Here is a 56,221-nt window from a genome sequence, read left to right as displayed (position 1 = left end):
CGCCATCCTGCCGCCTGACCGAGTGCGGTACCCAGGGGCACGCCCAACACATTGGCCAGGGTCAAACCGGTGAACATCAGCGCCACTGCCGAAGCGCGCTTGTTGGCCGGTACCAGGCCTGCAGCCACTACCGAGCCGATACCGAAGAACGCGCCGTGACACAGGGCGGTTACCACACGGGCAAACATCAGCACGTTGTAATCACTGGCCAGTGCGCAGAGCAGGTTGCCGATGATAAATATCACCATCAGCGCCACCAGGGCTGCCTTGCGCGGCAATTTGGCAGTTGCCAGCGCCATGAATGGCGCCCCGATAGCTACACCCAGTGCATAACCGGTGACGAGCCAGCCTGCGCCCGGGATCGACACACCAAGGTCCGCAGCGACATCGGGCAGCAACCCCATGATCACGAACTCGGTGGTCCCGATGGCGAAAGCGCTGAGCGCCAGAATGAGTAGCGAGAGGGGCATTGGAAATCCTTGTTAAAGCTCTTGGTTGATTGCGGCGAGGAAAGCCTTGATGGTTTCCTCATTGCGTTTGAAAAAGTGCCACTGGCCAACCTTCTGGCTGCTGATCAGACCAGCGCGTTGCAAGGTGGCCAGATGGGCGGAGACAGTGGATTGCGACAGGCCGAAACGTTGGTCGAACTGTCCGGCGCAGACGCCGTGTTCAGTGCTGTGATGCTGGTCGGGGAACTCCACTTGCGGATTTTTAAGCAGGCAAATGATTTCTCGGCGTACTGGGTGTGCCAGCGCTTTTATTATTTCGTCGAGGTCGATCGGCATGGTGGTGGTGCTCATTGAAATGCAGCGTTATATCGCGAAGTTGCGAACTTTAAATCGTTATATCGCGATATACAAATACGATTTGCTTCTTGAATCAGCACAAATCGGTATATCGGGTTATAACGATATTGGTGTGGCAGTGTTAAACTGGCCGGCATGAATTATCTCGCACATCTGCACCTTGGCGGCCAGCGCCCTGACGAATTACTCGGAAGCCTGTATGGCGACTTTGTAAAAGGACGCCTGCAAGGCGAATACAGCCCTCAAATCGAATCTGCGATCCAGCTGCATCGAAGCATTGATGTATTTACCGATGCGCACCCCCTGGTCGATCAATCGCTGTCGCGATTCAGCCAGACCCGCCGGCGCTATGCCGGCATTGTGCTTGACGTTTTTTTCGACCATTGCCTGGCCCGGGACTGGGCGCAGTATGCCGAAGGTCCTCTGGACCGCTTTACCTCAGGTTTCTACCAGGTGCTGGTGACGCAGCCGCAATTGCCCAAACGTCTTGCCGCCATCGCGCCGCACATGGCGGCGGATGACTGGCTTGGCTCCTATCGGGATTTCGCGGTACTGGAACAAGTGTTCCGGGGCATTGCCAGACGTCTTTCGCGGCCAGAGGAACTGGCCGGGGCGATGGCGGATCTGCACGCGCTGTATGAGCCCCTCAGTGAGGATTTCCGGGCGTTTTATCCGCAGTTACAGACGTACGCCAGACAACAGCGCTCGCTGTTGCCCTAGTCGCCCGGGTTCAAGTGTCCTGCACGCAGATGCCAGCGCCGGCAGGCTCGCTCCTGTAGTGACGCGGCGCACCACTGAGCACTCGGCTTATCGCCTCCTGGGCTCTATAGGCCAGTACGGCACGTTCCTGCCGGTCACAGGCAATTGGCTCAAGCAGATGAATCTCGACGTCCGCCTGTTCATGGCTGAACAGACGCAATAAATGGGACAGCAAATCATCGTTGCCAATGAAGGGTGCTATCCGGTCGACCTCGCCATTGCGCAAGTAACGAATCGCAACCGGTTGCAGCGCCACCCGACTTTCAATGGCCGCCGACAGCAAACGCCCATGAAACGTGCGTACGGAGCGTCCATCGGTAGTGGTGCCTTCGGGAAACATCAGCAGCGGCAGTTGTTGTTGCAGATGCCGGCTCATTTGCTGGCGAACCAGCTGGCTGTCGCCCGCGCCCCGGCGAATGAACAGGCTGCCTGCCTTGGCGGCCAGCCAGCCAGCCACTGGCCAGCCGCGAACCTCGGCCTTGGACAGGAAAGACAGTGGCGTCAGTTTTCCGAGCAGAGCAATGTCGGTCCATGACACATGGTTACTGACCCACAGCATTGGCGTTGCAGGCACCTCGCCCACCAGGGTGACGCGAAAGGGCAGGGCAGCACACAGGCGGGTCATGAAAAATTGCGACCAGCGCTGTCGACGGGCCATCGTACTGTCCAGGTGCAAGCACTCCATCAGCCCGAACAGACTCGCCATGCCCAGGCCCAGACTGACCACGGCGAGAACCCGTACTACCCGGCCATACTGGCGCAGGCGCTGCATTACACGGCCGCCTTGAAATGACGGGCATATCGCGGGCACAACTCGTCACGCTTGAGCAGGATGAAGACGTCGGCGACCTGAAAATCTTCATCCCAGCACGGCTCGCCACAGATCTTTGCACCCAGGCGCATGTAGGCCTTGAGCAGTGGCGGCATTTCGGTGATGACGTTGGCTGGAATATCCAGGGCCGGCAGCGGTTTTTTAGGTACTGCACGCAAGTGCACGTTACTCAGGTAGCGTTCACGCAGACGCTGCATGATCGCCTGTGCCTGGACGCCGCCGTCTTGCATCGGAATGCTCGCGCACCCCATCAGGTAGTGGTAATCGCCCTGATTGAGGACCTCGGCCAATTCACCCCAGAGCACAGCGATGGTGCCGCCATTGCGGTAGGCCGGGTCGACACAGGTTCTGCCGATCTCCAGCACTGAGCCTTGCAGGTGCGCCAGCCCGTGAAGGCTGAATTCTTCTTCGCTGTAAAAATGGCCGATGTTCAGCGCCGCACAATGATCGAGCAGGCGGGTGGTGGCTACCAGTTGGCCGCTATTGAGGTCACGAACGCCGATATGCTCGCAATGGGCGTCGTAATCATCCTCATCCAGTTCGTGTTCGGCACTCTTGAGTTTTGCCTTCAGCTCGCCGCCAAATACGCGAAAGCGCAGGGCTTGAGCTTCACGCAAGGCGCCGGGGCCGATCAGACGTTCTGCCTTCAGGCGTCGTTCTTGAACCGTGTCGCGGATACGGACGAGCTGGGACATTGCGAATCTCCGTGCAGACATGGTGCCTGCCTTGGTTTTCTGCCAATCGACTGAGGGGTGCAACTTCAGGCTAGGCAGGTGCAATGTCATCACCGTGACGTTTGGGTGATGCTTGTATGACAGGCTCTATGGGAGTGCTTTACTGGAGGAACTGTAGGATCGGATAAGCGTCCTAAGGCTGTATGAAAATTTTCCGCCACAGCACTTGCAAGTACCCGGACTCGGGGTAATGTTCGCCCACGTTTATCTGCCTATGAGTTTTTATGTTCAAAGCGTTTTTATCTTCTGCCTGCGCCCTGTGCCTGACCCTCGGCGTGAGCCTGTCTGCCCAGGCCAACTGGTACCTGGACGGTGAGTCCTCAAGGCTGTCATTTATCACCACGCAAAATGCCAATGTCGCCGACCTGCATCGTTTTTTAGTGCTGCACGGCAAGGTCGATCCTAAAGGCCGCGCGCAATTGCGGATCGAAATGGACTCGGTAAACAGTGCGGTGCCGTTGCGCGATGAGCGCATGCGCGACCTGTTGTTCGATTTCAAAAACTTCCCGGAAGCGCAAATCACCGCGCAGATCGATCTGCAGCCCATCAATGACCTGGCCAATGGTGCGCAACTGGAACTGCACTTGCCGGTCACGGTAAGCCTGCGTGGCAAGCAGCACACCTACGAAGCCGAACTCTTGGCCACCCGTCTTGATGAGCGGCGTTTTCAAGTGGTGACACTTGAACCGCTGATGCTGCAGGCCGAAGACTTTGGCTTGCAACCCCAGCTTGAAACCCTGCGGAAAATGGCCGGCTTGTCGGCCATCAGTTTTTCAGTACCGGTGGGTGCGGTGCTGATTTTCACGGCCCGCTGATATGGCTGGCGCAGTGTTTCCATGGCGCAGCGCCAATCAATTCGAGTTGCTGATCGACGGCCCGCAATTTTTCCCTCGCATGCTGGCGGCTATCGACCAGGCGCAGGTACATGTCGATCTGGAACTGTATCTGGTGGAGGCCGGCGACTGTGCCGAAGCCATAGTCCAGGCCCTGGAACAGGCGGCCCGGCGCGAAGTGCGGGTGCGTTGTCTGTTTGACGGATACGGCAGTCTGGCGTTTACCCCGGGCTTGCGGCGCAGACTGACCGATGCGGGGGTCGAGCTCAGGTTTTACAACCGGTTGAGCTGGCGCCGGGGCCTGAACAACCTGTATCGCGATCATCGCAAGCTATTGCTGGTGGATCATCTATTGGCCGTGGTCGGTGGCACCGGGGTGACCGATGAGTTTTGGCAGCCCGGCCAAAACACCTGCGACTGGCATGAAGTCATGGTCGCCATCCAGGGGCCGTTGGTGCAGGACTGGCAGATGCTGTTTGATCGCCAGTGGCGCGCCAATATCAGCCGTAAGGCCTGGAAACCTGCAACGCACTTCGGTTTGCCGCGTTTGCCGCGGGTCCCCGATGAAGGTGAAGGTATGGGGCGCGTGGCTTATGCCGATGCCCACCAGCATCGCGATATTCTGCAATCGCTGGTGCGTGGGATTAACAGTGCGCAACATCGCATCTGGCTCGCCACCCCCTATTTTTTGCCCACCTGGAGCGTTCGTCGCTCGCTGCGTCGTGCGGCGGGCAGGGGCGTCGATGTGCGCTTGTTGCTGACCGGGCCGCGTACCGATCATCCGTCAGTACGCTATGCCGGGCATCGTTACTACCCGCGGCTACTCAAATCCGGGGTGCAGATATTTGAATACCAGCCGTGCTTTTTACATCTGAAAATGGTCCTGATCGACGATTGGGTGAGTATTGGCTCGTGCAACTTCGACCACTGGAATTTGCGCTTTAACCTTGAAGCCAATCTGGAGGCGCTGGACCCGGTGCTGACTCAGGCAGTGGCCGCCAGTTTTGTCACCGACTTCGCCCAGAGCATGCCCATCAGCCTGCAAGCCTGGCAGTCACGTCCTCTATGGCGACGGGTCAAACAGCGAATCTGGGGCTGGGTTGACCGTCTGGTGGTCAACGTTCTGGGGCGCCGCCACTAGCCGGCAAAACCCGCGTTGAGGGTTTTGTTGAGCCCTATGCAAATTTTTCCCGGGCATTCGGTTACAGAGCGCTGCCGAACGTGCAGAATCTTGCCACCTCGCGGGCCAATGGACAGCCTGAGGCACGATTTTTCTGGAGCGTTTTGCATGACACTTTCGTTGTTACTGGCGGTACTGGCTTCTGGCTTTATCTATGGCATCACCCCGGGACCCGGGGTGCTGGCGGTTTTCGGGATTGGCGCTGCCCGCGGTCGACGTGCCGGGGCCGGATTTCTATGCGGGCATTTGCTGGGTGACGTGATCTGGTGCAGCACTGCCTTGATTGCCATTGTCGGGGCGCGGGAGTTCGGTAGTACCGCATTCAACATTCTGGGCTTGCTCAGCGGTCTTTATCTGTTCTGGCTGGGGCTGCGTGCAGTGCGCGCCCAGCCTGGCAACGAGGCCCGGCAAGGCCCTGCGCGCCAGCCTTTTGCCCACGGCATTCTGTTTGGCCTGACCAACCCCAAGGCCTACCCCGTTGCGGTGGCCACCTTCACTGCGCTGCTGTCCAGTCGTGCCGAACTGCTGACCTGGTCAATGCTGCCGTGGCTGATTGTGTTGAGCTTTTTGGGGGGCGCCGCAGCTTATGTAATTCTGATTGGCATTGTTGGCGCCGGGCACGTGCGGGCGCTGTATCAACGCCATGAACGACTGATTACCCGGCTGTGTGGCGTGATGTTCATCGGTTTTGCCATCAGCGCCCTGATGCATGCCTTGCCAGGGTTGCTGGCAAGTATCCGCTGAGGGGGCCGCTGGCAAGGCCGCCGCTATTGATAGCACCGCAGTGGTCGACAACCGCAGGCGAAGGCAAGTGACTCACCCTTCGCCTTGGTTGAATACTCAGGCCCGGACCAGATCGCTGTCAGGGGTGCCGGCTGTTTCCTTGCGCACTACACGGTACAAGAGGCTGCAAACCATGAAGCCAATGACGGCAAACAGGCTCATCAGGCTGAACACATAGTTGTAGCCTTGCTGGCCCGGGAAGTGGTCCAGGATCGAACCGTAAATCACGTAGGCAAACATGCCGGGCGCATAGCCGATCAGACAGGCAATTCCGAAGGCCGAGCCGGTGATGCGCTGAGGAATCCCCACCTCGCTCATGGGAGCCCAGAACACGCCGCGCATGGTGAAAACAATCAGCGCGAACGAGAGGGTGGCGGCCATGCCGATATAAATGAAGTGTTCGCCTTTGGGCACCAGCAACACCGCGGCCATGGCGGGAATCAGGGCCAGGAACGCCCATTTCAGATAGCGCGACGGGCTCTTGAAATACTTGTCTGCCATGAAGCCGCCGGCCGGCCCGCCCAGAATCTTGAGGAAGTATTGGTTGATGATGCCGTAGGCACCGACCAGTGCCACGGGCAGTTCGTAGATATCCTTTAAGTAGGGAATGAAATAGGTCAGGCCGCAGTAGACGATATAGACCATGAACACGTTGAAGCTGACCAGCCAGATCCCCGGAATCCGAATGGCTTCAAGCAATCCGGACATACCCGACAGGCTGTCCTCTTTCTTGGGGGCGGGGGCTGTCTTGCTGTCTCGCAGCAGGAACCAGGTGATGATCCCGGCAAAGATATCGACCAGAGAATAGAAGGCGATGGCCGATTTCAGGCCTGCTTCGCCCGAGCCCATGGCAACGAACACCCCCAGGGCTGAAAACGCCACGAGTGTATCGACGATGCCCCTGCCACCCTCCAGAAAACCGAACATGCGGCCTTGTTCGCCTTCCTCGCCAAGATTGCGCACAGCCTTGAGCAGGGCAGGCCAATAGATACAGTCAGCGCAGACTGCCAGCAGGCAGAACACGATCAGCATCTTGTCGAAGCCGGGAAAGGTGGCCAGGTAAAGTCCCAGACTGCCTGTCCCGATCAACCCCAGGGGAATCAGTTTACGTGTGGCAAAGCGGTCCGCCAGATAACCGCCGACCACGAATAACGCTGTGGCGATGATAGCGTTGGCACTCAGTAACGTGCCCAGTTGAGTATGGCTCAGCCCCATGTATTGCTGGATGGGAACGTAAAAGGCATCTTTCAGGCTGGCGAGTTTATAGATGGTTCCGCCGCCAAGAATGAGGACGAGGAAACGCAGCCATTTGGCTTTTGTCTGTGCGGTCATTTTTGTTTTCCACAGAAAGTAACGTGACGTTTTGGCGTGTGTGGTGCGGGGTCAGGCACAGACCGGCGTATCCGCCAGTGTCAGTTGTGCCAGAACCTTCAGCTCACCGAGCAGGCCGCGCACATAGCGAATCTGGTTGTTCGCCCACTGGTGCTCTGCAGCCATCATGCGTTCGGCGCAAAACCCCGGCGGCAGTGCCGTTTCACTCATTTGCCGGTACTCGATGAAAGGGTCTTGTGTCTCATCCGACTGGCGGAAGGCGGGGGCGGCGTAGTGATTTTCCTGCTCAAGAATAAAGGCGATAACCTGCGGCTCCTGCTCGCCGAGCATCAGCAGCTCGAACATCATGCGCGCACTTGGCAGGTGATCTTCGGCCCCCCCTTGCAGCACCCCGTAATGGCCGAAACCATTTTTCTCGGGCACCACGCGTACCCCTTTCATGTGCACCTGGCGGATGTGCGCAGACAACTGTTTCAGGGCCGTCAAGGGTTGCTCGCAGGCATTGATCATATTGCCGAAGTCGAACAACGCATGCAGGCGGGGGTGATCCAGGCGGCTGAGCAACTGGGCGATTTCATGGCTTTTCAACTCTTCATGCTGCTCAAAGTCGAAGAACAGATCGTGCAGGTCTGCCTGTTGCGCCAGATAGCGCAGATCCTCCTCGATCAGTGCCATTACCCGTGACAGATGACCTTCATAACGCGCATAGACCCGGATGTTGCGAGTGCCGATAGCCTTGGCGATGGCGATAACCTGATCCACGTCTTCTTTGCGGGTGCTGCTGATCTCCAGATGTATGTCCAGGCCCAGCGTTGCTGCCTTATGGGAAAACTCCTGAAGCTGTTGCGGGTTCATGTTACTCAGGCTGTTGGCCTCGCCATCCAGCAGATGCAGGCTCAGGCCTTGCAACTCATGGCGCCAGGCGAAGTCCAGCAGTTCAGCGGGCTTGACCCGACCGTGGGTCAGGTTGGTCAGCAAGGGATAGGCATGGGCGAACAGACGCATGCGCTCCAGGCGATCGATAAGCTTGCTGGCCAGTTGCGCAGTCAACAGTGGAGGCGGGCAGTCGCTGCGGCTGTTGTGGCTTAGCAGGGAGTTGAAGCGTGCTTGAATACAGTTCATTAGAATTATTCCTGGTACAGGCACCGAATCGGTCGGTAAGGCCTTTATCGCACCAGAGTGGTTCTACCAATAGAGCCATTATTTTTTAATTCTTATGACCACTTTCAGCCTCTGTTTCACCGGGGCCTGCCTGCTCACAGAGCGTGGCCCATCTTCAGCAGCGCCTGAGCCAGCGCCTCGACTTTTTCTGTGGCCTGTTCGATCGGGGTTCCGGCAAAGCCGATAAGCAGTCCGGGCGGCAAGTAACGTTTCACGCAGTAGTCGCTCAAGGCATAGGTATGGATCTGGTGTCGGGCCAGCTCCTTGGCGATGACCGCGTCATCCAGTCCGGGGTCAAGCCAGGCAATGACATGCATGCCGACATTGACCGGCTTAACGTCCATGAAATTGCCCAGCCGCTGTTTCAGTGCCTGTATCAGGCAGTCCTGGCGCGACTGGTAAAGAGCGCGCATACGCCGGATATGGCCAAGGAAATGACCTTCGCGGATGAAGTCGGCCGTAACCGCTTGCAGCTGGGTCGACGGGCTGCGGTCCATGACCGCGCGCATGGCACAGAAGGGCTCCACCAGTGCCTGGGGCAGTATCACGTAGCCCAGGCGCAAGGAAGGGTAGAGCACCTTGCTGAAGGTGCCGACGTAGATGACACGGGACCACTGGTCCATGGCGTAAAGAGCGGGCAGTGGCTTTGCGCAATAGGTGAATTCGCTGTCGCAGTCGTCCTCGATGATCCAGCGATGGCCACGATTTGCCCACTCGATCAATTCCTGGCGCCGGCCGTAGCTCATGGTAATGCCCAGCGGGTGCTGGCGTGACGGCGTGGTGAACGCAAGACGAGCCTCAGGGCATTCTTGAAGGCCTTGCTGCAGATCGATTCCCTGGTCGTCGATACGCAATGGCACCACCCGGCAACCCTGGGCCTGCAGGGCAATGCGCGCCGAGATATGACCGGGGTCTTCCATCCAGATACTGTCCTGCGGATCGAGCAGCAACATGCCCAGCAGGTTGAACGCCTGCTGGGCACCCGAGACGATCACCACCTGGCCGGCATCGCACTCGATACCGCGAGCGTCATAGACATACTCGGCAATCGCTTCGCGCAGTTGCAGCAAACCCTTTACTTCGCCGTAACCCAATATGGCTTTGGTCGGCTGGCACAGGTGCCGGTTCATCAGGCGTTTCCAGACGTGCAGTGGAAAGGCATCGAACGCGACCTGACTGGGCAGGAAAGATGTCGGGCAGTCCGGCTCCCAGGCCTGGTAGGAGACGCCGTTGAAATGGTCGCTGCGCATGGACAGCACAGATTGGCTCAAGTGTGACAGGCGCGGCGGTCTGGGCGGCTCGTCAGGGGCGGCTTCGCGGTTCTCCCATTCCGCGCAGACATAGGTACCGGCACCGGGGCGTGAGACCAGAAAACTTTCAGCGATCAGCAGGTCGAAGGCATTGAGGATGGTAATCCGTGACAGCCCCTGTTCTTTGCACAGGGTCCGGGTGGAGGGCAGGCGGGTGCCTCCTTGCAGCCGGCCGGCGAGGATTTGCTGGCGAATCTGCAAGTACAGCTGACGGTACAGGGGGGTTGAGCTGGTGCGGTCCAGCGTGAGGCCGGTCAGGAGCCGACCGCCGGGGGATTTCATGGTCTGTTTGCCTCTATTGTTCTTATTGCGCCCTCAGGCACTGAGGGGCGCCATTATGTTGCACGGACCGGCGCAGCAAAACCCGTCTGCACAAGAGTGTGCGAGGTGTAGGCGACACTGTGTTCAAGGCTGGACCTCTTGCCGTGCGGTGGCCGCCAGGTCCTCAAGGAATACCCGCAAAATCGGTGACGGGGCAACGCCGCGTCGGGTGATGACATCGAACGGCGACTTCAAGTGCAGGCTCATCGGGGCCAATTGTTGCATCTCACCGGTATTGACCCACTGAGCGGCAAAGTGGATGGGCAGAAACCCCAGATAAGCACCGGAGATGATCAGGATCGCCAGCGCCTCGATGTTGTCTACGGTGGCGGCGGCCTTGCTCACACCCAGTCGGTCCAGGTCGTGCTGCTGCATGAAGCCCCGGGCTACGATTCGACTCTCGCTGATCTCTTCAAGCAGTTCGGCATTCTCTGCGGTACTGCCGTGCAAGGGATGGCGCCGCCCGCAATACAGTCCGAGGGCCTCCTGGTACAGGGGTAAATAGTCCAGCCCCGAGACGTGATTCGGGAAGTGCCCGATGGCCAGATGCAGGCGGTTGTCCAGCACCCGTTCTTCGAGTTCGGCAGGGGTCCCGACATACACATTGAGGTGAACATCGTGGCCTCTGGAAACGAAGCGCTGGGTGGTTTTCGGCAGGGGAGAATCGGGGTCGGTAATGGTTGAGTCAATGATGCCCAGGTTCAGCTTGCCGGTGATCTTCTGCTTGAGCACATCGGCATCCAGGCAGAAGTCATCTACGGCGGCCAGCAGCCGCCGGGTAGATTCGAAAATCGCCACGCCCTGTTCTGTAAGGCGAAAGCCGCTGCGCCCGCGCTGACAGAGCTTGACCCCAAGACGGGTTTCCAGATGGGTCATCTGTTCGCTGATGGTCGACTGGCCGATATTCAGCGCTGCTTGAGCCGCAGAGAAGCCGCCGCATTTGACGATCTCGGCGAATACTCTGAGCAGCTTCAGGTCCACGGTATGTAGCTGATTCAACCGGTCCTCTCCCTATCGATGCATCGGATCTGCCGATATATGTATCGGATGATTAGCATTTTTTCTATGAAAAGCTGCGCTCATAGTCACTCCAGCGCCAGGCACTTACCAGTGCGCCCCCATGGCAATAACAAGAATTGGAGATAGATCGATATGTCTAGCAATGGATATGAGTCCGGCCGTTTGAACCTTCCGTTTGTAGGGCATTGCACGTTCGGTAAATCCCCGGTCTGTACTGATTGGGAAACCCTGGATGCCGATGTCGCCATCCTCGGCGCACCCAATGACATGGGTACACAGTGGCGTTCGGGCGCCCGTTTTGGGCCGCGCGGGATTCGCGAGGCATCGACCCTGTTTTCTTTCGGTCATGCCGGTGCCTACGATCACGAAGATGACGTGATGTACCTTACCTCCCAGGACGTGCGCATGGTCGATGTGGGGGATGCGGATATCGTCCACACCGATATGAAAGCGAGTAATGACAATATCGAATTTGCGGTCCGCAAGATTCTCGAGTCAGGCGCAATGCCTGTGGTCCTGGGCGGCGACCACTCGGTTCACGCCCCGGTCATCAAGGCCTTCGAAGGCAAAGGGCCAATTCATATCGTGCACTTTGATGCGCATCTGGACTTTGTTGATGAGCGTCATGGGGTTCGCTACGGCCACGGCAACCCGCTGCGCCGCGCTTCAGAAATGAACCATATCGTCGGCATGACCCAGATGGGCATCCGCAACGTTTCGTCCTCCAACCGCGATGACTATGAAGCGGCCCACGCTGCCGGCTCAAAAATCCTCTCGGTGCGCGATGTCCGTCGCCTGGGTACCGAGGGCGTTCTGGAGCTGATCCCTCAGGGGGTCAAGTACTACATCACCATCGACATTGACGGTTTCGACCCTTCGATCGCCCCGGGCACAGGCACGCCGAGCCATGGCGGCTTTCTGTACTACGAGGTGCTGGAGATTATTCAGGCGCTGGCCAAGCGCAGCAAAGGCAACATCATCGGCATGGACCTGGTGGAGGTCGCTCCGGTGTATGACCCGGCGGGCGTGACGTCGATTCTTGCCGCGCAACTGCTGCTCAACAGCATCGGTTTTATCTACCACGAACGGGCCAAGGCCCGCGCACTCTGAAACACCAGTGCCGGGGGCTTGCGTGCAGCCCCGGATTGAGTCTTGAACCCAGGAGGCCTGGCGCGATGTCTGACGCCCGGCCCGAGAGAATAATAATGGACACGACGGTCAAGCAGTACTTGCAGAAATTCGGCTTGAGCGAAGCCACCCAGGCTTTTCTCGGCAAACAGCAGAAGATGTTTATTGGTGGTGAATGGGTCGAGGCCAGCGACAAACAAACCTCGGATGTCATCGAGCCCTCTACCGGGGGCTTTCTGACCCGTGTTCCCATGGGCACCGCGGCCGATCTGGACCGCGCCGTGCAAGCCGCCCGGGCCCAGTTTGACGGTGGCCCGTGGCGTCAGGTCAAACCGCTGGAACGTGAGCGGATGCTGCATCGGCTGGCAGAACTGATTGAGCTCCATGGCGATGAGTTGGCTGAAATCGAGTCGATCGACATGGGCAAGTCGGTGGTCGCGGCACGGGCCGTGGATGTGCAAGGCACAGTGGATACCCTGCGTTACTTTGCAGGCTGGGCCACGAAAATCCACGGCCGTACCGTTGAACCGTCACTGCCCGGTAATTATCTGGCCTACACCCGTAAAGAGCCGATCGGGGTGGTGGGCGCTATCGTGCCGTGGAACTTCCCTCTGCAAACCATGGCCTGGAAACTCGGCGCGGCACTGGCAGCCGGCTGCACCATAGTGGTCAAACCGGCTGAATTGACTTCGCTGTCGGCCCTGCGCTTCGCTGAGCTGGTGCAGGAAGCGGGCATCCCGGATGGTGTGATCAATATCGTCACCGGACGGGGAAGTGTGGTGGGTGCCGCGATGGCGACGCATCCGGGTATCGACAAACTGACCTTCACCGGTTCGACGCCGGTCGGCCGCACCGTCGGCCAGGCGGCGCTGGGCGACATGAAGCGCCTGACCCTGGAGCTGGGGGGGAAATCCCCGGTAATCGTTCTCGCGGACGCCGACGTGCCTGCCGCGGCGCAAGCGATTGCCAACGGGGTGTTCTTCAACTCGGGCCAGGTGTGCGACGCCGGCACCCGGGCCTACGTCCATCGCAGCATTTACGACAGCTTTTTGCGTGAACTGATCGCCTGTACCCGCGCACTGAAAATGGCCCCCGGGCTGGACCCGGACTGCTTTATCAGCCCGCTGGTATCGCAACAGCAGAAGCAACGGGTACTGGACTACATCGCCCTCGGCAAGCGTGAGGGGGCCGAGCTGGTATACGGCGGCCAGCCGGTCGACGGGCCGGGCTACTTCGTGGAGCCGACGATCTTTGCCCATTGTCGCAACGACATGCAGATCGTCCAGGAAGAGATTTTCGGCCCCGTGCTGGTCACGGCTGCGTTCGATGATGATGAGCAAGCGCTGGCGCTGGCCAACGACTCTTCCTATGGCCTGGCTGCAGCCCTGTACTCCAACGACCTGGGCCGGGTGCACAGCCTGATCCCGCGTCTGCGGGCCGGGATGGTCTATGTCAACGGCCACGGCACCATCGATCCTTCGATGCCGTTTGGTGGCTACAAGCAGTCCGGTTTTGGCAAGGATCTGGGGGCTGAACAGCTCGATCACCTGCTGGAAACCAAAGCCGTGTGGATAACGCTGCCCTGAGTGTCGATTGACACTCCTGTGCACCGGGCGGCTGTCACAACCCTGATAAAGGGCGACAGCTCGCCCCGGGGCAGGGCAGTTATCGGGTCATGATCTTCACTACTTCTGCGAGTACATCATGCACACACCACCCTCATCGGCTGTTGAAGGGCACTCAATCGATTTCATTCCCGAAAATGAGCGCACCGACAAACTTTCCAGCCAGGGACCTTTCTGGTTTCTCGGCAACTTCACCTTTTTCACCATGACCATCGGCTTTGTAGGGCCCAGTGTTGGCTTGAGCGCCCTATGGACGATTCTGGCCGGAACGCTGGGCATCATGTTTGGCACCTTGTTCATGGCCTTCCACGGTTCCCAGGGGCCGCACCTGGGGTTGCCGCAGATGATCCAGTCGCGGGCCCAGTTCGGCTATCGCGGGGTGATTCTGGCGCTGCTGGCGACGCTGTTTGTGTTCGCCGGTTTCAATATCGTCAACCTGGTGTTGATGATGCAGGGCCTCAAGGAACTGTTCGGTTTTGATCCGCTGACGGTTGCGCTGGTGGTGACGGTGCCGGCGACAGTCCTGGCAATCCTGGGGCATGACTGGATGCATCGCAGTTTTAAATGGGCCCTGTTTCTGTCAATTCCCCTGTACGGGCTGGTGACACTGGCGGTGCTGATGCATTGGGTGCCCGACACGCCGCTGCCATTGCTCGCTATCGGCGAGGTCGAGGCACCGCCCCTGGGTTTTAACTGGACCGGCTTTATCACCCAGTTTGCCGCGGCGGCCAGTTACAACATCGCCTATGCGCCGTATGTGTCCGATTATTCGCGTTACCTGCCGAAGAATACCCATAGCGGCAAGTTGATTGCCGTGGTGTTTCTCGGTGCCTCGCTGTCGGGTGCCTGGATGATTGCGGTGGGCGCCTGGCTGGCCGACCACCTGCATGCCACCAACGTTCTGGTGGCCCTGTCGCAAGTGGGCAATACCGTCTCGTCCGTGATGGGCATCGTGGTGGTCGGCGTTACCATCCTGGTGTTTCTGCCGGTCATGGCCATGAACATCTACAGCGCGAAGCTGACCACCCTGACCTGCGTCGACTCCATCAGGCATATCGAACCGACGCGCAAGGCACGGGTGCTGGCAATCATTTTCGTGATCCTGCTGCAGCTGGGTGTATCGCTGGGTCTGCAGGACTCTGACAAGGGTCTTTCGGTATTGGGCATCTACCTGGTGGTGATGCTGTATTTCCTGGTGCCCTGGACTGCGGTGAACCTGACGGACTACTTCTTTGTGCGCAAGGGGCGCTACGCCATCCCGCATTTCTTCATGGCCCGCGACAGTCTTTACGGCAGCTGGGGCCTGCGCGGCCTTGCGTCGTATGCCATTGGTTTCGTCGCAATGATCCCGTTTTTCTACATCTTCGATGGCGTGGCCCAGAAAGAAGTGTTTGTCGGCCCGCTGGCCAAAGCCCTGGGCAATATCGACGTTGCCTGGCTGGTCGGGCTGATCGTGTCCGGCCTGACGTACTTCTGGCTCAGCCGCTCGATTGATCTCAATCATGAAGAGCGGGTCATTCAGGACATCGAACAGACGCATCCGCATTACAGCACCGGGGACCCAGGGGCGGCGGTCATGCCGATGCCGGTACCACTTGTGCCGCTGGTCAGTGAAACGAGTATTTGGAGATAACCATGAACAATAAAAAATATGACTACATCATCATTGGCGCGGGCTCTGCCGGGTGCGTGCTGGCCAACCGTCTGACCGAAGATGCGGACGTAGAGGTGCTGGTCCTGGAGTTCGGCGGCAGTGATCGCAGCGTGATGATTCAGATGCCGAGCGCTTTTTCGATGCCCATGAACACCACCCGCTACAACTGGCGCTACGAAACCGAGCCGGAGCCTTACCTCGACGGACGTCGCATTCACTGTCCGCGCGGCAAGGTGCTGGGGGGCTCATCCTCCATCAACGGACTGGTCTATATCCGCGGGCATGCCTATGACTTTGATGAATGGGAGTCCCTGGGTGCCGAAGGCTGGGGCTACCGTAATTGCCTGCCGTATTTCAAGCGTGCCGAGAGCTGTGATGCCGGCGGTGATGCTTATCGCGGCGGCAGCGGCCCGTTGCATACCAGCAGTGGCAACAAAATGAAGAACCCGCTGTACGGGGCGTGGGTCGATGCCGGTGAAGAGGCGGGTTACATCAAGACCGACGACTGCAACGGTTATATGCAGGAAGGCTTTGGTGCCATGCATATGACGGTCAAGGACGGGGTTCGATGCTCCACGGCCAACGCTTATTTACGCCCGGCCATGGAGCGTCCCAACCTGACGGTGATCACCCGGGCGATGACGCGCCAGATCGTGCTCGACGGCAAGCGTGCAGTGGGGGTGAGCTACGACCACGGCGGCCAGACCCATACCGTGCGCTGCTCCCGGGAAGTACTGATCTCGGCGGGGCCCATCGGTTCGCCGCACCTGTTGCAACGCTCGGGTATCGGTCCGGCTGCGGTACTGAACAAGGCCGGGGTGGTGGTCAGGCATGATCTGCCCGGGGTCGGCGAAAACTTGCAGGACCACTCGGAAATCTACATTCAGTACGCCTGCAAAGAGCCGGTGACCCTGAACAGTAAAATGGACCCGCTGAGCAAGTTGATGATCGGTTTGCGCTGGCTGGTCTGCAAGGATGGGCTGGGTGCAACCAACCACTTTGAAGCCGGCGGTTTCATTCGCTCGGGGCAAGGGTTGCGCTGGCCGGACATTCAGTTTCATTTTTTGCCGGCGGCCATGCGTTATGACGGTAAAAAGCCGATCAAGGGGCACGGCTTCATGGTGCTCACCGGGCCGAACAAACCCAAGAGCCGTGGCCATGTTCGAATTCGCTCGGCTGACCCTTACGAGCATCCCGAAATTATCTTCAACTATTTGCAGCGTGAAGAGGACCGCGAGGGGTTCCGTCGCTGTGTGCGGCTGACCCGGGAAATCATCGGCCAGCCGGCGATGGACCGCTTCCGTGAGAGCGAAATCGCTCCGGGTCCGAATGTGAACACTGATGCCGAGATTGACCAGTTCGTACGTGAGAACCTTGAAAGCACCTACCATCCGTGCGGCTCGTGTCGTATGGGTGAAGACGACATGGCAGTGGTGGACTCACAACTACGGGTACGCGGGATTGAGGGGCTGCGGGTAATCGATTCATCGGTCTTTCCAACCGAACCCAACGGCAACCTCAACGCCCCGACCATCATGCTTGCCGAGCGGGCCGCAGATCTGGTTCGCGGGTGCGGGATGTTGCCTGAATCCGATGTGGTGGTGGGCCTGGCTGCGCAGTGGGAAACCAGCCAGCGGCCTTCGGCACCAGTGAGAAATGTCAGGGTTTAAATCTTCAATGTGCTGTGCAGCAAGTGCGTCGTGGCTTGCTGCCGGCCATGAACCAGGCTCGCGAAACTGCCGCGTCAGGCTGACGGGGTGAGCTTGCAGGGAAGGTGTTGCTCTGATGAGCACAACAGCGTTTTGGTTTCAGGTGTTCGGGGGGGAGTTTGCTGCGTTTGCATGGAAGCAAAAGTGGAGCGGGTAGAGGGAATCGAACCCTCAACTAAAGCTTGGGAAGCTTTCGTTTTGCCACTAAACTATACCCGCTCAGAGCGGCTGACTTTGTACCAGAAGTCGGCCTTGATGAGAAGTTTTTATTCCTGAAATTGTAAATTTCAAGCGCATTCATTCCCTCTCTTACCCTTGGCACTGCATCAGCGGCTCGCTGCCAGATGCTCAGCGTGTGCCGGCTGCAGAAAACCGAGCATGGCGGCCTTGCTGATATGGCTCGCTGATTTGTGCTCCATATCCAGAAAGTGCCCGGTGTTTTCCAGGCGAACAAACTGACTGTTCTCAATCGATTGGACAAAGTGTTGCGCGTCGCTGGCCGAGGTGTACTCATCCCATGCGCCATTGATGAACAGCACCGGGATCTCGATACCGCTGGCCGTATCAAGCAAGCACGGCTGGTCACAGGTCAGCACCTGTTCGATGTGAAAATGCATTTGTGCGTACTCGTGCTCGGCCAGGCTGCTGACGTGTTTAAAGTTGAAGCGCTTGAACAGCGAGGGTAAATGCTTGCCCAGGGTATCGTTGACCAGGTTGCCCACTTGTGTGCGGTTGCAGTCAGCAAGGCAGCGCCGGCCACGCTCCAGGTAGTCGCGCATGGGCCCGTTGATGAGGGGTGAAAATGAACTGATCACGGCCTTCTCGATGCGCCGTGGTGTGCACGCCAGGGCTGTCAGCGCGGCAGTTCCGCCCCACGAAAACGACATCAGGTAATTCGCCGAAAAATGCTCGATCAACTCCAGAAGCATTTGCGCTTCAAGTTCCTTGGTCAGCATTTTCTGATGCCGGTTGTGCGGTTTTGATTTGCCGGCATAGGGCTGGTCGTAGAGCACGACGTTCAGATGCGGGTGCAGATTCTTCACGGTCTGGGCAAACGAGGCGGTGGTGGCCATGGAACCGTTGACCAGAATAATGGTGTTTTCGGCAGTATCCGAGCGATAGAACTCGGTGTGAATTCGATATTGACCTTGAACATCGAGCACTTTGATTTCGGGCTTGAGCATGGCGTCAGACTCCAGTGAACCGAGTGTCGGCAAGACCGAGGATGCACCGGCTATATGACAGTCATGCGGACACGGGGTCAGAACAGATCGACTTCCTGGGGGCTCAGGGGCCGGTACTGGCCGGGGGCGAGCTGGCTGTCGAGCTGCAATGGCCCGATGCTCTCCCGGTGCAGGTGAACAACCTTGTTGTTGAAGTAGCCAAACATGCGTTTGACCTGATGGTAGCGTCCTTCAACGATACTCAGGCGTGCACTGCAAGGGCCCAGCAGTTCGAGCCCGGCGGGTTGTGTTGTCAGGTCTTCATAGGCGAAATAGACCCCTTCATTGAACCTGGAGACATACTCCTGGCCTATGACTTGTTCTGTCTCAACGTAATACACCTTGGGCAGTTTGGTCTGCGGCTGGGTCAGACGGCGTGACCATTGCCCGTCATTGGTAATCAGCATCAACCCGCTGGTATTGAAGTCCAGCCGGCCAGCAATATGCAGTTCCTGCTTGTCCGGTTCATCCAGCAGATCGAGGACTGTCGGATGTTCCGGGTCCTGGGTGGCGCTGACGCAACCGGGGGGTTTATGCAGCATGAAATACCGCGCAGGTTTGCCAGCCTGCAGCAGCACGTCATCACATTCAATGCGACTGAAAGCCCGTATTTCATGGTGTGGATCGCAGACGATGCGGCCATCGACCCGTATCCGTTTTTCGATCAGGAGCAGGCGGACCTGTTGGCGGCTGAACTGGGGCAAGTTGCTCAGAAAACGGTCTACGCGCATGACGCTCGATCACAAAAAATAGAGACAGGCATCTTACCCGAGGCGTTCCGGTTGCGCGGGCAGCAATTGGTTTTGCACCTGCGCGCAGCGGGGACACAGGCAGGCCAGGTCTTGCTGGGCGAGTGGCAAGGCTTGCAGCACCTGCGGGTCGATACTGACGCTGTAGCACCAGCAGGGTTGTTCCGCGGTATTGGCGCTGGCCATCGAGCAGTCGTTGCGAGCCCCGCAGGCAGGGCAGAGATCAGGCGTGGTCATGGCTGGGGTCCGGTGATTGACCCGGCTATTGTATGCCCTTCGACGGGAAGCAGGCGCAGTGATATGCCGCCCGCCACGCCGGTCAGAATTATTTGATCCGCGGCACCGAAACTGTTTTTCGTGGTCTTAAAAGGTGTGGATGGCATCGCCATTTACTGCCCCCGGCGCCGCCGGGTGTGCCCATCAGCGGTCCAGGAGGCCGCCATGTACCGTCGTCTGCTCAGCCTTGTTGTGCTTGCTCTGGCCTTGTCTGCCTGTGTGCCCTATTACCCGGGCTACAGCGGCTATCGCTCTGAGGTTTATGTAGCGCCAGCGCCTTATGGCTATGGTTATTACGGCCCTTACTACGGTCATTCCCGTGGCTACTATGCTGCGCCGCCACGCTATTACCAGGGTGCGCCGCACTATAACCATGGACCTGCTTATCCGTCGGGTCATGGATATGGCTACGGTAATGGCCACGGTTATGGTGGCGGTGGCCAGGGCCGGGGGTGGGACAGGTAGAGAATGCCCGGCAGATGCATTGATGAATTGACAATGGAGACGGGCTTTTCTAGTGTCCGCTCCATTGTTTTTCAGGATGTAGTCATGACGTCGGATGATCGTATAAAACTTGAACCGGTCTGGAAGCAGGCTTTGCGCGAGGAGTTCGAAAAACCTTATATGGCCCAGCTGCGCGAGTTCCTGCGCCAGGAGCATGCCGCCGGGAAGGAAATCTATCCGCCGGGCCCGCTTATTTTCAATGCCCTCAACCTGACCCCGCTGGACAAGATCAAAGTAGTGATTCTTGGACAGGATCCCTATCACGGTCCCGGTCAGGCCCATGGCCTGTGTTTTTCGGTCCAGCCCGGCATTCCCGTGCCGCCTTCGCTGGTCAATATTTATAAAGAGCTCAAGCGCGATCTGAATATCGATATCGCCACCCATGGCTGCTTGCAGCATTGGGCAGAGCAGGGGGTGTTGCTGCTCAACACCACCATGACAGTGGAGCGCGCCAATGCCGCGTCCCACGCCAAAAAAGGCTGGGAGCACTTCACCGACCGGATTATCCAGGTGGTGAGTGAGCAACAGCCCAAACTGGTGTTTTTGTTGTGGGGCGCCCATGCGCAAAGCAAACAGAAACTGATCGATGCCACCAAGCATCTGGTGCTGACCTCGGTACATCCTTCGCCGCTTTCCGCCTATCGGGGGTTTATCGGCAACGGTCACTTCAGTCGAACCAACAAGTTTCTTGAGCAAAACGGGTTGTCCCCGATCGACTGGAAACTGCCGCCGGCCTGAGGGCGTTAGTCCGGGCGAGGCCGTACCCAGTAGCGAAACAGGGGTTCGGCCAAAAACAGCACGAAGAGCAAACGCATCACCTGCAGGGCGGTGACCAGAGGTACCGACAACTGCAGGGTTTCTGCGGTAAGGCTCATTTCTGCGATACCGCCAGGCATCATTCCCAGGGTCATGGAGCGCAGATCCAGTTGTGTCAGGCTGCTCAGGCCGAGTGCGCACAGGCTGGCGATCAGCATCGTCAGCGCCGTACCTGTTAATGTGCGGCCGATGAAGGACGGGGCACGGCGAAAAAACGCCCGGTTGAAATGACACCCCAGTCCACTGCCGATCAACCATTGGCCCGCCTGGCTGCTGCCATCGGGCAGGCCTATGTGCAAGTTCCAATAAATACTGACGCTGGCGCTGACCAGCAGCGGTCCGAATAACCAGGGGTTGGGCTGGCGCAAGCGTTGCCAGAGCCAGGCCATCAGCGCACCGGCCGGAAACAGCAGGGCTAACCAGTAGAGGTTGACTGATGCGGGATGCAGCGCCGGAGCGCCTTCGCCGAGCAAGTACTTGAAGGCGGCCGGTACGCACAGCACCACCATCAGCACCCTCAGGCTCTGTCCGGCAGCGACCCGGCTCAAAACGGCACCATTGCGTGCGCCGAGATTGACCATCTCCCCCGAACCGCCCGGCATGCTGGAGAAAAACGCCGTAGCGCGGTCCTCTCCACTGCGGCGCATGATCCACACCCCGAGCACGCTCGACACGCTGGTGAGCAGCGCGCCGACAAAGATCAGGCCGAAATGCGCCAGCACCTGCTCCATGACCAGGGGGGTGAAGTGCAGGCCGATGCCGATGCCCACAATCCACTGCCCACATTTACGTCCGCCCGGAATCTCGGCCAGCTGCCACGGAGTCAGGCAGCGGACCAAAATGATCGCCAGCAACGAGCCGACCATCCAGGGAAGTGGCCAGCCGATCAGGCTGGCGAGAAATCCGCCGGCCAGACCGACCAGCGGCGTTCCCCACCAGTGCTTGAACCCTTGCTCAGGCATTGGCCAGGGCGCGGCGTTTGGCACTGCGCTTGCGCCAGATACGCAGAACAGGCATCAGCAGCATGATCGCGGTCAGTACCCAAACACCCAGGGTGATCGGGCTTGCCCACAGAATTTCCAGCGCGCCGTTGGAGATCGACAGGGCGCGGCGCAAGTTCTGTTCCATCAGTCCGCCGAGGATGAAACCCAGCAGTACCGGCGACAGCGGGAAATCGAGCTTGCGCAGGATATAGCCGAAGATGCCGATACCGATCATCAGGAACAGATCGAAGGTGGTGGCGTGGACGGCATAGACGCCGATGGCGGTAATAATCGCGATCACCGGCACCAGCGCCCAGTTAGGCACCGAAAGAATCCGGGTGAAGATGCGAATCATCGGAATGTTGAGGATCACCAGCATGATGTTGGCGATAAACAACGAAGCGATCAGGCCCCAGACGATATCCGGCTGTTGTTGAAACAGCAGCGGGCCGGGCGTGATGTTGTACAGCGACAATGCGCCAATCATCACAGCCGTGGTACCCGAACCCGGTACGCCCAGGGTCAGCATCGGTACCAGGGCACCGCAGGCCGAAGCACCGATGGCAGTCTCGGGAGCGGCCAGACCGCGCATGTCACCTTCGCCGAATTTGCCCGAAGTACCCGCCAGACGTTTTTCCGTCATGTAGGCCACGGCACTGGCCAGGGTTGCGCCTGCACCCGGCAGGACGCCCATGATGAATCCGAGCAGGCCGCAACGGATATTCACCACGAATACCGCAGAGGCTTCCTTGAAGTTGAACATCATGCGGCCGGTGGCTTTCACGGCTTCTTGCCCGCGATGGGTTTTTTCCAGCAGCAACAGGATTTCGCTGATGGAAAACAGGCCCAGTACCAGCACCACAAACTGGATGCCGTCAGTCAGGTGGATGTTGTCCCCTGTAAAACGGTAAACCCCGCTGTTGGCATCAATCCCCACCGTCGACAGAAACAGACCGATCAAAGCGGCGATAAATGTCTTGAGTGGACGATCGCCGGCCATGCCCCCCAGGCAGACGATGGCGAATACCATGAGTACGAAATATTCCGCCGGACCGAAGGCTATCGCCCATTTGGCCAGCAGCGGGGCGAACAGCACCATGCCGCAGGTGGCAATAAAGGCACCAATGAAAGAGCTCCAGGCGGACAGTGAAAGCGCCACGCCTGCCAGGCCTTTGCGGGCCATCGGGTAGCCGTCGAGGGTGGTCATTACGGTGGACGCTTCACCGGGGATATTCAGCAGGATCGAGCTGATACGCCCGCCGTACTCACAGCCCAGGTACACGGCAGCCAGCAGGATCAGCGCGGATTCGGGAGGCAGTCCCAGGGCGAAGGCAATGGGAATCAGCAGTGCCACCCCGTTGATGGGGCCAAGGCCGGGGAGCAATCCGACCACGGTGCCGATCAGGGTGCCGCACAGTGCGGTGATCAGGTTGTAGGGCGTGAGCGCGACGCCAAAGCCCTGGCCCAAATAGCCAAAAGTATCCATATCAGTTCTCCAGAACGTCGAGCAGGCCAAGCGGCAGCGGTACGTCCATGGCTTTATCGAACAGCAGATAAAGGCCGACGCTCATCAAGCTGATGATCAGGATGCCGGGCAACCAGCGGCCGCCATACAAACGTGCCATCGGGATGCCGACCAGCGCGCTGCTGAGGATAAAACCCAGGGGTTCGAAGGTGCCGGCGAAGACAAGTAACAGCAGGACACACAGGCCGATCTTGGTCAGCGTCTGGCGATCCAGCTGCGGGTCTTCTTCGCTATGCACCACAGGCGAGGGGCGAAAAATCATGTAGATCAGACCCAGTGCCATCAAGGCGAGCATGAGCAAGGGGAAGGCGCGAGGACCTACGGGCTCGTAGGAAAAAGCAGCCTGGTACGGCCAGGCCATGATCGCCAGACCGGCGCAGACGACGAGCAGGGCCGAGGCAAAAATTCGTTGTATGAGCATGGTTCACTCCTGGGATGTGCCCCGGTATTCAGGGGCACAGCCAGCGGTCAGCGGCGGTTACTGGATGAGGCCGAATTCCTGGGCCAGGGTTTTGTAGTCAGCCACCTGTTTTTTCACATAGGTGTCCAGCTCCGGCCCGGTCATGGCGAAGGGGAAGAGCTCGCGCTGATCACGCAGCTTGGCGAATTCTTCGGAAGCCAGCAGCTTGTCGAATGCGTCTTTCCACCACGCGTAGTCTTCATCGCTGACTTTTGGACCCAGGTAAAAACCGCGAACCACAGGCCAGACGATGTCGTAGCCCTGTTCTTTGGCGGTCGGGATGTTTTTCATTTCGGGCTCATCCAGGCGTTCATTGGCGAATACGGCGAGCAGGCGCATATCACCGCTCTGGATGTGCGGCATGGAGTCGGAAATATCGGTACTGCCTACCTGAATGTGACCACCCAGCAGCGCGGTTGCGATTTCACCGCCACCCTCAAGGGCAACGTAGCGCAAGTCCCGCGGATTGATTCCTGCCGCCTTGGCGATCAAGGCTGTTTGCATCCAGTCCTGGCTGCCCACGGTTCCGCCGGAGCCGATGACCACTTTGCCTGGATCTTTCTTCAGTGCCTGAACCAGATCATCGAGGTTCTTGTAGGGCGAATCATTTTTCACCGCAATCGCCCCATAGCTGGTACCCACGGCTGCGAGCCAGCGCACGGCATTTTCATCGAAGCGACCGAACTTGCCTTGCGCCAGGTTCAGCAATGAACCGCTGGACCAGGCCACCAGGGTGCCGGCATCGGCGGGACGCTGGGCGACCACGGCGTTGTAGGCAACGGCGCCCACTCCGCCGGGCATGTAGGTCACGCGCATCGGCTTGCTGAGCAGTTTTTCGTTAACCAGTGCACTTTGGGCCAGCTTGCACGTGAGGTCGAAACCACCGCCAGGCGAGGCCGGGGCGATGCATTCCGGGCGTTTCGGTTCTGCCAGCAGTTGGCCGGCGAAGAGCATGCAGCCGGCGGCAAGAGCTACGGTGCGCAGTGATAGATTCATGGTGTCTCCAAAGGAGTTTTTGTTTTTAGGGGGCAGCAATTGTTCGCTGAAAGCCGGTGGCGGCGGGAAACGCCCGTGCCGGGCTGGCGCCGTGCATCAGCTTTATTGCGCAAAACAGGGAGGCGACAAAAAGTCTTTCGCAAGGGAGCGGGAGTGTCGAGCCAACAGGGGAGAAACAGAAAGGCGGCGGGCCTTGGGCTGAAGAGTCAGCATGCAGGGTGCTCCATTATTGTTCTTATTGGCGAAAACGCTTCGAGGCGTTTTTCAGGGCGTAACGCGATGACAGTTGTAACTGTCCGTTTCCGGATCCTAATCAGCCAACCTTTCGCGAACCTTTCAGTTGCCTTTCATTGCTCTTTCCCGGTTTTCGCACTTCACAGTATTTCTGCCGTCTGTACACTCCGCGCAAAGAAAGGCCCCGGCCTGCACAAAAATAATGAGGTAAACCCGATGCGTGTACTTTTGGTCGAAGATCAGCTGCAGCTGGCCGAGAGTGTTGCCCAGGCCTTGAAAAGCACTGGTCTGACCGTGGATGTGCTGCACGACGGTGTGGCTGCCGACCTGGCCTTGAGCAGCGAGGAATATGCAGTGGCGATCCTGGATGTGGGATTGCCGCGCATGGACGGTTTTGAGGTGCTGGCGCGTTTGCGCAGCCGGGGCAAGACCTTGCCGGTATTGATGCTGACTGCCCGCAGCGATGTCAGGGACCGGGTTCACGGGCTCAATCTGGGGGCTGACGATTATCTGGCAAAACCCTTCGAACTGACTGAGCTGGAGGCCAGGGTCAAAGCCCTGCTGCGGCGCACTGTACTGGGCGGGGAGCGCCAGCAGCGGTGCGGATCTCTGGTGTACGACCTGGGCACCCGGCGCTTCACCCTTGGCGATGAACTGCTGATTCTCACCTCCCGCGAGCAAGCGGTGCTTGAGGCGCTGATCGCAAGGCCCGGCAGAGTCATGAGCAAGGAGCAACTGGCAGCCCAGGTATTTGGCCTGGATGAGGAAGCCAGTTCTGACGCTATCGAAATCTATATTCACCGCCTGCGTAAAAAACTCGACGGCCAGGCAGTAGCCATTGTGACCTTCAGGGGTCTGGGGTACTTGCTGGAAGGCCGCGATGTTTAAATTCGACAGCCTGCGCGGGCGCCTGCTGTGGAACCTCTCGCTGCTGTTGGTGGTATTGATGCTGGCCAGTGGCTTTAGCGCTTACTTCAACGGCCGTGAAGCTGCCGACACCGCCTATGACCGGACCTTGCTGGCGTCGGCGCGCACTATTGCTGCCGGGCTGTCACAGCGCGATGGCAGTTTGAGTGCCGATGTACCCTATGTAGCGCTCGACACCTTTGCCTACGATAGCGCCGGACGTATCTACTACCAGGTCAACGATATTCATCAGCGGCTGATTTCCGGTTATGAACAGTTACCGGCTCCGCCACCCGGTACCCCCCGTACCGATGATTACCCGGCCCTGGCGCGGTTTTATAACGGCCAGTATCTGGGACAGAACGTGCGGGTGGTGAGTCTGCTCAAGGCGGTTAGCGAGCCCAACATGAATGGCATGGCGGAAATCCGCGTTGCTGAAACCGACGAGGCGCGGGTGTCCATGGCGCGCAGCCTGATGGCCGATACGCTATTGCGCCTGGGCATGCTGGGGCTGGGAGCCTTGATCGTCGTGTGGTTTGCGGTAAGCGCCGCACTGCGACCGCTCGAGCGCTTGCGCACCGCCGTCGAGGAGCGCCAGCCCGATGACTTGCGGCCATTGCCGCTGGTGTCGGTCCAGCGCGAGTTGCGGCCACTGGTGCAGGCGCTCAATCACTTCACCGAGCGTTTGCGCGGGCAGTTTGAGCGCCAGGCGCAATTTATCGCCGACGCCGCCCATGAGTTGCGTACCCCACTGGCGGTGCTCAAGGCCCGGCTTGAGTTGGGTCTGCGGGCGAATGAGCCGCCCACCTGGCGCAACACCCTTGAACAGGCTGCCGATGACACCGACCGTTTGACCCTGTTGGCGAATCAGTTGTTGTCGCTGGCGCGGATTGAAAACGGGGCACGGGCCATTGCCGAAGGCGGTGCGCAGTTGCTCGATCTCAGCCAGTTGGCCCGGGAGCTGGGAATGGCCATGGCGCCGCTCGCACATGCCCGGGGCGTGGCCCTGGCGCTTGAGGCCGACCAGCCAGTGTGGATGCGCGGGGAGCCCACCTTGTTGAGTGAGTTGTTAAGCAATCTGGTGGATAACGCATTGGCCCACACTCCACAGGGCGGCAATGTGATTCTGCGGGTGACGCCCCATGCCGTGCTTGAGGTTGAGGACGACGGGCCGGGCATCCCCTTTGAGGACCGCGAGCGGGTTTTTGAACGCTTTTATCGGCGTAACCACCAGGTGGCAGGTTCGGGGCTCGGGCTGGCGATTGTCGGTGAGATTTGTCGGGCGCACCTGGCACCGATCAGCCTGCACGACGGTGAGCAGGGCGGGTTGAAAGTGCGGGTGAGTTTTGTGCTGGCCGACAGGCGGACGCAAACCTCGTAGTCGCTGCCGCAGCCTGCGGCAGCGACTACAGGTGCGATCCGGCTTCAGATAAACATCCCGCGGGCAGCGTTCAGATCGTCCTGGAACCTTTGATCGTCGGCATCCAGCCCCAGTTTTTTGAAGGCCGGCAGGGTGCTCAGCTCAAGCCCCGGAACTGCGTTGCTACCTTGCGAGCAGAACAGGGTCGCGATTTGTACCAGGTCGATGTAGTCGATGGTTTTGGAATCGCGGGTGAAGTCCTGGTACTGACCGGGCAGTTTCAGCAACATTTCCGGGAATTCCCAGACCGTCAGCAGCTTGTCGCCAATGCGCGGATGAATGCTTTCGATCACGTGATTCAGCGATACCGGATCGAACAGCAGTTCATTGTGGTCTTCGGCGTAGGTCAGGATCGGCAGCACGCCAATTTGATGGACCAGCCCCCCGAGTGCTGCCTGATCAGGCTTGAGCGAGGTATATCGACGACACAAGGTGTAGCAAATTCCGGCGACCTCCAGGCTTTGGCGCCAGACGTCGCGCATTTTGTTTTCGACCACTTGCGAACGGGCATGAAAGATCTGCTCCATCACCAGTCCGATAGCCAGGTTACTGCTGTAGTTGACGCCCAGACGGGTGATGGCGGTGTGCAGGTCGGTGACTTCGTAGAGGGCTCGTAGCAGCGGGCTGTTGACCACCTTGATCAGTCGCGCCGACAGGGCGGTGTCGCGACCTATGACTTTACTCAGATGACTGACGCTGATTTCAGGGTTTTCTGCTGCCTTGCGGATGTTCAGCGCCACTTCCGGTAGCGTGGGCAAAACCAGGTCATCTTTATCTATGGCCTTAATCAAGTCCATCTGGACTTTGTGTGCCAGCGTGCTCATTTCTGTTCTCTAGTGGCAATTAGCGCTGGATCTCACGATCGCGGTCTAGCTGGTACGGCAAATCAAGCAGCGAAAGGGTGGGGCCCTGTGCATCACCTACATGGATTTCGCCTGCTTCAACGGCATCGGCAGTCAGAACACACAGCAGCTCAATGCCGTTTTCTGCATGGGCTGCAATCACCACTTCACCCACGCTACCGGTATTCGCAGGAGTAAACAGAGGCGTTCCAGGCTCGGGTAATTCGCCGGCTTCAAGATGCAGGCGGTAGAGGCGGCGTTTGAGCTTGCCCAGATACTGCATGCGCGCGACGATTTCCTGGCCGGTGTAGCAGCCTTTTTTGAAGCTGACTGCTCCCACCGCCTGCAGGTTGAGCATCTGCGGAATGAACAGTTCGCGGGTCTGGGGCATGACCTGGCCGATACCGGCGCGGATCTGACCCAGGATCCATTGATCGAGGTCGGCTTCTACCAGTTGCGCTTTCAATTGCTGTAAAAGGCTGTCGGCCTGGTCGGCCGCGGTCCATAGTTCAGCCCGGCCCGGGGACACGCGAATGGCGATCAGGCCATTGGCTCTGGCTACGCTGTCGGTCTCGGCTGGCAGGTCGAGGCCCAGGTTTTGCAACACTGCATCGGCCTGGTTCAGGCCAAAGCGTACCCAGCTGGCGCTGTCGTCGGTCAGTTTCGACTTGGAGAACACGGCGTATTTTTTCAGGTCTGCCAACTGTGGCTCGACCAGTTCGCGGGCCATCGCCAGCAGGCAGCCTTCAGGTTCAAGGAGGATGCGGAAGCTGGACTGCATCCGGCCTTTTTGTGTGCAGCGCGCACCCAGGCTCGAGCGCGTCTCGCTCAAATAGTTGAGGTTGCAGGTCAGCTGTCCCTGCAGGAACTTGCTGGCGTCATTGCCGATGACGGCGAGAACGCCTTCGTGGGACAGGGTGCAGAAAAAAGCAGAGTCGGCCATGGGTCTTCGCAGGTAATAAAGTCTGGGACACATCATAGAGGTGCGCCCTGTAAATGGGTAGTTCAATGCCGGGCGACCAAAGCCGACTGTTCTATGGCGGATCGGCCTGTATACTTGCGCTCTATTTGAGGAGCGCTCCATGGTCGAAGATGTTGAACTCAATCGTCTCTACTGGCACAGCCGTCGCGGCATGCTTGAACTTGACGTGTTGCTGGTGCCTTTCGTCAAGGAAGTGTACGCCACCCTGAATGATGTCGATCGCGAATGCTATCGCAAGCTGCTCGAGTGTGAAGACCAGGACATGTTCGGCTGGTTCATGGAGCGCGCAGAGTCCGAAGACCCGGAACTGCAGCGCATGGTTCGCATGATCCTGGATCGTGTCCAGCCCAAGTAATTATTTCGAGTGCCGCTGGCAGGCCTCAGGGCAATTGCTGGCGGCCTGTCTCGCAGCCCAGATGCTGGCGCTGATCTCAATTTTCCTTCTCTCGATACCTGTCTGGGCACGTGTGTCCGGTGCTTTTCTGTGCCTGGCCCATGGCATCTGGCTGTGGGGGCGGCACATTCGGCTGACCCACGCCACGGCCTTTCGCGGATTGCGCCGCACTGCCGATGGCTGGCAGCTATGGAACCGGGCCAGGGGCTGGCAGGCCGTGCAGTTGCGCCGTGACAGTCTGGCGCTGCCAAGTGTGGTGATTGTGCGTTTCAGCCTGCGCGGCGAGCGTCGGGTGCGCACGTTGTGCATACCCCGCGACGCGCTGGCGCCGGATCAGCACCGGCGTTTGCGCGTGCGCCTGAAGTTCAGTCGACGTAGGTGGTTGGCACCAGAATAGTGTCCAGGGCTTCGGGCAGCATGTGCGGATAGTCGAGGGTGTAATGCAGGCCCCGTGACTCCTTTCTCGCCATGGCGCTGCGGATCATCAGCTCGGCCACTTGCGCCAGATTTCTCAGCTCGATCAGGTCGCGGCTGACTTTGTAATTACTGTAGAACTCGTCAATTTCGTCCAGCAGCAGGCGCACGCGGTGTTGTGCCCGTTGCAGGCGCTTGTTGGTGCGCACTATGCCTACGTAGTCCCACATAAAGCGCCGCAACTCATCCCAGTTGTGGGCAATGATCACATCTTCATCCGAGTCCGTGACCTGGCTGGCATCCCAGTCCGGCAGGGCGACAGGCGTCGCTACCTGTGGCAGTTGGGAGAGGATGTCGGCCGCTGCCGACTTGGCATACACAAAACATTCCAGCAACGAGTTGCTGGCCATGCGGTTGGCACCATGCAGGCCGGTGAAGCTGGTTTCACCAATGGCATACAGGCCCGGCACATCGGTATGCCCATGCTCGTCCACCATTACCCCGCCGCAGGTGTAATGCGCCGCCGGGACCACCGGGATCGCCTGCTTGGTGATATCGATGGAGAACTCCAGACAGCGCTCATAGACGGTCGGGAAGTGGCTTTTGATAAAGGTATCGGACTGGTGGCTGATATCGAGATAGACGCAATCGATGCCCAGGCGCTTCATCTCGTGGTCGATAGCACGGGCGACGATATCTCGTGGTGCCAGTTCCCCGCGCGGATCGAAGCGATGCATGAAGCGCTCGCCGTCAGGCAGCTTGAGGTGTGCGCCTTCGCCGCGCAAAGCTTCGGTAATCAGAAAGCTTTTGGCCTGGGGGTGATACAGGCATGTGGGGTGGAACTGGTTGAACTCCAGATTCGCCACGCGACACCCGGAGCGCCAGGCCATGGCAATGCCATCACCGCAGGCGCCGTCGGGGTTGCTGGTATAGAGGTAGACCTTGGCGGCGCCGCCCGTGGCCAGAATGGTGAAGCGTGAGCCGAAGGTCTCGACCTCTCCGGTGGCGCGGTTGAGCACATAGGCACCCAGGCAGCGATCGCCATCCAGGCCAAGCCGGCGCTCGGTAATCAGATCGACGGCAACCCGCTGTTCCAGCAATTCAATATTGGGCCGTTGGCGGGCCTGCTCGAGCAGGGTTTTGAAAATGGCAGCGCCGGTAGCGTCGGCGGCATGGATAATTCGCCGGTGGCTGTGCCCGCCTTCGCGGGTGAGGTGGAACTCAAAGCCCGGCTGTTCGGGGTTTGCGTCTTCATCACGGGTGAAGGGTACGCCCTGGTCGATCAGCCACTGGATGGCTTCGCGGCTGTGCTCTACGGTAAACCGCACCGCGTCTTCATGGCACAAGCCACCCCCGGCATTGAGGGTGTCTTCGACGTGGGACTGTACGGTGTCGGTGTCATCAAGAACTGCGGCCACGCCACCCTGTGCCCAGAACGTCGAGCCATTGGCCAGATCGCCTTTGCTGAGAACTGCAATGCGCATATGGCCCGGCAGAGTAAGGGCCAGGCTCAAACCGGCAGCGCCGCTGCCAATCACCAGCACATCATGTTGAAAATGTTGGCTCATTCTTCTGAATCCGCAATAAAAGCGCCCTCTAGTATATAGAGGGGGGGATCGGCACAATAGCCGGGCTTTTGTGGCTTTGGGAAAGTACCGCGGGCAGGGAGTGTGCCTCAGACTTGCGGGGGCTGCATGTCGATTTGCACAATTAATCGGCAAGCGCTCGGGGCTGCCCGGCATTGGCCTGTTGCCCGGTCCCGTATGGCTTGATTTCGTATGGGATTTTGAACTTTTCCTGCGGGCCAGGGTTCCATAGAGGGTTGCCCTTCATGTGGGAGAACAGCGTCAAATGTGCAGCTGGGGTTATGGTCTGACTTCAGTTGCTGAATTTGGCGACAAGATTATCGACGCAGCCGGGCTGACCCGAGCTGCGTTTTCGTGCGTGCCAAATCAGAGTGCGCAGGAAACTTGCCAGGGGGGAGAGAACTTTTGCGTAAAAGCCGAGTCTATGTTTGCAAGCCTGATCAATTAGCAAAGCAATCTTCCTCCCGGTCTTATGAGGAGTGTTCATGCTAACCCAGGAAGAGGATCAGCAGCTGGTCGAGCGCGTACAGCGTGGCGACAAGCGAGCTTTCGATCTGCTCGTGTTGAAGTATCAACACAAAATTCTCGGGTTGATCGTGCGTTTTGTGCACGACACCCATGAAGCCCAGGACGTCGCTCAAGAAGCTTTTATCAAGGCTTATCGGGCACTCGGTAATTTTCGCGGTGACAGTGCCTTTTATACGTGGCTGTATCGTATTGCCATCAATACGGCGAAAAACTATCTGGTGTCTCGCGGTCGACGTCCCCCTGATAGTGATGTGAGTTCTGAAGACGCTGAATTTTATGATGGTGATCACGGTCTCAAGGATCTTGAGTCGCCGGAGCGCGCTTTGCTCCGTGACGAGATTGAGGGCACGGTTCACCGCACCATTCAGCAATTACCAGAAGATTTGCGTACGGCGTTAACTTTACGTGAGTTTGATGGTCTGAGTTACGAAGACATTGCGAGCGTCATGCAATGTCCGGTGGGTACCGTGCGCTCCCGGATTTTCCGCGCTCGGGAAGCCATCGATAAAGCCCTGCAGCCGTTGTTGCAGGAAAACTGAGACAGCGGCGATAGCCAAGAGAGGAACCGCCATGAGTCGTGAAGCCCTGCAGGAATCGCTGTCCGCGGTGATGGATAACGAAGCGGACGAACTGGAATTGCGTCGGGTGTTGAATGCCTTTGACGATACACAAACACGTGAGACCTGGTCCCGTTATCAGGTGGCGCGTGCTGTGATGCACAAAGACCTGTTGATTCCGCGTCTGGATATCGCATCTGCCGTTTCGGCCGCGTTGGCTGAAGAGCAGGCCCCTGCCAAAGTCGTACGTGGTCCGTGGCGCAGCATTGGCCGTCTGGCCGTCGCTGCTTCGGTCACCGTTGCCGTATTGGCGGGCGTAAGACTGTACAACCAGGATGACATCGTAGGTGCCCAGCTGGCCCAGCAAAACAGCCAGCAGAGCCTGAGCGCTCCGATGGTTAAAGGCCCGGCGGTACTGGCAAACTACAGCGAGAGCTCCGATCAGGCCACCGGTCCCATGGCTAACGGCGTTCTGCAAGGTCAGCCAGGATGGCAAGATCAGCGTTTGCCAGGTTATCTGCGCCAGCATGCCCAGCAAGCGGCGATGAAGGGGACTGAAAGCCCTCTGCCTTATGCTCGTGCTGCCAGCCTGGAAAATCGCTAAGGACCATCATGCGCGTCCTACCTCTGTTACCTCTTCTGCTGACGGGCCTGTTTGTTCTTCCGGCCCAGGCAGATGAAGCCCGGGACTGGCTCAAACGTCTTGGGCAAGCCGAGCAACAACAAAGCTACAAGGGCACTTTCGTCTACGAACGTAATGGTAGTTTTTCTACCCATGGCATCTGGCACCGAGTGCAGGACGGCTCCGTTCGTGAACGACTGATGCAGTTGGACGGTGCTGCGCAAGAGGTTGTTCGTGCAGATGGACATACCGAGTGCGTCACTGGCAAGTTTATCTCCGGTCTCGGGGATATTCCTGCAGCTACGGCGCGTCAGCTCGATACCAAGAGAATTGATGACTGGTATTCGGTTGCAAAAGTTGGCGACTCTCGGGTCGCTGGAAGACCGGTATCAGTAATTGCTTTCACCCCTCGCGATCAACATCGTTACGGGGTTGAACTGTATCTGGATAACGAAACCGGTTTGGCGCTGAAATCATTGTTACTCAATGATAAAGGGCAGTTACTTGAGCGTTTCCAGTTCACCAGTATCGATACTACGCCCCCGGATGACAGTGAACTCAAGCCCACTGGTAAATGCCGTCCCGTTGTTGCGGCTGATGCTGAGCCACCTTTAGTCAAAACTTCGCATGTATGGCATTCCGACTGGTTGCCGCCGGGTTTTGAACAGATCAGCAGTACAGTGCGCCTGGATCCCAAGACCAAGTCTGAAGTTACCAGCCTCTTGTATGACGATGGTTTGACGCGCTTCTCCGTGTTTCTTGAGCCACTGAAGGGTAACGCTGTACCCGATACGCGGTTGCAGCTGGGCCCGACCGTTGCGGTGTCAAGGCATCTCACCACCCCGCAGGGGAACATGATGGCCACTGTTGTGGGTGAAATTCCGATGGGCACCGCAGAGCGCATCGCACTCTCGATGCGTGCCGGTCAGAGCGATCCTGCGCCCCAGGGCAAGCCATAGCGGTGCTCGAACATGATGGGTAAGCATTCAGTTTTACCGTACCTTTTATCTTTTCGTACAGGTCAGGGCCCGCAAGGCTCTGGCCTTGTTTGTTTTCCGGGGCCAAAAAAAAGGGTCTATGCTGGCTTTAGTTTTTTGGTGCCTGTCGCTTAACTCTGCTTGCTATTAACGGGAGCTGTAAATCAATGCCTCGATTGAAATCTTACTTACCCATTTTTGCAGCCGTGCTGATGCTCGGGCAGGCAGTGCCGGCTCTTGCTGAAGCGCAGTTACCTGATTTCACGCAGCTGGTCGAGCAAGCCTCTCCGGCTGTGGTGAATATCAGCACCACACAAAAGCTGCCGGAGCGCAAAGTATCGAGCATGGGCCAAATGCCTGACCTCGAAGGTTTGCCGCCCGGCCTGCGCGACTTCTTCGAACGCAGCCTGCCCCCAGGCAGTGGTGGCCAGGGTGGCCGTCAGCGTGAGGCCCAGTCCCTGGGCTCGGGTTTCATCATTTCGCCGGATGGCTACATTCTGACCAACAACCATGTGGTGGCGGATGCTGATGAAATCGTTGTGCGCCTGTCTGACCGCAGCGAAATGAAAGCCAAGCTGGTCGGAACTGATCCCCGTTCCGACGTCGCATTGCTGAAAATCGAGGGCAAAAACCTGCCTGTTTTGAAACTGGGTAAATCCCAGGACCTCAAGGCCGGTCAGTGGGTGGTTGCCATCGGTTCGCCGTTCGGGTTTGACCACACTGTGACCCAGGGCATCATCAGCGCTATCGGTCGCAGCCTGCCCAATGAAAGCTACGTGCCGTTCATCCAGACTGACGTGCCGATCAACCCGGGTAACTCGGGTGGCCCGTTGTTCAACCTGACGGGCGAAGTGGTGGGCATCAACTCGCAGATCTATACCCGTTCCGGCGGCTTCATGGGCGTGTCCTTCGCCATTCCTATCGATGTGGCGATGGATGTTGCCAATCAGCTCAAGGCAGGCGGCAAGGTAAGCCGTGGCTGGTTGGGTGTGGTGATTCAAGAGGTCAACAAAGATCTGGCCGAGTCGTTTGGCCTGGATAAACCGGCCGGTGCGCTGGTGGCTCAGGTGCTCGATGATGGTCCTGCTGCCAAAGGCGGCCTGCAAGTGGGTGACGTGATCCTGAGCATGAATGGTCAGCCGATCGTGATGTCCGCAGACCTGCCGCACCTGGTTGGCGCGCTCAAGGCCGGCAGCAAGGCGACCCTTGAAGTGGTTCGTGACGGCAAGCGCAAAACCCTGGATCTGACGGTGGGTGCTATTCCCGATGAAGGGAAAGAAATGGCTCCTGCAGCAGGTGCAGAACTCAGCAGCAATCGTCTGGGCGTGTCCGTGGCGGATCTGACCGAAGAGCAGCAGAAAGCCAATGACATCAAAGGTGGCGTGATCATCAAAGACGTACAGGACGGCCCGGCTGCCCTGATCGGCCTGCAACCTGGCGACGTGATTACTCATCTGAACAATCAGGCAATTACCAATGCCAAGCAGTTCACTGATATTGCCAAGGCATTGCCGAAGAACCGTTCGGTATCGATGCGGGTTCTGCGTCAGGGTCGTGCCAGCTTCATTACCTTCAAGCTGGCTGAATAACCTGATGTGAATTGCAGGAGCGAGCATGTTGCTCCTGCAGTTCTGAAGTCACTGCTAATAAAAAACCCGTATCGCGAGATACGGGTTTTTTTTTATTTCTTTGGCTTGGGAATGCGTACCAGCTGACTGCTGGAGTACATGTCGTGCCAGGTACGTTTGTGCTTGTCGAATAGCGACCAGATAAACCCCAGCCCCAGGCACAACCAGGAGCCGATAGAGACGATAAATCGCAGCAGGGCCTGCCACAGGCTGATCGCGCTGCCATCGGCATTCTGTACGCGTATGCCCCAGACCTGCATGCCCAGGGTCTGCCCTGAGTGGGTCCAGAACTTGGCAAAGAAACCGAACAGGACAAAAAACAAAATGGTGGAAAGCAGCGGGTCGCCATCCAGAGCGCCCGACTCGGACAACGCCCGCATTTTGGCTTCGCCGATAAAGCTCATCATGATCAGTTTGTAGATGAACGTAGTGACGATCAGCAGGGCCGTGCACAGCAAAAAGTCATAGAACATAGCTGCCAGGCGGCGCCCCAGGCCAACGGCGGGAAAGTCGCCTTGCGGGCTAAGCGGTTGTTTCGACATGGCAGGGTCTCGTGAAGGAAAAGCGCCATCTTACGGAATTACGCCAACAAAAAAGCCTCTGATGTCACCATCAGAGGCTTTTCAACGCGAGAAAGCTTAGCCTTCTGCTTGCACTTCATCAGCCTGCAGGCCTTTTTGGCCCTGAACTGCGATGAAGGTCACTTTCTGGCCTTCTTTCAGGCTTTTGAAGCCATTACCCTGAATGGCACGGAAGTGCACAAACAGGTCCGGACCGCTTTCCGGGGTAATGAAACCAAAACCTTTCTCGTCGTTAAACCACTTAACGGTACCGCTCTGACGTTGGGACATTTCTTAATTCCTTGACGCTAACAATTAATGACAGCCTCTTAGTTGTGTAAGAGGACTGGTGCTGGGTTGCAGGAAAGTAAGAGACGCAGAACGGGTTGTAGCAAACATAGAGCTACTGCCCAGGTCACGATTCCAGCGACCCATGCAAACACAGTGAGCAAACTTTACGAAACCGGAAATGAAAAAACAAGCCCCTTTGGCAGGCCGCGCCAAGCCCGTTTTTTAGGTTGTTAATGCAGTTTTACAAGGCTGTTGATCATGCGGATGTTCGATTGCGCTCATGTTGAAACATGTGTTTTCGCTATCGAAAGTTTGCACCATTTGGTGGCGGTTGCATGACACCCATGGAGCGTGAACATGCAACTGCATTAATTAAGCTTTAGCTCACCCGCGATAATAACGTTGTGGAACAAATGGCAACTTCGAAACTTTCAGCGGTACAGGTTTGCCGCGCACGATTGCCCACACCTCTGAGTCCAGCGCGGTAAAGGCTGTATCCAGATAACCCATGGCCAGAGGGGCACCCAAAGTCGGCCCAAAACCACCGCTGCATACATTGCCGATGACAGTGCCTTCAGCGTCAACGATTTCAGCGCCTTCACGTACGGGTGTGCGCTCCTGGGGCAGCAGGCCCACACGCTTGCGCGCTACGCCGTTTTGCTGCTGGGCAAAAATGATGTCTGCACCCGGAAAACCGCCGGCCCGGGAACCCTCGGCGCGCCGATTTTTCGAGATCGCCCAGAGCAGGCTGGCTTCAACCGGCGTGGTGCTGTCGTTCATGTCATGCCCGTACAGGCACAGACCGGCCTCCAGTCGCAGCGAATCACGGGCGCCAAGGCCGATGGCTTGCACTTGCGGATCGGCCAGCAGGTGGCGCGCCAGAGCCTCTGCGTGTTGAGCGGGGACCGAAATTTCAAAACCGTCTTCCCCGGTGTAGCCCGAACGACTGACGTAGCATTCAGTTCCCAGCAGGGTGACCGGGGCAAATTGCATAAAGGTCATGCTTGCCACTTCGGGAGCCAGACCTTGCAGCACGGTAACCGCTGCCGGACCTTGCAGGGCGAGCAGGGCGCGTTCTTCAAACAGCGGCTGGATGTCGCAGTGCTTGCCCAGGTGTTTGCGCAGATGCGCCAGGTCCTGGTCCTTGCAGGCGGCGTTGACCACTAGAAACAGCTGGTCATTGCCCAGATTGGCGACCATCAGGTCATCTAGGATGCCACCTTGTTCATTGGTGAACATGGCATAGCGCTGCATGCCAACCGGCAGGTCAATGATGTCTACCGGGACCAGGGTTTCCAGGGCCCTGGCCGCATCAGCGCCGCTCAGCAGAATTTGCCCCATGTGCGACACATCGAACAACCCGGCATGTTCACGGGTATGTTGATGTTCTTTCATTACACCCAACGGGTATTGCACCGGCATGTCATAACCGGCGAACGGCACCATACGGGCCCCGAGTTCAAGGTGCAGTGCGTGCAGCGGGGTTTTAAGCAGTTGTTCGGTGGACATTGGTCACTCCTTGAAAATCAGCACTCAATAATGTTGACGGCCAGACCGCCGCGGGCAGTCTCTTTGTATTTGCTTTTCATGTCGGCGCCGGTCTGGCGCATGGTGCGGATTACCTTGTCCAGTGAGACAAAATGCTGGCCGTCGCCGCGCAGGGCCATCCGCACGGCATTGATGGCCTTGACCGAACCCATGGCATTGCGCTCGATGCAGGGCACCTGTACCAGTCCGCCAATGGGGTCGCAGGTCAGGCCAAGGTTGTGCTCCATGCCGATTTCGGCGGCGTTTTCGACTTGCTGAACGCTGCCGCCCAGCACTTCACACAACGCGCCGGCGGCCATGGAGCAGGCCACGCCGACTTCGCCCTGGCAGCCCACTTCGGCGCCCGAGATCGAGGCATTTTCCTTGTACAAAATGCCGATGGCGGCGGCAGTCAGCATGAAGCGCACCACGCCGTCCTCATTGGCCCCGCCAATAAAACGCATGTAGTAATGCAGAACCGCCGGAATAATCCCCGCAGCACCATTGGTGGGCGCTGTGACCACCCGGCCGCCGTTGGCGTTTTCTTCATTGACGGCCAGGGCGTACAGATTCACCCAGTCCAGCACTGACAGCGCATCGCGCAGCGCGGCCTCGGGGTTGGCGCACAACTGACGGTGCAGCGCTGCCGCCCGTCGCTTGACCTTCAGGCCGCCCGGCAAAATACCTTCGTTACGACAGCCCGCACTCACGCAGTCCTGCATCACTTGCCAGATATTCAGCAAGCCGCTGCGGGTTTGTGCTTCAGGGCGCCAGGCGCTTTCATTGGCCATCATCACCTGGCTGATCGACAGATCGTGGGTGACGCAATGGCGCAGCAAGTCTTTGGCAGTCTTGAACGGGTATTTCAAGGGGGTGCTGTCTTCGACGATGCGATCAGCGCCTGCCGCGCCTTCATCCACCACAAAGCCGCCGCCTACCGAGTAATACTCGCGGCTGCGGATCTGAATCCCGGCGCCATCCAGCGCCCGGAAAATCATGCCATTGGGGTGATAGGGCAGGGGTTTTCGAATCATCGCCAGATGCGACTTTTCGTTGAAATCGATGGGGTGTTCGCCCAGCAGGTTCAAACGCCCGCTACTGCGAATGGTGGCCAGACGTTCGGCTACGGTTTCGGTGTTTACGGTATCCGGATGCTCGCCTTCAAGCCCCAGCAGCACGGCCTTGTCGCTGCCGTGGCCTTTACCGGTGGCGCCGAGGGAGCCATAGAGTTCAACTTTCACGCAGGCTGTGTCTTGCAGCAGTTCATCACGGCGCAGACCTTCGGCAAAACGCGCGGCTGCGCGCATGGGGCCGACGGTATGGGAGCTGGAGGGGCCGATGCCAATCTTGAACAGGTCGAACACGCTTAACGACATGGGGTTCTCCGGTTTCTTATAGGTTTATTGGCAAAAAACATCATCCACTGCAGGCGCGAGCTTCTCGTTGCATAACAGCTCGCTCCTGCAGGGATGGGTGGGTTACGCCTCCTGGTAGCTTTCGATGGACGGGCACGCACACACCAGGTTGCGGTCACCGAATACGTTGTCGACCCGGCCAACCGGCGGCCAGTATTTGCCTTCGATCAAGGACGCCACCGGATACACCGCCTGTTCGCGGCTGTACGGGTGGGTCCATTCACCGACCATTTCAGCGGCGGTGTGCGGGGCGTTTTTCAGCGGGTTGTCTTCCTTGTCCAGGCTGCCGTTTTCGACCGCGCGAATTTCTTCGCGGATGCGGATCATGGCTTCGCAGAAGCGGTCCAGTTCTTCTTTGGATTCACTCTCGGTCGGCTCGATCATCAGCGTGCCGGCCACCGGGAACGACATGGTCGGCGCATGGAAGCCGAAGTCGATCAGGCGCTTGGCCACGTCGTCGACGCTGATGCCGCTGCTGTCCTTGAGCGGGCGCAGGTCAAGAATGCATTCGTGTGCCACCAGACCGTTGCTGCCCGAGTACAGCACCGGGTAATGCTCTTCGAGACGGCGGGCGATGTAGTTGGCATTGAGGATCGCCAGCTGCGAAGCACGCTTGAGGCCTTCGCCCCCCATCATGCGGATATACATCCAGGTAATCGGCAAAATGCTCGCGCTGCCAAACGGTGCCGCGCACACCGCGCCTTCCTTGCGTTCCATGGTGCCGTGACCCGGCAGGAATGGCGTGAGGTGCGATTTGACGCCGATCGGGCCGACACCCGGGCCGCCGCCGCCATGGGGGATGCAGAAGGTTTTGTGCAGGTTGAGGTGGGACACGTCGCCGCCGAACTTGCCCGGTGCGCACAGGCCGACCATGGCGTTCATGTTGGCGCCGTCGATGTACACCTGGCCGCCGTTGTCATGAATGATGCCGCAGATTTCGCGGATGCCTTCCTCGAATACACCGTGGGTCGAGGGGTAGGTGATCATCAGGGCCGCCAGGTGCTCGCGGTGCTCGATGGCTTTGGCGCGCAGGTCTTCGATGTCTACGTTGCCCCGTGCATCGCATGCCGTCACCACCACGCGCATCCCGGCCATGTTGGCGGTTGCCGGGTTGGTGCCGTGGGCCGAGGACGGGATCAGGCAGATATCGCGACGCTCTTCACCACGGCTCTGGTGATAGGCACGAATGGCCAGCAGGCCGGCGTATTCACCCTGGGAGCCGGCGTTCGGTTGCAGCGAGATGGCGTCGTAACCGGTGGCAGCGCACAGCATGGCCTCCAGTTCGGTGGTCAATTGCTGGTAGCCCAGGCTTTGCCCGGCGGGTGCAAAGGGGTGCAGGTTGCCGAACTCGGCCCAGGTCACCGGAATCATTTCGCTGGCGGCATTGAGCTTCATGGTGCACGAGCCCAGCGGGATCATGGTGCGATCCAGGGCCAGGTCCTTGTCCGCCAGACGACGCAGATAGCGCATCAGTTCGGTTTCAGAATGGTAGCGATTGAATACCGGGTGGCTGAGAATCGGCGACTGGCGCAGCAGTGCCGCCGGCAGGGTGCCGGTTACTGTCGCGGCCAGTGCGTCGAAGTCAGGCAGGGTCTGACCGTCCGCCGCCAGCAACGCCCACAGCGCAGTAACATCGGACTGGCCGCTGGTTTCGTCCAGCGACAGGCCCAGACGCTGGCCATCGATCAGGCGCAGGTTGATGCGTTGGGCGTGGGCCTTGGCATGCAGGGCGTCGGTGTGGCTGCCGGTGTTCAGGGTCAGGGTGTCGAAGAAGGCGGTTTGCTCGACCTTCAGTCCCAGATCGCTCAGGCCTTTGGCCAGGATCGCCGTCAGTTGGTGAACGCGCCGGGCGATTTGGCTCAGGCCCTTGGGCCCGTGGTACACGGCGTACATGCTGGCGATGTTGGCCAGCAGGACCTGGGCGGTGCAGATGTTGCTGGTGGCCTTCTCGCGGCGGATATGTTGCTCGCGGGTTTGCATGGCCAGGCGCAATGCCGGTTTGCCGTGACGGTCAACCGAAACACCGACCAGACGCCCCGGCATGTCGCGCTTGAAGACATCGCGGGTGGCGAAGTAGGCCGCATGGGGGCCGCCGAAGCCCAGTGGTACGCCAAAACGCTGGGCGCTGCCGATGGCCACGTCGGCGCCAAACTCGCCTGGCGGTGTCAACAGGGTCAGGGCCAGCAGATCAGCCGCTACGGCCACCAGTGCATTGGCGGCATGAAAACGTTCAACCAGGTCGCGGTAATCAAACACGTCGCCGTTGCTTGCCGGGTATTGCAGCAGGGCACCGAAGAAGGCCGACACGTCAGTCAGATCGCGCTCATCAGCCACGACCACCTCAATGCCCAGTGGTTCGGCACGGGTGCGCAGCACGTCGAGGGTTTGCGGGTGGCAGTGGCTGGAAGCAAAAAAGCTGCGGCTGGTTTTGTTCTTGCTCAGGCGCTTGCAGAACGTCATTGCCTCGGCGGCGGCGGTGGCCTCATCGAGCAACGATGCGTTGGAAATCGGCAGGCCGCTGAGATCGCTGATCAGGGTTTGATAGTTGAGCAGAGCTTCGAGGCGGCCCTGGGAGATTTCTGGCTGGTACGGGGTGTAGGCGGTATACCAGGCCGGATTTTCCAGCAGGTTGCGCAGGATCGGCGAAGGGGTGTGGCAGTTGTAATAGCCCTGGCCGATATAGGTCTTGCACAGCAGGTTCTTGGCGGCGATGGCTTTGATCGAGGCCAGTGCGTCGGCTTCGCTTTGCCCGGCCGGCATGTTGAGAACGCTGGTGCCCTTGATGCTTTCCGGGATCACGCTGGCGCTCAGGCCTTCAAGGGAATCAAAACCGAGGGTGGCGAGCATGGCTTGCTCATCGGCCTGACGCGGGCCTATGTGGCGCGCGATAAATTCATTGGCGGTGCTGAGATTGATGGTCATGACAGGCTCCTCAGTTGTCGTCTTGAGCTTTGATCAAGCGGTCGTAGGCATCTTGATCCAGCAATTGCTCGACGGCATTCGCATCAGCAGGCTTGAAACGGAAGAACCAGCCTTGACCCAGAGGGTCTTCGTTAACCAGTTCCGGGCTGTCTTCGAGCGCCGGGTTTACTTCCAGCACTTCACCGTCCAGGGGCATGTAGACGCCGCTGGCGGCCTTGACCGACTCAACGGTGGCGGCTTCGGTGCCTTTGTCGTAGGACTGCAATTCAGGCAGTTGGACAAACACCACATCACCCAGAGCGTTTTGCGCAAACGCGGTAATTCCCACAGTCACGCTGCCATCAGCTTCGGCGCGCAGCCATTCGTGGTCTTCAGTAAAACGCAATTCGCTCATGGAAACTCCTCAGGGCCAGACATGTCTGGTGGTCACGGGTAATTGCTCGCTCGGAACGAGCTTATGGGAGAGTTCATTGCAAAATGGTTGCCAGTTTATAAATATCGTTATTTATCAGTGGCTTGAGTGATTCAGCGGCGCAGATTGAAAACTGTGCTGTAGCGAAATCGATACAGTGCTGGGGCAGAAAAAAAATCCATGAGGATCATGGCCTTGCACAGCAGTGGAATAGACAGGGTGTATCGAAATCGATCCAGTGGAATGATTTCGATACGACAGGTGGGGGCTTGGTGATAGCCGGCTGGCCGGCGCTACAGGTCAGGCCTTGCCGGGGATACCATACTTGCGCAGGCGATGGGCAATGGCGGTATGGCTGGTTTGCAGGCGGCTGGCCAACTGACGGGTCGAGGGATAGCTGACGTACAACTTTTCCAGCAATGCTTTCTCAAAGGTTTCGACTGCGTGCTCCAGGGTTTCCACCTCGCCGTCACTTTGCCGTGCAACCGAGGTACCGGCGATGTCCAGGTCGCCAATGTCGACCAGGGTGCTTTCGCAGATCGCAGCTGCACGAAAGATCACGTTCTGCAATTGGCGCACGTTACCGGGCCAGCGATTGCCCAGCAGCGCCGGATAGGTGCCGGGTGCCAGGCGGCAAACGGGGCGCTGGATCTGGGTGCAGGCCTGCTGCATGAAAGTGCGTGCCAGCAACAATATGTCCTGGCCGCGTTCGCGCAGTGGCGGCACTTCAATGTTGAGTACGTTCAGGCGATAGAACAGGTCTTCGCGAAAGGTGCCCTCGTTGACCATCTTTTCGAGGTTGCGGTGGGTGGCGCTGAGGATCCGTACATTGACCTTGACCTCGCGCTCGCCGCCTACCCGGCGGAAGCTGCCGTCATTCAGAAAGCGCAGCAGCTTGGCTTGCAGGTAAGGCGACATCTCAGCGATTTCGTCGAGGAACACCGTGCCATTGTTGGCCAGTTCCATCAGCCCCGGTTTGCCTCCGCGCTGGGCGCCGGTGAAGGCGCCGGGGGCATAGCCGAAGAGTTCGCTTTCGGCCAGGTTTTCGGGGAGCGCCGCACAGTTCAAGGCCAGAAAGGGGGCGCCAAAACGGTCGCTGATGGCATGGCAGGCACGGGCCACCAGTTCCTTGCCGGTACCGGTCTCGCCCTGGATCAGTAACGGCGCATCCAGGGCCGCTACACGCTGGGCCCGGGCCTTGAGGGTGCGGATGGCGGGTGACTCACCGAGCAGGGCGTCAAAGCCTTCTGCGTGATCGTGGTGCAGCGCGGCCAGGCGCTCACCGATGCGGCTTGGCTGGTACAGGGTCAGCAGGGCGCCGGCATCGGTAATCGGGGTGGCGTCGAGCATCAGCGGGTGGCCGTTGAGCGTCACTTCGCGCAGGGGCAGGCGGAAGCCGTGCTCCAGCAGTACATCGAGCAGGCCGGGGTCACTGAACAGCTCGCCGATACTTTCACCGGTGGGTTCATGGCCGTACAGGGCAATCAGCGCCGGGTTCGCCAGCAGTACGTGGCCATCGCTGTCCAGCGCCAGTACCGGGTCGGTCATAGCCGCGAGCAGCGCATCAAGTTGCAGATGGCGGCGTTGTCCGGGAAGGATGTCGACCACCGTCACGGCCTGTACCCCGTTGACGCTGAACAGTGCCTCGCGCAACTCGTCGAGCACTTGCGGGCTCAGGGTCGGAGCGTCGATATAAACGTTGGGCGGGACCATTTCCACCGCATCCAGGTTGAGGTTCCGCCCGCCGAGCAACGCCAGAACTTCCTGGGTGATGCCGACGCGGTCGATAAAACTGACGTGGATACGCATGGGAACAAAGAACACTTCTGGCCAGCGGAGGCCGCCAGTATGCCTTGGCGCGGGAGATTGGTGAAATCGGAGGGCGAGGGGGCGTTGGTTGCATCGCCGGCAAGCCGGCTCCCACAAGGTTTCAAATTGACTTGAACGATGTGGGAGCCGGCTGCCGGCGATCAGGGTTCACGCATTATTCGAGGTGTTCGGGTTTGACCGGGTCGCCAAGCTGCACGTCCAGCTGCTGGCGGACATCCTTGAACATCAGGTCGTAATACTTATGCATCGACAGTATGTTGGCCGAGGTGGGCATGCCGTTATCCACGGCAATTTTAAAGCCGACTCTGGCGAAGTCGAACCACTGATCCTTGGGCAGGGTGAACGACTCCTTGAAGTCGTTCTGGTTGATCCGGCCGTGCATGTCGAACTGCATCGACTTGCCTTCCCTGGGATCTTGAACGACCTGGTAATCGATCTTGATGTCATACCCGAAGTCACCCGGCTGAAGCGGTTCGCGATGGATATGCAGGTGACCGGGTTCGAACGAGGCCATAGGGGCAACTCCTGAGTGTATGAGGGGTAAAGGGCAGACCGCCAGGTCTGCCCCCAGGTTCAAAAATAGCTGATGCCGGGCTTTTCAGTACTGACCCGGGTACCCGCCTTCCCTTGAACGATAGCTTCGATATCCGCCAGGGCGCCAATTACGGCGGTCTTGCCGGTTTTGCGGGCAAACTCGCAAGCTGCCTCGACTTTAGGGCCCATGGAGCCATTGGCGAAGCCGAGTTTTTCCAGCTCGTCCGGGTGCGCCTGGGCAATAGCTTTTTGCGAAGGCTTGCCCCAGTCAATAAAGGCCGCGACGACGTCAGTGGCGATTACCAGCAAGTCACTTTTCAGCTCCTGGGCCAGCAACGACGAGCACAGGTCCTTGTCGATGACGGCCTCGATGCCCTTGAGGTTGCCGTCCTCGCCATACATGGTCGGGATCCCGCCACCGCCCGCACAAATGACGGTGGTGCCTTTTTCCAGCATCCACTTGATCGGACGGATTTCGAAAATGCGCATGGGTTTCGGGCTGGCCACTACACGACGAAACTTGTCACCGTCCGGGGCGATGCTCCAGCCTTTTTCCGCAGCCAGGCTTTCAGCTTCGGCCTTGCTGTAAACCGGGCCGATCGGTTTGGTCGGGTTCTGGAACGCCGGGTCTTTCGGGTCGACCTGAACCTGGGTCAGCAAGGTGGCGAGCGGCGTTTCCTTGGGCAATACGTTGCCCAGTTCTTGCTCAATCATGTAACCGATCATGCCTTCGCTTTCAGCGCCCAGCACGTCCAGCGGGTACGGGTCGACGGCAGTGTAAGACGCCGCCTGCAGCGACAGCAGGCCTACTTGCGGGCCATTGCCGTGGGCCACCACCAGTTCGTTACCGGGGGCGATGAGGGCAATTTGCTGAGCAGCGGTGCGGATGTTTTCACGCTGGTTCTCTGCAGTCATGGGCTGACCGCGACGCAAAAGGGCGTTACCGCCCAGTGCTACGACGATACGCATAAAAATGTCCTTATAAAAAACGGGGAGCGGCTCGAGTCCCGCTGGAGCCGAGCTTGCTCGCGATGCAGACGCCCCGGTCATTGGTCCTGCTCCGGGGTGATGGCATCGCCGGCAAGCCGGCTGCCGCACGAAACCAGCGGGCCTTAGATGTCAGCCAGTGCTGCTACCAGGATTGCCTTGATGGTGTGCATGCGGTTTTCTGCTTGCTCAAAGGCAATGTTCACCGGTGACTCAAACACGTCCTCGGTCACTTCAATACCGTTTTTCAGGTTTGGATGGTGCTCGGCCACATCCTTGCCGACTTTGGTTTCGCAGTTGTGGAATGCGGGCAGGCAATGCATGAATTTCACCCGTGGGTTTTCTGCCGCTTTGATCATCTCGGCATTGACCTGATACGGCAGCAACAGCTTGATGCGTTCGTTCCAGGCCTCAACGGGCTCGCCCATCGATACCCATACGTCGGTGTGGATGAAGTCCACGCCTTTGACCGCCGCTTTAGGGTCTTCGGTCAGGGTGATTTTAGCGCCGCTTTCTTTGGCGAATTCCTGGCACTGCTTCACGAATGACTCTTCTGGCCACAGGCTTTTCGGCGCGCCGATGCGCACGTCCATGCCCAGCTTGGCGCCGATCATCAGCAGCGAGTTACCCATGTTGTTGCGGGCATCGCCCAGGTACGCGTAGCTGATGTTGTGCAGCGGCTTGTCACTGTGTTCGCGCATGGTCAGCGCGTCAGCGATCATTTGCGTCGGGTGGAACTCGGCGGTCAGGCCGTTGAATACCGGTACGCCTGCGTACTTGGCCAGCTCTTCAACGATTTCCTGGGCAAAACCACGGTATTCGATGGCATCGAACATGCGACCCAGAACCCGGGCGGTGTCTTTCATGCTTTCTTTGTGACCGATTTGCGAAGAAACCGGATCAATGTAGGTCACGTGCGCACCCTGGTCATGGGCGGCCACTTCAAACGCGCAACGGGTGCGGGTTGAGGTTTTCTCGAAGATCAGGGCAATGTTTTTGCCTTTCAGGTGCGGCTCTTCGGTACCGGTGTACTTGGCGCGCTTGAGATCGCGGGACAGATCCAGCAGGAAGTGCAGCTCACGGGGAGTGTGATGCATCAGGCTGAGCAAGCTGCGGTTTTTCATGTTAAACGCCATGGGGATCTCCTGGGTTTCTGGTTAACCGGCTTGCGCCGTCCCTTATGGGGCGGGGCGCAAGCAATCTAATGAATGAATTAATAGTCAATCGGGTCGCGGATGATCGGGCAGGTCATGCAGTGGCCGCCGCCACGGCCGCGACCCAGCTCGGAGGCGCTGATGGTGATTACTTCGACTCCGGCTTTGCGCAGCAGGGTGTTGGTGTAGGTGTTGCGGTCATAACCGATCACCACACCAGGCTCCAGGGCCACCACGTTGTTGCCGTCATCCCACTGTTCGCGTTCGGCGGCAAAGGAGTTGCCCCCGGTTTCGACCACACGCAGAGCCTTGAGGCCAAGGGCCTTGGCTACCACTTGGAGGAAGCTGGCTTCTTCACGGCGCACGTCTACGCCGCCGGCTTTGCTTTCGTCCGGATACAGCGAGAAAGCAACAATCTGGTTGACCACTTCAGGGAAGATCGTCACCAGATCGCGGTCGCAGAAGCTGAATACCGTGTCCAGGTGCATTGCGGCGCGGGACTTGGGCAGGCCCGCGACGATGACCCGCTCCACTGCTTTGTTCTTGAACAGGTTCTGCGCCAGTTGGCCGATGGCCTGGCGTGAGGTGCGTTCACCCATACCGATCAGGACCACGCCTTTACCGATAGGCATAACGTCGCCGCCTTCGAGGCTGGCGTTGCCGTGGTCGATGGTCGGGTCGCCGTACCAGATCTGGAAGTCAGCGTTGGTGAACTCAGGGTGGAACTTGTAGATCGCCGTGGTCAGCAGGGTTTCCTGACGACGGGCCGGCCAGTACATCGGGTTCAGCGTCACGCCGCCGTAGATCCAGCAGGTGGTGTCACGGGTGAACTGGGTGTTGGGCAGCGGCGGCAGGATAAAGCTGGTGTGACCCAGGAAATCGCGGAACATCTGGATGGTCTTGCCACCAAAGCTGTCCGGCAGATCGTCGGCAGACACGCCGCCGATCAAGTACTCGGCAACCTGGCGTGGTTCGAGGCTTTTGATCCAGGCTTTGACTTCACTGACCAGGCCGATGCCAACCTGATCGGGTGTGACCTTGTGATCCAGAATCCAGTCCAGCGCTTCCGGCATGGCCACGATGTCGGTCAGCAGGTTGTGCATTTCCAGCACATCGATGCCGCGGTCACGCATCTTGGTCACAAAATCGAAGTGGTCGCGTTTAGCCTGGTTGACCCACAGCACGTCATCAAACAGCAGTTCATCGCAGTTGCTCGGGGTCAGGCGCTGGTGAGCCAGGCCCGGGGAGCAAACCATAACCTTATGCAGCTTTCCGGCTTCGGAATGTACGCCGTACTTCACTTTTTCCGTGGTCATTACAGTCATCCTCCAAAGTGCATAAACAGGGTTTTACAGGGTCAGGAAGCCGTCGTAGAGTCCATAGGCCGCCACCAGGGCGCCAATCACTACTGCGGCAAAAATCACTTTCTCGATATTGGTGAAGACGGGTTGGCCACTCTCATGTTTGGCCTTGGCGAACAGAATGACGCCAGGTGCATACAGCAGGGCCGAGAGCAGCAGGTATTTAAGGCCGCCGGCATAGATCAGCCAGATGGCATAGATCAGGGCGATACCGCCGATGATCAGGTCTTTCTTGCGTTCTCTCAGGGCGTTTTCGTAGGTCTCGCCGCGCACTGCCAGCAGGAAACCGTAGGCTGCGGACCAGAGGTAGGGCACCAGAATCATCGAGGTGGCCAGGTAGATCAGCGACAGGTAGGTACTGGCCGAGAACAGGGTGATCACCAGGAACAACTGCACCATGGCGTTGGTCAGCCAGAGGGCATTGACCGGTACATGGTTGGCGTTTTCCTTTTTCAGGAAGGCCGGCATGGTGTGGTCCTTGGCCGCCGAGAACATGATTTCGGCACACAGCAGCACCCAGGACAACAGGGCACCCAGCAGCGAGATGATCAAGCCGACACTGATCAGTACCGCTCCCCAGTGGCCCACTACGTGCTCAAGCACGGCAGCCATCGACGGGTTCTGCAGTTTTGCCAGTTCCGGTTGAGTCATGATGCCCAGCGACAGCACGTTCACCAGTACCAGCAACAGCAATACGGTGATGAAGCCGATCACGGTGGCTTTACCCACGTCAGAGCGTTTTTCGGCGCGGGAGGAGAAGATGCTCGCCCCTTCGATACCGATGAACACCCAGACGGTGACCAGCATCATGTTGCGCACCTGATCCATCACACTGCCCAGACTCGGGTTTTTCAGGCCCCAGATGTCACTGGTGAAGATGTCCAGTTTGAACGCGAACAGGGCAATCAGGATAAACAGTACCAGCGGCACCACCTTGGCAACGGTGGTTACCAGGTTGATGAACGCTGCTTCCTTGATCCCGCGCAACACCAGAAAGTGCACGGCCCAGAGCAAAATCGAGGCCGCAATGATGGCTGCCGGGGTATTGCCTTCGCCGAAGATCGGGAAGAAGTAGCCCAGGGTGCTGAACAGCAGCACGAAGTAGCCGACGTTGCCCAGCCAGGCACTGATCCAGTAGCCCCACGCCGATGAGAAACCCATGTAATCGCCAAAGCCGGCCTTGGCATAGGCGTAAACGCCGCCGTCGATATCCGGTTTGCGATTAGCCAGGGTCTGGAAGACGAAAGCCAGGGTCAGCATGCCTACCGCAGTGATTGCCCACCCGATAAGAACAGCGCCTACATCGGCACTTGCAGCCATGTTTTGGGGCAGTGAAAAAATACCGCCGCCAATCATTGAGCCGACTACCAGCGCAACCAATGCACCCAGTCGAAGTTTTCCAGGAGTATCAGACATTTGTAGTGACTCCAATCTAGGAGAAGTGAGGCCTAAAGGTTAGTCCGTTGGTTTTTTGAGCCAGTTGACTTAGATCAGGGCATTACTACATTCCATTGTTAGTAGTGAAGAGAAGTCGCCATTGCGGCTTATTTTGACGCGCTCTGGAAAGCGTGTTCCAGACAGGGATACTCTCGGTTGACGCTGCAGCTTTACTGCATTTGCGTGGGGATTGAAGCTAGACAGTATTTTCAGATTTGCAAATGTGATTGCGAGGTTTCATCTGCCGGTCTAAAAATTAAAATGTCATTTACATATGAGTTGTCTTTTAGGTTTCAATAGAAAAGGTTGTTATTAAAAAAAGCTTACTTATGGCTTAACCTTAATGAACGTTCAGGGTGCAGTTATATTTAGCCAGCCAGCGGTTGTGACCGGATGCCCATTAATAATTAACTGAAAAAGAGGTGGCAATGTCACAGCAGGCACACAAGCTTCGACTCAACGCCCTGATTGCGTTGGTGGTCGGCTCAATGATTGGCGGCGGTATTTTTTCTTTGCCACAAAATATTGCCGCACATGCTGCTGGCGGTGCCGTGTTGATCGGCTGGGGGATCACGGCAGTGGGCATGCTGGCGCTGGCCTTTGTCTTCCAGACACTCGCCAATCGCAAGCCAGAACTGGACTCAGGTGTATACGCCTATGCCAGGGCCGGCTTTGGTGACTACATGGGGTTCTCATCGGCCTGGGGCTACTGGATCAGTGCCTGGCTGGGCAACGTCGGCTACTTCGTGCTGCTGTTCAGCACTCTGGGCTATTTCTTCCCGATGTTTGGCCAGGGCAACACACCGGTTGCCATCGGCTGTGCCTCCTTGTTGCTGTGGGGCGTGCACTTTCTGGTATTGCGCGGAATCAAGGAAGCAGCGTTCATCAACCAGTTGACCACTGTGGCGAAAATTGTCCCGATCGTGATGTTTATCGTGATTGCAGCGGTAGCCTTCAAGGCGGACATTTTTACCCGGGATCTGTGGGGCAGCGGTGCGCCAGATCTGGGCAGCGTGATGGACCAGGTGCGCAACATGATGCTGGTCACCGTGTTTGTGTTTATCGGTATCGAAGGCGCCAGTGTGTACTCGGGCAGGGCCGAAAAACGCTCGGATGTGGGCAAGGCCACGGTGATCGGTTTTCTCGGGGTGCTGGCGTTGCTGATGCTGGTGAATGTGCTGTCGCTCGGGGTCATGACCCAGCCGGAGCTGGCCAGTCTGCAGAACCCGTCGATGGCCGGTGTGCTGCAGTATCTGGTAGGGGACTGGGGGGCGATCCTGATCAGCATCGGGCTGGCCATTTCGCTGTTGGGGGCGTTGTTGTCATGGGCGCTGCTGTGCGCCGAAATCCTGTTTGCCACATCAAAGGACAAAATGATGCCGGCGTTCCTGAAAAAGGAAAACGCCAATCATGTACCGGTTAACGCCTTGTGGCTGACCAACTCGATGATTCAGATTTTCCTGATCATCACCCTGGTGTCGTCGGGCACCTACACCAGTCTGATCTATCTGGCGTCTTCGATGATTCTGGTGCCCTACCTGTGGTCGGCCGCCTATTCGGTGTTGTTGTGCATACGAGGGGAGACCTACTCGCTGGCGAGCAGGCGGCGGGTCAAGGACCTGCTCGTGGCCGCGGTCGCTTTGATTTATGCCATGTGGCTGCTGTATGCGGCGGGCCCCAAATACCTGCTGCTCTCGGCTTTGCTGTATGCCCCTGGGGTGTTGTTTTTTGCCAAGGCCAAGCGGGAGCAGGGTGAGCCGCTATTCAAGCACTGGGAGAAACTGATTTTTGCTGCGGTATTGTGCGCGGCACTCTCGGCGGCGTACGGGCTTTATAGCGGCTTGCTGACCCTGTAATGCGATCAACCCATAACCCTGCGCCCGCAGCAGGGTTGCGGGTCAGTGGTTCTGCGGGGCGGTAGCTGCCTTGGGCAGGCACTCTGGCCGGGACCAGATCCACAGGTTGCCCATGCTCATGCCGGCAATGGCGAGGAATACGGGCCAGTCGTGATCCAGCACATACAGCATCAGCCCGGCACAGAGCAGCATGCTGACCGTGGCGCTGACTTTGGCTTTGCGCTGGATGATTTTGCCGTTGCGCCAGTTGCTCAGAATCGGGCCAAACAAACGATGGTTCTCGAGCCAGGCACTCAGGCGTGGTGAGCTTTTGGTCGCGGCCCAGGCCGCAAGCAGAATGAATTCAGTGGTCGGCAGGCCCGGAATCACTATTGCGATCAGGCCAATGCCCAGGCTCACGTAGGCCAGCAGGCCAAACAGCACGCGAGCTATTTTCGACGAGGATTGAGTTTGGCGGGTCATAAGCTCAAGACGCATGAAAGGACGCCCGGCCAGCGAGTGCCGGCCGGGCAGGTCAAGCTTAAGCCAGTTCCGGTTCAGCAGCGTAAGCGTGTTCCAGTAATACGGTGAAACGTTCGAAGGCGGCCACTGCACCCTTGTCCAGCTCAGCTTCTTCTTCGGTGCTGAGATCCAGGCCGTCGAGGGTTCTGATGAAGCTCTTCCAGCCTTCGGCGCGGCCGCCTGCAGGCTCACCCAGATGGCGAGCGCCGAACGTGTCGCTCAGGCCCAGGCCAACAGCACGCTTGATCAGGAACGCGGCACCGAGCTTGGAACCTTCGGATACAAAAATCCAGCCCAGGGCTTCGGCTTTGCTCGGTGCGGTCACTGCGCCGGCAACAGGTGCAGGGACTGCAGTGTCGAGGTCGGCCAGATCGGCCCTGGCTTGCTCGGCACGGCAACGCTCTGGCAGATCCGGAACGATTTCTTTCAGGGCCGGGTCGGTGTACAGGGCTTTGAGTTCTGACTGAAACAGGTATTGGGCCACAACAAAACGGGCAAAGTTAGGCACGGTTGCAAAGGGCGAATGTGCCTTGACCAGGGCGTCGAGCTTTTGGTGCGGCTCGTTGGTGATCTGGTTCAGGCGTTGCGAGCGCAGGGTCGGGCGCTGTGCGGAATCTGGAGTATTCATGCAAATGTCCTTGAGAATGAGATGCGCTTTGTAACTAGACGAACCAGAAGACGCGTCACAGTAAAAAATCCTCACTGCGCAGCCTGAATGGACTGCGCAATGGGGCTCGGGATCAGATATCCCACACCAGATTGATTGCGAAGTTGCGGCCCGGGGCCGTCAGGCGGTCCATGTTGGCGGGGTTGATGACCCCGGCTTCACCTACGCTGTCGTAGCCGCGAACATCATCCCAGTTCCAGTATTTCTTGTCGGTCAGGTTGTACAGGCCAGCGTTGACGGTGACGTCCCGGGTGACCTTGTAGAAGCCGGACAGATCAATCACACCGTAGCCCGGGGACTTGAACTGGGTGCTGGTGCCGTCGGGCGAGAAGAAGTTGCTGTCGTCGACCTGGTCCTTGCGTTTAACCAGGGTCCAGCTCACTAGAGCACCGTAGTTCTCTTGCTCGTAGCCAAGGCCGAGCACTGCTTTAAGCGGGTTGACGCTGTTGATCGGCTCGCCGGTGTCGTCGTTTCTGCCGTGGGCATAAGCCACCGAACCGATGTTGTACAGGCCATGGGGTGCACCGAACGCATCCAGATTCAAGCGGCCTTTGATTTCGGCGCCCTTGATGGTGGCGTGTTTGATGTTGTTGCTCTGGAACGTCAGCTCGTCGTAGCCGGGGGTGATCGCATCTTCATTGATGAAGTCGCGGTACTTGTTATAGAACACGGCAACATCGAATGAACCGGCATCGAAAGTACCGCGCAGCCCGGTTTCGAAGCTTTTGCTTTTTTCCGGCTCCAGATCCGGATTGGGCTCAACCGAATAGCCTTCCCCCAGATTGGTAAACCGGCCATACAGTGCTTTGGCGCTAGGTGTACGGAAACCTTCGGCGTACTGGCCGTACCAGGTGTACTCCTCGCTCAGGGCGTAGGTCAGGCCGAACTTGGGCGACAGGCGATGCCAGACTTTCTCCTTGTCACTGACACTGCTCTTGTCAGCGGCGGCCACCGTATTGAGGAACTCCTGAGTGATGTGTGGCGTGAGTTTGGTGTAGTCGTAGCGCAGCCCCGGCATGAAGGTCCAGTCGTTCCAGCTGATTTCGTCCTGGGCGAACAGGCTGTAGGTGTTGATGGTCGGGTCCGGGAAATCGCTGGATTTGACCAGATAGTCGCTTGGGCTGTTGGCGCCCACAGCCGAGCAACCTCTGCCGACGGCCAGACATACCCCCGAACCGCTGCGCGAGCCGGTGACTTTCTGGTTTTTGACGGTGGCACCGTAGGTCAGCAAATGATCGGTGTCAGCGATCTGAAAGGCTTTATCTGCCTGGGCGTCCAGCACCCACTGTTTCTCTTCGTAGGTGGTATTGCGCGAGCGCAGCACATTCCGGGTGAAGGGGAAGTAGTCTTCCAGGGTGTTCTGGTCGGTCTTGGCGGTCTGGTAGTTCAGGCTCAGCTTGAGGTTGTCGGCCACGGCGCTATCAACAACCATGCTGTTTTCGAGCCCGAAACGCTCGCGGCTGACGGTGTCGGTACCGGTGCGCGAGCGATACATGCCCAGTGGCTGGCCCTGGTTGAAGGGGCCGCCGACTGCGCTTTTTTCATTGGCGTCGATCCGGTTCTTGAATTTTTCGTAGGTGAAGGCCAGACGATCGTCATCGTTGTAGTTCCAGCCTGCCTTGGCCAGCACGTTGGTGGTTTTCACGTCTTCGGGGTTGGCGGCCGTGCGGCTCAGGCCGGTGCCGCCATGATTGCCATAGGATTCGGTTTCGTGGCCATCGCGCTGGCTCAAGTGCAGCAAGCCGTCAAAGTCACCTGCACGGCCGGCCACGGTGCCGGATTTCAGCCAGCTGCGATCGGCGGAGCTATAACCGGTTTTCAGACGTGCCCCGACATCCTGGCCCGGTTTGATGATGTCATCCGGGTCGAGGGTGAAATAGCTGACTGCGCCACCAATGGCATTGCTGCCGTAAAGAACCGACGCCGGGCCACGGAGGATTTCAACCCGTTTTACGATTTCGGGGTCGACATAGTTGCGCTGGGTCTTGGCGTAGGGGCCGTTGAAGAACGAGTCCGGAATTTCGACGCCGTCGACCTGGGTCAGGATCCGGTCACCGTCAATACCGCGAATGTTATAGCCGCTGACCCCGCCACGCTGGCCGGTGCCGCCCACCGAAACACCGGGTTCATAACGCACCAGTTCCTTGATGGTGTTGACGTTCTGGCGGTCGAGTTCCTGGCGGTCATGCACGGAAATAGTGCTGGGAACCGAGTTCACGTCCTGTTCCTGGCGGGTGGCGCTGATGGTCACCTGTTGCAGGGCCAGGGTGCCGCTGCTGTTGCTGCGCTTTTCGAGCACGATGTTGTTGTTGCTCAGCTTGCGGTAGCCCAGGTTAGTACCGATCAGCAGGCGATCCAGCGCTTTCTCCGGGGACAGGGAGCCACGTACCCCCGGTGAGGAAACATCCTGTCCCAGCTCGGCCGGCAAGCCGACCTGCCAGCCGGTCACGCTGGTAAAAGCGTTGAGCGCCGACACCAATGGCTGCTGGGAGATTGCAAACTTGTAATTGCCCACGGAGCGGGTGGCTGCTGGCTCATCGGTCGCGGCCATGGCCGGGGCTGCTTGCACACCGGCCAGGAACATGGCGACGGTCAACAACGACAACGTGCATTGCTGCAAGCCGCCCGAACGGGCGTTGGAGGAGGACCGGCGGTTGAAACGAGTGGGCATTGATAGCGCTCCGTGGTGAACGAATCTTATAGTTGCGAACATGATTCAAAATGCGAATCAGTTGCATTGACTACAACGAGACGTATGGCCCCTGGCTATCGAGTAAAAAAATATTCAATTAATCGGGCTGGTTAATTCAGGATCACCAGCGCCGGGTATTCCGAAAGGCTGCTCGAGGTGATGTGGGCCAGGGAGCGGACAATGTCCAGGGGCTGATCCAGCCGGTAATTACCGGTCACCGCCACGTTCGCCAGTTTGTCGTTGTTGCTCAGGATCCAGCCGGGGTA

Annotated in this window: 53 protein-coding genes and 1 tRNA gene (2 of these 54 only partly in view); 19 read left to right on the top strand and 35 right to left on the bottom strand. The window is 58.5% G+C overall.

All coding sequences use genetic code 11. The features are described 5' to 3' along the window. Positions 1–470 carry the beginning of an MFS transporter gene (locus FEZ21_RS20770; protein ID WP_003440525.1) on the bottom strand. It extends 697 nt beyond the left edge of the window, so only the first 470 of its 1,167 coding nucleotides appear in the window; it begins with the start codon at positions 468–470; the stop codon falls past the left edge of the window. A gap of 12 nt (positions 471–482) precedes the next feature. Next, positions 483–785: a helix-turn-helix transcriptional regulator gene (locus FEZ21_RS20765; RefSeq protein WP_003440527.1), complete on the bottom strand. Its 303-nt coding sequence runs from the start codon at positions 783–785 to the stop codon at positions 483–485. A gap of 156 nt (positions 786–941) precedes the next feature. Here FEZ21_RS20765 and FEZ21_RS20760 point away from each other — a divergent pair, with 156 nt between their 5' ends. Next, the gene (locus FEZ21_RS20760; protein WP_010655951.1) at positions 942–1,526 is read left to right on the top strand and encodes an ACP phosphodiesterase; all 585 of its coding nucleotides are present in this window, start codon (positions 942–944) and stop codon (positions 1,524–1,526) included. Between the two features lie 10 nt (positions 1,527–1,536). Here FEZ21_RS20760 and FEZ21_RS20755 read toward each other — a convergent pair whose 3' ends face one another. After that, the gene (locus FEZ21_RS20755) at positions 1,537–2,337 is read right to left on the bottom strand and encodes a 1-acyl-sn-glycerol-3-phosphate acyltransferase (protein WP_160628330.1); all 801 of its coding nucleotides are present in this window, start codon (positions 2,335–2,337) and stop codon (positions 1,537–1,539) included. Beyond that, the gene (gene olsB / locus FEZ21_RS20750; RefSeq protein WP_160628328.1) at positions 2,337–3,092 is read right to left on the bottom strand and encodes an L-ornithine N(alpha)-acyltransferase; all 756 of its coding nucleotides are present in this window, start codon (positions 3,090–3,092) and stop codon (positions 2,337–2,339) included. Before olsB ends, FEZ21_RS20755 begins: the two co-directional genes overlap by 1 nt. A gap of 263 nt (positions 3,093–3,355) precedes the next feature. Here olsB and FEZ21_RS20745 point away from each other — a divergent pair, with 263 nt between their 5' ends. The 3 genes from FEZ21_RS20745 (at position 3,356) to FEZ21_RS20735 (ending at position 5,888) form a co-directional block, all read left to right on the top strand. Further along, positions 3,356–3,946 (top strand): YceI family protein, encoded by a 591-nt coding sequence (locus FEZ21_RS20745; RefSeq protein ID WP_003440535.1) that lies wholly within the window; start codon positions 3,356–3,358, stop codon positions 3,944–3,946. A gap of 1 nt (position 3,947) precedes the next feature. After that, positions 3,948–5,105, top strand: coding sequence for a phosphatidylserine/phosphatidylglycerophosphate/cardiolipin synthase family protein (locus FEZ21_RS20740; protein WP_010655950.1), 1,158 nt, complete (start codon positions 3,948–3,950; stop codon positions 5,103–5,105). A gap of 147 nt (positions 5,106–5,252) precedes the next feature. Then, complete coding sequence (locus tag FEZ21_RS20735) at positions 5,253–5,888, top strand: LysE family translocator (protein ID WP_127196002.1); 636 nt, start codon at positions 5,253–5,255, stop codon at positions 5,886–5,888. Between the two features lie 96 nt (positions 5,889–5,984). Here FEZ21_RS20735 and FEZ21_RS20730 read toward each other — a convergent pair whose 3' ends face one another. The 4 genes from FEZ21_RS20730 to FEZ21_RS20715 form a co-directional block, all read right to left on the bottom strand. Beyond that, positions 5,985–7,259, bottom strand: coding sequence for an MFS transporter (locus FEZ21_RS20730; RefSeq protein WP_160628326.1), 1,275 nt, complete (start codon positions 7,257–7,259; stop codon positions 5,985–5,987). Between the two features lie 51 nt (positions 7,260–7,310). Then, positions 7,311–8,381 carry a sugar phosphate isomerase/epimerase gene (locus FEZ21_RS20725; RefSeq protein ID WP_160628324.1) on the bottom strand — a complete coding sequence of 357 codons (1,071 nt, stop codon included), beginning with the start codon at positions 8,379–8,381 and terminating at the stop codon, positions 7,311–7,313. A gap of 134 nt (positions 8,382–8,515) precedes the next feature. Continuing rightward, complete coding sequence (locus tag FEZ21_RS20720; RefSeq protein ID WP_003440546.1) at positions 8,516–10,012, bottom strand: PLP-dependent aminotransferase family protein; 1,497 nt, start codon at positions 10,010–10,012, stop codon at positions 8,516–8,518. A 123-nt stretch (positions 10,013–10,135) separates the two neighbouring features. Further along, the gene (locus FEZ21_RS20715; RefSeq protein WP_003440549.1) at positions 10,136–11,050 is read right to left on the bottom strand and encodes a LysR family transcriptional regulator; all 915 of its coding nucleotides are present in this window, start codon (positions 11,048–11,050) and stop codon (positions 10,136–10,138) included. Between the two features lie 153 nt (positions 11,051–11,203). Between FEZ21_RS20715 and speB the strand changes: the two genes are divergently transcribed. The 4 genes from speB to betA all read left to right on the top strand — a co-directional run bounded on the left by speB (position 11,204) and on the right by betA (position 17,148). Then, complete coding sequence (gene speB / locus FEZ21_RS20710) at positions 11,204–12,181, top strand: agmatinase (RefSeq protein ID WP_003440552.1); 978 nt, start codon at positions 11,204–11,206, stop codon at positions 12,179–12,181. A 95-nt stretch (positions 12,182–12,276) separates the two neighbouring features. Continuing rightward, on the top strand, positions 12,277–13,785 hold the full coding sequence (locus tag FEZ21_RS20705; protein ID WP_003440554.1) for an aldehyde dehydrogenase: 1,509 nt from the start codon (positions 12,277–12,279) through the stop codon (positions 13,783–13,785). Positions 13,786–13,903: 118 nt separating this feature from the next. Next, a complete protein-coding gene (locus FEZ21_RS20700; RefSeq protein WP_003440557.1) occupies positions 13,904–15,457 on the top strand; it encodes a cytosine permease in 1,554 nt (517 codons plus the stop codon). 2 nt (positions 15,458–15,459) lie between these two features. Beyond that, on the top strand, positions 15,460–17,148 hold the full coding sequence (betA, locus tag FEZ21_RS20695; protein WP_003440560.1) for a choline dehydrogenase: 1,689 nt from the start codon (positions 15,460–15,462) through the stop codon (positions 17,146–17,148). A gap of 184 nt (positions 17,149–17,332) precedes the next feature. On the opposite strand, the gene FEZ21_RS20690 is transcribed toward betA, so the two are convergent. From FEZ21_RS20690 to FEZ21_RS20675, 4 genes are all read right to left on the bottom strand, one after another. Next, a tRNA-Gly gene (locus FEZ21_RS20690) sits at positions 17,333–17,406 on the bottom strand. 107 nt (positions 17,407–17,513) lie between these two features. Next, the gene (locus FEZ21_RS20685; protein WP_003440562.1) at positions 17,514–18,371 is read right to left on the bottom strand and encodes an alpha/beta fold hydrolase; all 858 of its coding nucleotides are present in this window, start codon (positions 18,369–18,371) and stop codon (positions 17,514–17,516) included. Positions 18,372–18,448: 77 nt separating this feature from the next. Continuing rightward, complete coding sequence (locus FEZ21_RS20680) at positions 18,449–19,141, bottom strand: pseudouridine synthase (RefSeq protein ID WP_003440564.1); 693 nt, start codon at positions 19,139–19,141, stop codon at positions 18,449–18,451. A 33-nt stretch (positions 19,142–19,174) separates the two neighbouring features. Beyond that, the gene (locus FEZ21_RS20675; protein WP_160628322.1) at positions 19,175–19,396 is read right to left on the bottom strand and encodes a cysteine-rich CWC family protein; all 222 of its coding nucleotides are present in this window, start codon (positions 19,394–19,396) and stop codon (positions 19,175–19,177) included. A gap of 204 nt (positions 19,397–19,600) precedes the next feature. On the opposite strand from FEZ21_RS20675, the gene FEZ21_RS20670 reads away from it, so the two are divergent. Both FEZ21_RS20670 and ung read left to right on the top strand, forming a co-directional pair. Continuing rightward, the gene (locus FEZ21_RS20670; protein WP_003440568.1) at positions 19,601–19,900 is read left to right on the top strand and encodes a hypothetical protein; all 300 of its coding nucleotides are present in this window, start codon (positions 19,601–19,603) and stop codon (positions 19,898–19,900) included. Positions 19,901–19,984: 84 nt separating this feature from the next. Then, on the top strand, positions 19,985–20,677 hold the full coding sequence (gene ung / locus FEZ21_RS20665; RefSeq protein ID WP_003440570.1) for a uracil-DNA glycosylase: 693 nt from the start codon (positions 19,985–19,987) through the stop codon (positions 20,675–20,677). A gap of 5 nt (positions 20,678–20,682) precedes the next feature. Here the strand turns inward: ung and FEZ21_RS20660 are convergent, their stop codons facing one another. The 4 genes from FEZ21_RS20660 to FEZ21_RS20645 are packed head-to-tail and all read right to left on the bottom strand — an operon-like array spanning position 20,683 to position 24,719. Then, a complete protein-coding gene (locus tag FEZ21_RS20660) occupies positions 20,683–21,717 on the bottom strand; it encodes an AbrB family transcriptional regulator (RefSeq protein ID WP_003440574.1) in 1,035 nt (344 codons plus the stop codon). After that, positions 21,710–23,224, bottom strand: coding sequence for a tripartite tricarboxylate transporter permease (locus FEZ21_RS20655; protein ID WP_003440577.1), 1,515 nt, complete (start codon positions 23,222–23,224; stop codon positions 21,710–21,712). Before FEZ21_RS20655 ends, FEZ21_RS20660 begins: the two co-directional genes overlap by 8 nt. A gap of 1 nt (position 23,225) precedes the next feature. Beyond that, positions 23,226–23,684, bottom strand: coding sequence for a tripartite tricarboxylate transporter TctB family protein (locus tag FEZ21_RS20650; protein ID WP_160628320.1), 459 nt, complete (start codon positions 23,682–23,684; stop codon positions 23,226–23,228). 57 nt (positions 23,685–23,741) lie between these two features. Further along, a complete protein-coding gene (locus tag FEZ21_RS20645) occupies positions 23,742–24,719 on the bottom strand; it encodes a tripartite tricarboxylate transporter substrate binding protein (protein ID WP_160628318.1) in 978 nt (325 codons plus the stop codon). A gap of 450 nt (positions 24,720–25,169) precedes the next feature. Here FEZ21_RS20645 and FEZ21_RS20640 point away from each other — a divergent pair, with 450 nt between their 5' ends. Both FEZ21_RS20640 and FEZ21_RS20635 read left to right on the top strand, forming a co-directional pair. Continuing rightward, positions 25,170–25,841, top strand: coding sequence for a response regulator (locus FEZ21_RS20640; protein ID WP_003440586.1), 672 nt, complete (start codon positions 25,170–25,172; stop codon positions 25,839–25,841). Next, positions 25,834–27,240, top strand: coding sequence for a sensor histidine kinase (locus FEZ21_RS20635; protein ID WP_127195992.1), 1,407 nt, complete (start codon positions 25,834–25,836; stop codon positions 27,238–27,240). The genes FEZ21_RS20640 and FEZ21_RS20635 overlap by 8 nt, the downstream gene beginning before the upstream one ends. A 44-nt stretch (positions 27,241–27,284) precedes the next feature. On the opposite strand, the gene FEZ21_RS20630 is transcribed toward FEZ21_RS20635, so the two are convergent. Then, the gene (locus FEZ21_RS20630; protein ID WP_127195991.1) at positions 27,285–28,103 is read right to left on the bottom strand and encodes an HDOD domain-containing protein; all 819 of its coding nucleotides are present in this window, start codon (positions 28,101–28,103) and stop codon (positions 27,285–27,287) included. 19 nt (positions 28,104–28,122) lie between these two features. Then, on the bottom strand, positions 28,123–29,064 hold the full coding sequence (locus FEZ21_RS20625; RefSeq protein ID WP_160628316.1) for a folate-binding protein YgfZ: 942 nt from the start codon (positions 29,062–29,064) through the stop codon (positions 28,123–28,125). A 139-nt stretch (positions 29,065–29,203) separates the two neighbouring features. On the opposite strand from FEZ21_RS20625, the gene FEZ21_RS20620 reads away from it, so the two are divergent. Both FEZ21_RS20620 and FEZ21_RS20615 read left to right on the top strand, forming a co-directional pair. Next, a complete protein-coding gene (locus FEZ21_RS20620; RefSeq protein ID WP_003440597.1) occupies positions 29,204–29,458 on the top strand; it encodes a succinate dehydrogenase assembly factor 2 in 255 nt (84 codons plus the stop codon). Further along, complete coding sequence (locus FEZ21_RS20615) at positions 29,442–29,894, top strand: protein YgfX (protein WP_003440600.1); 453 nt, start codon at positions 29,442–29,444, stop codon at positions 29,892–29,894. Before FEZ21_RS20620 ends, FEZ21_RS20615 begins: the two co-directional genes overlap by 17 nt. On the opposite strand, the gene nadB is transcribed toward FEZ21_RS20615, so the two are convergent. Continuing rightward, a complete protein-coding gene (gene nadB / locus FEZ21_RS20610) occupies positions 29,863–31,479 on the bottom strand; it encodes an L-aspartate oxidase (RefSeq protein ID WP_160628314.1) in 1,617 nt (538 codons plus the stop codon). The genes FEZ21_RS20615 and nadB overlap by 32 nt on opposite strands. A gap of 503 nt (positions 31,480–31,982) precedes the next feature. Here nadB and rpoE point away from each other — a divergent pair. The 4 genes from rpoE (at position 31,983) to FEZ21_RS20590 (ending at position 35,770) form a co-directional block, all read left to right on the top strand. Continuing rightward, positions 31,983–32,564 (top strand): RNA polymerase sigma factor RpoE, encoded by a 582-nt coding sequence (rpoE, locus tag FEZ21_RS20605; RefSeq protein ID WP_003172477.1) that lies wholly within the window; start codon positions 31,983–31,985, stop codon positions 32,562–32,564. Positions 32,565–32,595: 31 nt separating this feature from the next. After that, complete coding sequence (locus FEZ21_RS20600; RefSeq protein ID WP_003440613.1) at positions 32,596–33,186, top strand: sigma-E factor negative regulatory protein; 591 nt, start codon at positions 32,596–32,598, stop codon at positions 33,184–33,186. Positions 33,187–33,194: 8 nt separating this feature from the next. Beyond that, on the top strand, positions 33,195–34,163 hold the full coding sequence (locus FEZ21_RS20595) for a MucB/RseB C-terminal domain-containing protein (RefSeq protein ID WP_003440616.1): 969 nt from the start codon (positions 33,195–33,197) through the stop codon (positions 34,161–34,163). Between the two features lie 185 nt (positions 34,164–34,348). After that, positions 34,349–35,770, top strand: coding sequence for a DegQ family serine endoprotease (locus tag FEZ21_RS20590; RefSeq protein WP_003440619.1), 1,422 nt, complete (start codon positions 34,349–34,351; stop codon positions 35,768–35,770). Positions 35,771–35,862: 92 nt separating this feature from the next. On the opposite strand, the gene FEZ21_RS20585 is transcribed toward FEZ21_RS20590, so the two are convergent. The 12 genes from FEZ21_RS20585 to arcD (FEZ21_RS20530) all read right to left on the bottom strand — a co-directional run bounded on the left by FEZ21_RS20585 (position 35,863) and on the right by arcD (FEZ21_RS20530) (position 50,218). After that, entirely contained in the window at positions 35,863–36,351 is a 489-nt protein-coding gene (locus FEZ21_RS20585) for an RDD family protein (RefSeq protein ID WP_003440621.1), read from the bottom strand. 96 nt (positions 36,352–36,447) lie between these two features. Further along, entirely contained in the window at positions 36,448–36,660 is a 213-nt protein-coding gene (locus tag FEZ21_RS20580; RefSeq protein ID WP_003440624.1) for a cold-shock protein, read from the bottom strand. 384 nt (positions 36,661–37,044) lie between these two features. Continuing rightward, the gene (gcvT, locus tag FEZ21_RS20575) at positions 37,045–38,169 is read right to left on the bottom strand and encodes a glycine cleavage system aminomethyltransferase GcvT (protein WP_003440627.1); all 1,125 of its coding nucleotides are present in this window, start codon (positions 38,167–38,169) and stop codon (positions 37,045–37,047) included. A 17-nt stretch (positions 38,170–38,186) separates the two neighbouring features. Further along, positions 38,187–39,563: an L-serine ammonia-lyase gene (locus FEZ21_RS20570; RefSeq protein ID WP_003440631.1), complete on the bottom strand. Its 1,377-nt coding sequence runs from the start codon at positions 39,561–39,563 to the stop codon at positions 38,187–38,189. Between the two features lie 102 nt (positions 39,564–39,665). Next, positions 39,666–42,524, bottom strand: coding sequence for an aminomethyl-transferring glycine dehydrogenase (gcvP, locus tag FEZ21_RS20565; protein WP_003440635.1), 2,859 nt, complete (start codon positions 42,522–42,524; stop codon positions 39,666–39,668). A 10-nt stretch (positions 42,525–42,534) separates the two neighbouring features. Continuing rightward, positions 42,535–42,918 carry a glycine cleavage system protein GcvH gene (gcvH, locus tag FEZ21_RS20560; protein ID WP_003440638.1) on the bottom strand — a complete coding sequence of 128 codons (384 nt, stop codon included), beginning with the start codon at positions 42,916–42,918 and terminating at the stop codon, positions 42,535–42,537. 318 nt (positions 42,919–43,236) lie between these two features. Then, positions 43,237–44,745: a sigma-54-dependent transcriptional regulator gene (locus FEZ21_RS20555; protein ID WP_003440647.1), complete on the bottom strand. Its 1,509-nt coding sequence runs from the start codon at positions 44,743–44,745 to the stop codon at positions 43,237–43,239. 175 nt (positions 44,746–44,920) lie between these two features. Then, positions 44,921–45,280 carry a DUF5064 family protein gene (locus FEZ21_RS20550; protein ID WP_010655934.1) on the bottom strand — a complete coding sequence of 120 codons (360 nt, stop codon included), beginning with the start codon at positions 45,278–45,280 and terminating at the stop codon, positions 44,921–44,923. Between the two features lie 59 nt (positions 45,281–45,339). Further along, positions 45,340–46,269, bottom strand: a complete 930-nt coding sequence (gene arcC, locus FEZ21_RS20545; RefSeq protein ID WP_003440653.1) for a carbamate kinase — start codon at positions 46,267–46,269, stop codon at positions 45,340–45,342. Positions 46,270–46,412: 143 nt separating this feature from the next. Next, on the bottom strand, positions 46,413–47,423 hold the full coding sequence (locus tag FEZ21_RS20540) for an ornithine carbamoyltransferase (protein ID WP_003440656.1): 1,011 nt from the start codon (positions 47,421–47,423) through the stop codon (positions 46,413–46,415). Positions 47,424–47,500: 77 nt separating this feature from the next. Further along, entirely contained in the window at positions 47,501–48,757 is a 1,257-nt protein-coding gene (gene arcA, locus FEZ21_RS20535; protein WP_003440658.1) for an arginine deiminase, read from the bottom strand. Positions 48,758–48,790: 33 nt separating this feature from the next. Beyond that, entirely contained in the window at positions 48,791–50,218 is a 1,428-nt protein-coding gene (gene arcD / locus FEZ21_RS20530; RefSeq protein WP_003440661.1) for an arginine-ornithine antiporter, read from the bottom strand. 449 nt (positions 50,219–50,667) lie between these two features. Here arcD (FEZ21_RS20530) and arcD (FEZ21_RS20525) point away from each other — a divergent pair, with 449 nt between their 5' ends. Then, positions 50,668–52,095: an arginine-ornithine antiporter gene (gene arcD / locus FEZ21_RS20525; protein WP_003440663.1), complete on the top strand. Its 1,428-nt coding sequence runs from the start codon at positions 50,668–50,670 to the stop codon at positions 52,093–52,095. Positions 52,096–52,137: 42 nt separating this feature from the next. Here arcD (FEZ21_RS20525) and FEZ21_RS20520 read toward each other — a convergent pair whose 3' ends face one another. The 4 genes from FEZ21_RS20520 to FEZ21_RS20505 all read right to left on the bottom strand — a co-directional run. After that, the gene (locus FEZ21_RS20520) at positions 52,138–52,557 is read right to left on the bottom strand and encodes a YbaN family protein (RefSeq protein ID WP_029612387.1); all 420 of its coding nucleotides are present in this window, start codon (positions 52,555–52,557) and stop codon (positions 52,138–52,140) included. Positions 52,558–52,615: 58 nt separating this feature from the next. Further along, positions 52,616–53,224 (bottom strand): biliverdin-producing heme oxygenase, encoded by a 609-nt coding sequence (locus FEZ21_RS20515; RefSeq protein ID WP_003440671.1) that lies wholly within the window; start codon positions 53,222–53,224, stop codon positions 52,616–52,618. Between the two features lie 112 nt (positions 53,225–53,336). Then, complete coding sequence (locus FEZ21_RS20510) at positions 53,337–55,934, bottom strand: TonB-dependent receptor (protein ID WP_160628312.1); 2,598 nt, start codon at positions 55,932–55,934, stop codon at positions 53,337–53,339. 131 nt (positions 55,935–56,065) lie between these two features. Further along, positions 56,066–56,221, bottom strand: partial view of a FecR domain-containing protein gene (locus FEZ21_RS20505; protein ID WP_165439811.1) — the final stretch only. Its footprint extends 750 nt past the window's final position; the window shows 156 of its 906 coding nt (coding positions 751–906); its start codon lies off the right edge, out of view; its stop codon occupies positions 56,066–56,068.

It is taken from the genome of Pseudomonas sp. 9.1(2019) (assembly GCF_009910445.1).
Lineage (GTDB): Bacteria > Pseudomonadota > Gammaproteobacteria > Pseudomonadales > Pseudomonadaceae > Aquipseudomonas > Aquipseudomonas paraversuta.
Note: the sequence above shows the minus strand (reverse complement) of the source record. Positions and strands in the feature narration are given on the sequence as shown.

Bases quoted from the DNA above. Each gene is read 5' to 3' on its own strand.
- FEZ21_RS20765 (WP_003440527.1), bottom strand. From the start codon at position 785: ATGCCGATCGACCTCGACGAAATAATAAAAGCGCTGGCACACCCAGTA.
- FEZ21_RS20760 (WP_010655951.1), top strand. From the start codon at position 942: ATGAATTATCTCGCACATCTGCACCTTGGCGGCCAGCGCCCTGACGAA.
- FEZ21_RS20755 (WP_160628330.1), bottom strand. From the start codon at position 2,337: ATGCAGCGCCTGCGCCAGTATGGCCGGGTAGTACGGGTTCTCGCCGTG.
- olsB (WP_160628328.1), bottom strand. From the start codon at position 3,092: ATGTCCCAGCTCGTCCGTATCCGCGACACGGTTCAAGAACGACGCCTG.
- FEZ21_RS20745 (WP_003440535.1), top strand. From the start codon at position 3,356: ATGTTCAAAGCGTTTTTATCTTCTGCCTGCGCCCTGTGCCTGACCCTC.
- FEZ21_RS20740 (WP_010655950.1), top strand. From the start codon at position 3,948: ATGGCTGGCGCAGTGTTTCCATGGCGCAGCGCCAATCAATTCGAGTTG.
- FEZ21_RS20735 (WP_127196002.1), top strand. From the start codon at position 5,253: ATGACACTTTCGTTGTTACTGGCGGTACTGGCTTCTGGCTTTATCTAT.
- FEZ21_RS20730 (WP_160628326.1), bottom strand. From the start codon at position 7,259: ATGACCGCACAGACAAAAGCCAAATGGCTGCGTTTCCTCGTCCTCATT.
- FEZ21_RS20725 (WP_160628324.1), bottom strand. From the start codon at position 8,381: ATGAACTGTATTCAAGCACGCTTCAACTCCCTGCTAAGCCACAACAGC.
- FEZ21_RS20720 (WP_003440546.1), bottom strand. From the start codon at position 10,012: ATGAAATCCCCCGGCGGTCGGCTCCTGACCGGCCTCACGCTGGACCGC.
- speB (WP_003440552.1), top strand. From the start codon at position 11,204: ATGTCTAGCAATGGATATGAGTCCGGCCGTTTGAACCTTCCGTTTGTA.
- FEZ21_RS20705 (WP_003440554.1), top strand. From the start codon at position 12,277: ATGGACACGACGGTCAAGCAGTACTTGCAGAAATTCGGCTTGAGCGAA.
- FEZ21_RS20700 (WP_003440557.1), top strand. From the start codon at position 13,904: ATGCACACACCACCCTCATCGGCTGTTGAAGGGCACTCAATCGATTTC.
- betA (WP_003440560.1), top strand. From the start codon at position 15,460: ATGAACAATAAAAAATATGACTACATCATCATTGGCGCGGGCTCTGCC.
- FEZ21_RS20685 (WP_003440562.1), bottom strand. From the start codon at position 18,371: ATGCTCAAGCCCGAAATCAAAGTGCTCGATGTTCAAGGTCAATATCGA.
- FEZ21_RS20680 (WP_003440564.1), bottom strand. From the start codon at position 19,141: ATGCGCGTAGACCGTTTTCTGAGCAACTTGCCCCAGTTCAGCCGCCAA.
- FEZ21_RS20675 (WP_160628322.1), bottom strand. From the start codon at position 19,396: ATGACCACGCCTGATCTCTGCCCTGCCTGCGGGGCTCGCAACGACTGC.
- FEZ21_RS20670 (WP_003440568.1), top strand. From the start codon at position 19,601: ATGTACCGTCGTCTGCTCAGCCTTGTTGTGCTTGCTCTGGCCTTGTCT.
- ung (WP_003440570.1), top strand. From the start codon at position 19,985: ATGACGTCGGATGATCGTATAAAACTTGAACCGGTCTGGAAGCAGGCT.
- FEZ21_RS20660 (WP_003440574.1), bottom strand. From the start codon at position 21,717: ATGCCTGAGCAAGGGTTCAAGCACTGGTGGGGAACGCCGCTGGTCGGT.
- FEZ21_RS20655 (WP_003440577.1), bottom strand. From the start codon at position 23,224: ATGGATACTTTTGGCTATTTGGGCCAGGGCTTTGGCGTCGCGCTCACG.
- FEZ21_RS20650 (WP_160628320.1), bottom strand. From the start codon at position 23,684: ATGCTCATACAACGAATTTTTGCCTCGGCCCTGCTCGTCGTCTGCGCC.
- FEZ21_RS20645 (WP_160628318.1), bottom strand. From the start codon at position 24,719: ATGAATCTATCACTGCGCACCGTAGCTCTTGCCGCCGGCTGCATGCTC.
- FEZ21_RS20640 (WP_003440586.1), top strand. From the start codon at position 25,170: ATGCGTGTACTTTTGGTCGAAGATCAGCTGCAGCTGGCCGAGAGTGTT.
- FEZ21_RS20635 (WP_127195992.1), top strand. From the start codon at position 25,834: ATGTTTAAATTCGACAGCCTGCGCGGGCGCCTGCTGTGGAACCTCTCG.
- FEZ21_RS20630 (WP_127195991.1), bottom strand. From the start codon at position 28,103: ATGAGCACGCTGGCACACAAAGTCCAGATGGACTTGATTAAGGCCATA.
- FEZ21_RS20625 (WP_160628316.1), bottom strand. From the start codon at position 29,064: ATGGCCGACTCTGCTTTTTTCTGCACCCTGTCCCACGAAGGCGTTCTC.
- FEZ21_RS20620 (WP_003440597.1), top strand. From the start codon at position 29,204: ATGGTCGAAGATGTTGAACTCAATCGTCTCTACTGGCACAGCCGTCGC.
- nadB (WP_160628314.1), bottom strand. From the start codon at position 31,479: ATGAGCCAACATTTTCAACATGATGTGCTGGTGATTGGCAGCGGCGCT.
- rpoE (WP_003172477.1), top strand. From the start codon at position 31,983: ATGCTAACCCAGGAAGAGGATCAGCAGCTGGTCGAGCGCGTACAGCGT.
- FEZ21_RS20600 (WP_003440613.1), top strand. From the start codon at position 32,596: ATGAGTCGTGAAGCCCTGCAGGAATCGCTGTCCGCGGTGATGGATAAC.
- FEZ21_RS20595 (WP_003440616.1), top strand. From the start codon at position 33,195: ATGCGCGTCCTACCTCTGTTACCTCTTCTGCTGACGGGCCTGTTTGTT.
- FEZ21_RS20590 (WP_003440619.1), top strand. From the start codon at position 34,349: ATGCCTCGATTGAAATCTTACTTACCCATTTTTGCAGCCGTGCTGATG.
- FEZ21_RS20585 (WP_003440621.1), bottom strand. From the start codon at position 36,351: ATGTCGAAACAACCGCTTAGCCCGCAAGGCGACTTTCCCGCCGTTGGC.
- FEZ21_RS20580 (WP_003440624.1), bottom strand. From the start codon at position 36,660: ATGTCCCAACGTCAGAGCGGTACCGTTAAGTGGTTTAACGACGAGAAA.
- gcvT (WP_003440627.1), bottom strand. From the start codon at position 38,169: ATGTCCACCGAACAACTGCTTAAAACCCCGCTGCACGCACTGCACCTT.
- FEZ21_RS20570 (WP_003440631.1), bottom strand. From the start codon at position 39,563: ATGTCGTTAAGCGTGTTCGACCTGTTCAAGATTGGCATCGGCCCCTCC.
- gcvP (WP_003440635.1), bottom strand. From the start codon at position 42,524: ATGACCATCAATCTCAGCACCGCCAATGAATTTATCGCGCGCCACATA.
- gcvH (WP_003440638.1), bottom strand. From the start codon at position 42,918: ATGAGCGAATTGCGTTTTACTGAAGACCACGAATGGCTGCGCGCCGAA.
- FEZ21_RS20555 (WP_003440647.1), bottom strand. From the start codon at position 44,745: ATGCGTATCCACGTCAGTTTTATCGACCGCGTCGGCATCACCCAGGAA.
- FEZ21_RS20550 (WP_010655934.1), bottom strand. From the start codon at position 45,280: ATGGCCTCGTTCGAACCCGGTCACCTGCATATCCATCGCGAACCGCTT.
- arcC (WP_003440653.1), bottom strand. From the start codon at position 46,269: ATGCGTATCGTCGTAGCACTGGGCGGTAACGCCCTTTTGCGTCGCGGT.
- FEZ21_RS20540 (WP_003440656.1), bottom strand. From the start codon at position 47,423: ATGGCGTTTAACATGAAAAACCGCAGCTTGCTCAGCCTGATGCATCAC.
- arcA (WP_003440658.1), bottom strand. From the start codon at position 48,757: ATGACCACGGAAAAAGTGAAGTACGGCGTACATTCCGAAGCCGGAAAG.
- arcD (WP_003440661.1), bottom strand. From the start codon at position 50,218: ATGTCTGATACTCCTGGAAAACTTCGACTGGGTGCATTGGTTGCGCTG.
- arcD (WP_003440663.1), top strand. From the start codon at position 50,668: ATGTCACAGCAGGCACACAAGCTTCGACTCAACGCCCTGATTGCGTTG.
- FEZ21_RS20520 (WP_029612387.1), bottom strand. From the start codon at position 52,557: ATGACCCGCCAAACTCAATCCTCGTCGAAAATAGCTCGCGTGCTGTTT.
- FEZ21_RS20515 (WP_003440671.1), bottom strand. From the start codon at position 53,224: ATGAATACTCCAGATTCCGCACAGCGCCCGACCCTGCGCTCGCAACGC.
- FEZ21_RS20510 (WP_160628312.1), bottom strand. From the start codon at position 55,934: ATGCCCACTCGTTTCAACCGCCGGTCCTCCTCCAACGCCCGTTCGGGC.